At 70.9% G+C, this 56,256-nt stretch carries 51 protein-coding genes, 1 tRNA gene and 1 pseudogene (2 of these 53 running past the window's edge); 31 read left to right on the top strand and 22 right to left on the bottom strand.

Annotation, left to right across the window (positions count from 1 at the left end; translation table 11 throughout):
- The 4 genes in view from AQJ27_RS19975 to mmsA are tightly spaced (at most 14 nt apart) and all read left to right on the top strand, a layout consistent with a single transcriptional unit that may run on beyond the window.
- Positions 1–391: the end of a Cgl0159 family (beta/alpha)8-fold protein gene (locus AQJ27_RS19975; protein WP_235613484.1), read on the top strand. It extends 560 nt beyond the left edge of the window; 391 of the gene's 951 nt are visible here — the last part of the coding sequence; its start codon lies off the left edge, out of view; the stop codon is at positions 389–391.
- Positions 392–398: 7 nt separating this feature from the next.
- Positions 399–1,259 carry a 5-deoxy-glucuronate isomerase gene (iolB, locus tag AQJ27_RS19970; protein WP_067370456.1) on the top strand — a complete coding sequence of 287 codons (861 nt, stop codon included), beginning with the start codon at positions 399–401 and terminating at the stop codon, positions 1,257–1,259.
- A complete protein-coding gene (iolD, locus tag AQJ27_RS19965) occupies positions 1,256–3,139 on the top strand; it encodes a 3D-(3,5/4)-trihydroxycyclohexane-1,2-dione acylhydrolase (decyclizing) (protein ID WP_067370453.1) in 1,884 nt (627 codons plus the stop codon). Before iolB ends, iolD begins: the two co-directional genes overlap by 4 nt.
- A gap of 14 nt (positions 3,140–3,153) precedes the next feature.
- Entirely contained in the window at positions 3,154–4,656 is a 1,503-nt protein-coding gene (gene mmsA / locus AQJ27_RS19960) for a CoA-acylating methylmalonate-semialdehyde dehydrogenase (protein ID WP_067370451.1), read from the top strand.
- 58 nt (positions 4,657–4,714) lie between these two features.
- Here mmsA and AQJ27_RS19955 read toward each other — a convergent pair whose 3' ends face one another.
- Complete coding sequence (locus tag AQJ27_RS19955) at positions 4,715–5,569, bottom strand: SCO4651 family lipoprotein (RefSeq protein ID WP_067370448.1); 855 nt, start codon at positions 5,567–5,569, stop codon at positions 4,715–4,717.
- Between the two features lie 448 nt (positions 5,570–6,017).
- Here AQJ27_RS19955 and AQJ27_RS19950 point away from each other — a divergent pair, with 448 nt between their 5' ends.
- From AQJ27_RS19950 to AQJ27_RS19930, 5 genes are all read left to right on the top strand, one after another.
- Positions 6,018–7,427: an APC family permease gene (locus AQJ27_RS19950; protein WP_067370446.1), complete on the top strand. Its 1,410-nt coding sequence runs from the start codon at positions 6,018–6,020 to the stop codon at positions 7,425–7,427.
- Between the two features lie 172 nt (positions 7,428–7,599).
- Positions 7,600–10,257 (top strand): alpha/beta fold hydrolase, encoded by a 2,658-nt coding sequence (locus AQJ27_RS19945; protein ID WP_067370443.1) that lies wholly within the window; start codon positions 7,600–7,602, stop codon positions 10,255–10,257.
- Positions 10,254–11,117, top strand: a complete 864-nt coding sequence (locus tag AQJ27_RS19940) for an ABC transporter permease (RefSeq protein WP_067370441.1) — start codon at positions 10,254–10,256, stop codon at positions 11,115–11,117. Before AQJ27_RS19945 ends, AQJ27_RS19940 begins: the two co-directional genes overlap by 4 nt.
- Before the next feature lie 174 nt (positions 11,118–11,291).
- Complete coding sequence (locus AQJ27_RS19935) at positions 11,292–12,896, top strand: vWA domain-containing protein (RefSeq protein WP_067370439.1); 1,605 nt, start codon at positions 11,292–11,294, stop codon at positions 12,894–12,896.
- A gap of 127 nt (positions 12,897–13,023) precedes the next feature.
- Positions 13,024–14,943 carry an AMP-dependent synthetase/ligase gene (locus tag AQJ27_RS19930; RefSeq protein WP_067370438.1) on the top strand — a complete coding sequence of 640 codons (1,920 nt, stop codon included), beginning with the start codon at positions 13,024–13,026 and terminating at the stop codon, positions 14,941–14,943.
- Between the two features lie 65 nt (positions 14,944–15,008).
- On the opposite strand, the gene AQJ27_RS19925 is transcribed toward AQJ27_RS19930, so the two are convergent.
- Both AQJ27_RS19925 and AQJ27_RS19920 read right to left on the bottom strand, forming a co-directional pair.
- A complete protein-coding gene (locus tag AQJ27_RS19925; RefSeq protein ID WP_067370673.1) occupies positions 15,009–15,416 on the bottom strand; it encodes a rodlin in 408 nt (135 codons plus the stop codon).
- 243 nt (positions 15,417–15,659) lie between these two features.
- Positions 15,660–16,070, bottom strand: a complete 411-nt coding sequence (locus AQJ27_RS19920; protein WP_067370436.1) for a rodlin — start codon at positions 16,068–16,070, stop codon at positions 15,660–15,662.
- A 253-nt stretch (positions 16,071–16,323) separates the two neighbouring features.
- Between AQJ27_RS19920 and AQJ27_RS19915 the strand changes: the two genes are divergently transcribed.
- The 4 genes from AQJ27_RS19915 to AQJ27_RS19900 all read left to right on the top strand — a co-directional run bounded on the left by AQJ27_RS19915 (position 16,324) and on the right by AQJ27_RS19900 (position 20,016).
- Positions 16,324–16,734 carry a rodlin gene (locus AQJ27_RS19915; protein WP_067370434.1) on the top strand — a complete coding sequence of 137 codons (411 nt, stop codon included), beginning with the start codon at positions 16,324–16,326 and terminating at the stop codon, positions 16,732–16,734.
- Between the two features lie 280 nt (positions 16,735–17,014).
- Positions 17,015–17,272: a chaplin gene (locus AQJ27_RS19910; protein ID WP_067370431.1), complete on the top strand. Its 258-nt coding sequence runs from the start codon at positions 17,015–17,017 to the stop codon at positions 17,270–17,272.
- Positions 17,273–17,402: 130 nt separating this feature from the next.
- The gene (locus tag AQJ27_RS19905) at positions 17,403–18,350 is read left to right on the top strand and encodes a chaplin (RefSeq protein WP_067370428.1); all 948 of its coding nucleotides are present in this window, start codon (positions 17,403–17,405) and stop codon (positions 18,348–18,350) included.
- 211 nt (positions 18,351–18,561) lie between these two features.
- A complete protein-coding gene (locus tag AQJ27_RS19900) occupies positions 18,562–20,016 on the top strand; it encodes a glycoside hydrolase family 26 protein (protein ID WP_067370425.1) in 1,455 nt (484 codons plus the stop codon).
- Between the two features lie 22 nt (positions 20,017–20,038).
- On the opposite strand, the gene AQJ27_RS19895 is transcribed toward AQJ27_RS19900, so the two are convergent.
- The 9 genes from AQJ27_RS19895 to AQJ27_RS19855 form a co-directional block, all read right to left on the bottom strand.
- Positions 20,039–21,196 (bottom strand): GNAT family N-acetyltransferase, encoded by a 1,158-nt coding sequence (locus tag AQJ27_RS19895; RefSeq protein ID WP_079065094.1) that lies wholly within the window; start codon positions 21,194–21,196, stop codon positions 20,039–20,041.
- Between the two features lie 41 nt (positions 21,197–21,237).
- Positions 21,238–21,930 carry a YveK family protein gene (locus AQJ27_RS19890; protein WP_079065093.1) on the bottom strand — a complete coding sequence of 231 codons (693 nt, stop codon included), beginning with the start codon at positions 21,928–21,930 and terminating at the stop codon, positions 21,238–21,240.
- The gene (locus tag AQJ27_RS19885) at positions 21,927–23,060 is read right to left on the bottom strand and encodes a glycosyltransferase (RefSeq protein WP_067370420.1); all 1,134 of its coding nucleotides are present in this window, start codon (positions 23,058–23,060) and stop codon (positions 21,927–21,929) included. Before AQJ27_RS19885 ends, AQJ27_RS19890 begins: the two co-directional genes overlap by 4 nt.
- Positions 23,060–23,752 carry a polysaccharide deacetylase family protein gene (locus AQJ27_RS19880; protein WP_067370665.1) on the bottom strand — a complete coding sequence of 231 codons (693 nt, stop codon included), beginning with the start codon at positions 23,750–23,752 and terminating at the stop codon, positions 23,060–23,062. The genes AQJ27_RS19885 and AQJ27_RS19880 overlap by 1 nt, the downstream gene beginning before the upstream one ends.
- A 94-nt stretch (positions 23,753–23,846) precedes the next feature.
- Positions 23,847–25,703, bottom strand: a complete 1,857-nt coding sequence (murJ, locus tag AQJ27_RS19875) for a murein biosynthesis integral membrane protein MurJ (protein WP_096239761.1) — start codon at positions 25,701–25,703, stop codon at positions 23,847–23,849.
- Positions 25,700–27,076, bottom strand: a complete 1,377-nt coding sequence (locus AQJ27_RS19870; protein WP_079065092.1) for an O-antigen ligase family protein — start codon at positions 27,074–27,076, stop codon at positions 25,700–25,702. Before AQJ27_RS19870 ends, murJ begins: the two co-directional genes overlap by 4 nt.
- A 4-nt stretch (positions 27,077–27,080) precedes the next feature.
- Positions 27,081–28,574: a sugar transferase gene (locus AQJ27_RS19865; protein WP_067370417.1), complete on the bottom strand. Its 1,494-nt coding sequence runs from the start codon at positions 28,572–28,574 to the stop codon at positions 27,081–27,083.
- Positions 28,571–29,767, bottom strand: a complete 1,197-nt coding sequence (locus tag AQJ27_RS19860) for a glycosyltransferase (protein WP_067370414.1) — start codon at positions 29,765–29,767, stop codon at positions 28,571–28,573. Before AQJ27_RS19860 ends, AQJ27_RS19865 begins: the two co-directional genes overlap by 4 nt.
- A gap of 41 nt (positions 29,768–29,808) precedes the next feature.
- Complete coding sequence (locus tag AQJ27_RS19855) at positions 29,809–30,084, bottom strand: hypothetical protein (protein WP_067370412.1); 276 nt, start codon at positions 30,082–30,084, stop codon at positions 29,809–29,811.
- A gap of 280 nt (positions 30,085–30,364) precedes the next feature.
- Here AQJ27_RS19855 and AQJ27_RS19850 point away from each other — a divergent pair, with 280 nt between their 5' ends.
- The 9 genes from AQJ27_RS19850 to AQJ27_RS19810 all read left to right on the top strand — a co-directional run bounded on the left by AQJ27_RS19850 (position 30,365) and on the right by AQJ27_RS19810 (position 35,853).
- Complete coding sequence (locus AQJ27_RS19850) at positions 30,365–30,604, top strand: chaplin (RefSeq protein WP_067370659.1); 240 nt, start codon at positions 30,365–30,367, stop codon at positions 30,602–30,604.
- 293 nt (positions 30,605–30,897) lie between these two features.
- The gene (locus AQJ27_RS19845; RefSeq protein WP_067370409.1) at positions 30,898–31,689 is read left to right on the top strand and encodes a hypothetical protein; all 792 of its coding nucleotides are present in this window, start codon (positions 30,898–30,900) and stop codon (positions 31,687–31,689) included.
- A 204-nt stretch (positions 31,690–31,893) separates the two neighbouring features.
- On the top strand, positions 31,894–32,196 hold the full coding sequence (locus AQJ27_RS19840) for a hypothetical protein (RefSeq protein WP_067370406.1): 303 nt from the start codon (positions 31,894–31,896) through the stop codon (positions 32,194–32,196).
- Positions 32,197–32,297: 101 nt separating this feature from the next.
- Complete coding sequence (locus AQJ27_RS19835) at positions 32,298–32,537, top strand: chaplin (RefSeq protein ID WP_067370403.1); 240 nt, start codon at positions 32,298–32,300, stop codon at positions 32,535–32,537.
- A 186-nt stretch (positions 32,538–32,723) separates the two neighbouring features.
- Positions 32,724–33,221 (top strand): DUF5949 family protein, encoded by a 498-nt coding sequence (locus AQJ27_RS19830; protein WP_067370400.1) that lies wholly within the window; start codon positions 32,724–32,726, stop codon positions 33,219–33,221.
- Positions 33,221–33,805 (top strand): vitamin K epoxide reductase family protein, encoded by a 585-nt coding sequence (locus AQJ27_RS19825; RefSeq protein WP_067370397.1) that lies wholly within the window; start codon positions 33,221–33,223, stop codon positions 33,803–33,805. The genes AQJ27_RS19830 and AQJ27_RS19825 overlap by 1 nt, the downstream gene beginning before the upstream one ends.
- A 134-nt stretch (positions 33,806–33,939) precedes the next feature.
- A complete protein-coding gene (locus AQJ27_RS19820) occupies positions 33,940–34,458 on the top strand; it encodes a hypothetical protein (RefSeq protein ID WP_067370394.1) in 519 nt (172 codons plus the stop codon).
- Positions 34,459–34,577: 119 nt separating this feature from the next.
- A complete protein-coding gene (locus tag AQJ27_RS19815) occupies positions 34,578–35,003 on the top strand; it encodes a tyrosinase family oxidase copper chaperone (RefSeq protein ID WP_067370391.1) in 426 nt (141 codons plus the stop codon).
- Positions 34,987–35,853 carry a tyrosinase family protein gene (locus AQJ27_RS19810; protein ID WP_067370389.1) on the top strand — a complete coding sequence of 289 codons (867 nt, stop codon included), beginning with the start codon at positions 34,987–34,989 and terminating at the stop codon, positions 35,851–35,853. The genes AQJ27_RS19815 and AQJ27_RS19810 overlap by 17 nt, the downstream gene beginning before the upstream one ends.
- Before the next feature lie 161 nt (positions 35,854–36,014).
- On the opposite strand, the gene AQJ27_RS19805 is transcribed toward AQJ27_RS19810, so the two are convergent.
- Positions 36,015–36,311 (bottom strand): chaplin, encoded by a 297-nt coding sequence (locus tag AQJ27_RS19805; RefSeq protein WP_067370386.1) that lies wholly within the window; start codon positions 36,309–36,311, stop codon positions 36,015–36,017.
- A gap of 236 nt (positions 36,312–36,547) precedes the next feature.
- A pseudogene (locus tag AQJ27_RS19800) lies at positions 36,548–37,435 on the bottom strand (D-2-hydroxyacid dehydrogenase family protein); the annotation flags it as partial.
- A gap of 139 nt (positions 37,436–37,574) precedes the next feature.
- On the opposite strand from AQJ27_RS19800, the gene AQJ27_RS19795 reads away from it, so the two are divergent.
- The 4 genes from AQJ27_RS19795 to AQJ27_RS19780 all read left to right on the top strand — a co-directional run bounded on the left by AQJ27_RS19795 (position 37,575) and on the right by AQJ27_RS19780 (position 40,646).
- A complete protein-coding gene (locus tag AQJ27_RS19795; protein WP_067370657.1) occupies positions 37,575–38,162 on the top strand; it encodes a hypothetical protein in 588 nt (195 codons plus the stop codon).
- Between the two features lie 30 nt (positions 38,163–38,192).
- Positions 38,193–38,945: a YcnI family copper-binding membrane protein gene (locus tag AQJ27_RS19790; RefSeq protein WP_067370380.1), complete on the top strand. Its 753-nt coding sequence runs from the start codon at positions 38,193–38,195 to the stop codon at positions 38,943–38,945.
- A gap of 237 nt (positions 38,946–39,182) precedes the next feature.
- Positions 39,183–39,893: a hypothetical protein gene (locus AQJ27_RS19785; protein ID WP_079065091.1), complete on the top strand. Its 711-nt coding sequence runs from the start codon at positions 39,183–39,185 to the stop codon at positions 39,891–39,893.
- 120 nt (positions 39,894–40,013) lie between these two features.
- A complete protein-coding gene (locus AQJ27_RS19780) occupies positions 40,014–40,646 on the top strand; it encodes a sigma-70 family RNA polymerase sigma factor (protein ID WP_067370374.1) in 633 nt (210 codons plus the stop codon).
- 121 nt (positions 40,647–40,767) lie between these two features.
- Here the strand turns inward: AQJ27_RS19780 and AQJ27_RS19775 are convergent, their stop codons facing one another.
- The 4 genes from AQJ27_RS19775 to AQJ27_RS19760 all read right to left on the bottom strand — a co-directional run bounded on the left by AQJ27_RS19775 (position 40,768) and on the right by AQJ27_RS19760 (position 46,923).
- Complete coding sequence (locus AQJ27_RS19775; RefSeq protein ID WP_067370371.1) at positions 40,768–42,177, bottom strand: Cys-Gln thioester bond-forming surface protein; 1,410 nt, start codon at positions 42,175–42,177, stop codon at positions 40,768–40,770.
- A 274-nt stretch (positions 42,178–42,451) separates the two neighbouring features.
- Positions 42,452–42,919 carry a single-stranded DNA-binding protein gene (locus AQJ27_RS19770; protein WP_067370368.1) on the bottom strand — a complete coding sequence of 156 codons (468 nt, stop codon included), beginning with the start codon at positions 42,917–42,919 and terminating at the stop codon, positions 42,452–42,454.
- 240 nt (positions 42,920–43,159) lie between these two features.
- Positions 43,160–45,094, bottom strand: a complete 1,935-nt coding sequence (locus AQJ27_RS19765) for a YfjP family GTPase (RefSeq protein ID WP_425275215.1) — start codon at positions 45,092–45,094, stop codon at positions 43,160–43,162.
- Positions 45,095–45,315: 221 nt separating this feature from the next.
- Entirely contained in the window at positions 45,316–46,923 is a 1,608-nt protein-coding gene (locus AQJ27_RS19760; RefSeq protein WP_067370366.1) for a dynamin family protein, read from the bottom strand.
- 310 nt (positions 46,924–47,233) lie between these two features.
- Between AQJ27_RS19760 and AQJ27_RS19755 the strand changes: the two genes are divergently transcribed.
- A tRNA-Arg gene (locus AQJ27_RS19755) sits at positions 47,234–47,309 on the top strand.
- A 177-nt stretch (positions 47,310–47,486) separates the two neighbouring features.
- On the opposite strand, the gene AQJ27_RS57915 is transcribed toward AQJ27_RS19755, so the two are convergent.
- Together AQJ27_RS57915 and AQJ27_RS19745 are read right to left on the bottom strand one after the other, a co-directional pair.
- Entirely contained in the window at positions 47,487–47,681 is a 195-nt protein-coding gene (locus tag AQJ27_RS57915; protein WP_235613483.1) for a hypothetical protein, read from the bottom strand.
- A gap of 113 nt (positions 47,682–47,794) precedes the next feature.
- Positions 47,795–49,834, bottom strand: a complete 2,040-nt coding sequence (locus AQJ27_RS19745; RefSeq protein ID WP_067370363.1) for a TerD family protein — start codon at positions 49,832–49,834, stop codon at positions 47,795–47,797.
- A gap of 546 nt (positions 49,835–50,380) precedes the next feature.
- Between AQJ27_RS19745 and AQJ27_RS19740 the strand changes: the two genes are divergently transcribed.
- The 3 genes from AQJ27_RS19740 to AQJ27_RS19735 all read left to right on the top strand — a co-directional run bounded on the left by AQJ27_RS19740 (position 50,381) and on the right by AQJ27_RS19735 (position 53,639).
- Positions 50,381–51,559, top strand: a complete 1,179-nt coding sequence (locus tag AQJ27_RS19740) for an acyltransferase family protein (protein WP_162489335.1) — start codon at positions 50,381–50,383, stop codon at positions 51,557–51,559.
- A gap of 589 nt (positions 51,560–52,148) precedes the next feature.
- Positions 52,149–52,856, top strand: a complete 708-nt coding sequence (locus tag AQJ27_RS56410) for a hypothetical protein (RefSeq protein WP_159064371.1) — start codon at positions 52,149–52,151, stop codon at positions 52,854–52,856.
- A gap of 405 nt (positions 52,857–53,261) precedes the next feature.
- Positions 53,262–53,639, top strand: coding sequence for a hypothetical protein (locus AQJ27_RS19735; RefSeq protein ID WP_235613482.1), 378 nt, complete (start codon positions 53,262–53,264; stop codon positions 53,637–53,639).
- 27 nt (positions 53,640–53,666) lie between these two features.
- On the opposite strand, the gene AQJ27_RS19730 is transcribed toward AQJ27_RS19735, so the two are convergent.
- Complete coding sequence (locus AQJ27_RS19730) at positions 53,667–54,326, bottom strand: response regulator transcription factor (protein ID WP_067370357.1); 660 nt, start codon at positions 54,324–54,326, stop codon at positions 53,667–53,669.
- Positions 54,299–55,564, bottom strand: a complete 1,266-nt coding sequence (locus AQJ27_RS19725) for a sensor histidine kinase (protein WP_067370355.1) — start codon at positions 55,562–55,564, stop codon at positions 54,299–54,301. The genes AQJ27_RS19730 and AQJ27_RS19725 overlap by 28 nt, the downstream gene beginning before the upstream one ends.
- Before the next feature lie 236 nt (positions 55,565–55,800).
- Between AQJ27_RS19725 and AQJ27_RS19720 the strand changes: the two genes are divergently transcribed.
- On the top strand, positions 55,801–56,256 hold the 5' portion of the coding sequence (locus AQJ27_RS19720; RefSeq protein WP_079065089.1) for an ABC transporter ATP-binding protein. 282 nt of this gene lie beyond the right edge of the window; 456 of the gene's 738 nt are visible here — the first part of the coding sequence; its start codon is at positions 55,801–55,803; its stop codon lies off the right edge, out of view.

The following is a 56,256-nucleotide window of genomic DNA, read 5'->3' as shown; positions in this document are numbered from 1 at the left end:
CGAGATGGCGGAGCGTCACCTCCCTGTCTTCGTCGAACCGTTCCTCAGCCGCCGCACCCCCGGGGGCAGGCTGGCCAACGACCTGAGCGCCGAGGCCGTCATCAAGTCCATCGCCATCGCCAGTGGTCTGGGCGGCAGTTCGGCGTACACCTGGCTGAAGGTCCCCGTCACCGACAACCCGGACGACATGGCCCGGGTCATGGAGACCTCCACCCTGCCCGCCGTACTGCTGGGCGGGGATGTCGGCGAGGACCAGGAGAGCGCGTACGAGAAGTGGCGCGGCGCGCTCCAACTGCCCACCGTGCAGGGCCTGGTCGTCGGCCGCTCGCTGCTCTACCCGGCCGACGGGGACGTGACCGCCGCGGTGGACACCGCCGTAGGACTGCTGTGAGGACCCGATGACGGACCCCAGGACGCATTCGACGACGGACGTGCCCCGGAGCAATGGCCTGTACGTGCCCAAGGGCGCCACCGCCGGCGGGCTGTACGCCGTCGACATCGACCCCAAGTACGCCGGCTGGACCCACAGCAGCCTGCGCGTGGTCGACCTCGGACCGGGCGGCACCCACACCTTCACCACCGGCGACAGCGAGTGGATCGTGCTTCCGCTGAGCGGCGCCTGTACGGTGCGCACAGAGGACGAAGAGTTCCAAATCCTGGGCAGGGAAAGCGTGTTCGCGGGGGTCTCCGACTTCGCGTACGTGCCCCGTGACGCCCGGGCCCAGATCGCCTCCGGCGCGGGAGGCCGCTTCGCCCTGGCAGGAGCGAAGTGCGAGCGCCGACTCCCCGCCCGCTACGGCCCCGCGCCGGAGGTCCCCGTCGAAGACCGAGGCAGTGGCGACTGCGCACGGCAGGTGCGCAATTTCGCCTCCGCCGACGCCTTCGAGTGCGACAAGCTCATCGCCGTCGAGGTCATCACGCCCGGCGGCAACTGGTCCTCGTATCCGCCGCACAAGCACGACGAGCACCGGCCCGGTGCCGAGTCGGAGCTGGAGGAGATCTACTACTTCGAGATCGACGGCCCGAACGGATTCGGCTATCAGCGCGTATTCCCTTCGCGCGAGGGCGGATCCGACGTCCTCGCCGAGGTCCGCACCGGCGATGCCGTCCTCGTCCCCGACGGATGGCACGGCCCGTCCATCGCCCAGCCCGGCCACACCATGTACTACCTGAACGTGATGGCCGGACCGGGCGAGGAGAGGGAGTGGCGGATCTGCTTCCACCCGGGACATCTAGAGAGCACAGAGGGATACCGATGACCTCAACGACGAGGCTGACGGTCGCACAGGCGCTGGTGCGCTTCCTGGCCGCGCAGTACACGGAGCGGGACGGCGAGCGGCGGCGGCTGATCGGCGCCACCTGGGGCATTTTCGGTCACGGCAACGTCGCCGGACTCGGCCAGGCGCTGATCGAGTACGCCGACGAGATGCCCTACCACCAGGGCCGTAACGAGCAGTCGATGGTGCACGCGGCGGTCGGCTTCGCACGCCAGTCCAACCGGCTGTCGGCGCACGCCGTGACCACCTCCATCGGACCCGGCGCCACCAACCTCGTCACCGGCGCCGCGCTCGCGACGATCAACCACCTCCCGGTGCTCCTGCTGCCCGGCGACATCTTCGCGACCCGCCCCGCCGACCCGGTCCTCCAGCAGCTCGAAGTCCCCTACGCGGGCGATGTGTCGGTCAACGACTGTCTGCGCCCGGTGTCGAAGTACTTCGACCGCGTCACCCGGCCCGAGGCGCTGATCCCCGCCGCCCTGCAGGCCATGCGCGTGCTCACCGACCCGGTCGAGACCGGCGCCGTCACGCTCGCGCTGCCGCAGGACGTGCAGGCGGAGGCGTACGACTGGCCGGAGGAGTTCTTCCAGGAGCGCACCTGGACCGTGCGCCGTCCGGCGGCCGACTCCTCCGAGCTGGCCGCCGCCGTCACGGCGATCCGTGAGGCCCGCCGCCCGCTGATCGTCGCGGGTGGCGGGGTCCACCACAGCCGCGCCGAGGACGTGCTCGCCGAACTCGCCGCCACCACCCGCATCCCCGTCGCCTCCACACAGGCGGGCAAGGGATCACTGAAGTGGGACCACCCGCAGGACGTCGGCGGCGTCGGGCACACCGGCACGGCGACCGCGAACGAGCTGGCCCGCACCGCCGACCTGGTGATCGGCGTCGGCACCCGCTACACCGACTTCACCACCGCCTCCGGCACCCTCTTCACCGCCTCGAACGTCCGCTTCCTGAACCTCAACATCGCGCCGTACGACGGCCACAAGCTGTCGGGGATCCCGCTGATCGCGGACGCGCGGGCCGGCCTCGAAGCGCTCACCGAGGCGCTGCTGCTGCACGGGCACCGCGTCGAGCCCGCCTACGCCACCGAGTACACGGACGACAAGGAGCGCTGGGAGTACCGCGTCGACGCGGCGTACGAGGCCGAGGACATCGACATCCGGCCCACCCAGCCGCAGGTCCTCGGCGTCCTGGACGAGCTCGTCACCGAGGACGACATCCTGATCAACGCGGCCGGCTCGCTCCCCGGTGACCTGCACAAACTGTGGCGGGCCCGGTCGCGCGACCAGTACCACGTCGAGTACGGCTACTCGTGCATGGGCTACGAGATCCCGGCCGCGATCGGCGTCCGGATGGCGGCCCCCGACCGGCCCGTGTGGGCGCTGGTCGGCGACGGCACCTACCTGATGATGCCGACCGAGATCGTCACCGCCGTGCAGGAGGGCGTCGCGATCAAGGTCCTCATACTCCAGAACCACGGGTACGCCTCCATCGGCGGCCTCTCCGAGTCCGTGGGCGCCGAGCGGTACGGCACCGCCTACCGCTACCGCTCCGAGGACCGTACGTACACGGGGGCGCCGCTGCCCGTCGACCTCGCCGCCAACGCGGCCAGCCTCGGTATGCGGGTGCTGCGCGCGAAGACCGTCCGTGACCTGCGGGCGGCCCTGGCCGAGGCGCGCGCCGCGGACACTCCCACATGTGTCTACGTGGAGACCGAAACGGCAGACACAGTGTCGGGCGCGCCCCCGGCCCAAGCCTGGTGGGATGTACCTGTGGCCGAGACCGCGACCCGATCGTCGGCGGTCAAGGCACGTGAGGAGTACGACCGGCACGTCGCCGCCCGACGCCGCCATCTGTGAAGGAGTTTTTGGCCATGACGAAGACCGTCAACCACTGGATCGGTGGCAAGACTGTCGAGGGTGCGTCGGGTACGTACGGGCCGGTCACCGACCCGGCGACCGGCGCCGTGACCACCCAGGTCGCCTTCGCGACCGTCGACGAGGTGGACGCCGCGGTCGCCGCGGCCAAGGACGCGTACGCGACCTGGGGCCAGTCCTCGCTGGCCAAGCGGTCCACGATCCTCTTCAAGTTCCGGGCGCTGCTCGACGCGAACCGGGACGCGATCGCCGAGCTGATCACCGCCGAGCACGGCAAGGTGCACTCGGACGCGCTCGGCGAGGTGGCGCGCGGTCTGGAGATCGTCGACCTGGCGTGCGGGATCACCGTGCAGCTGAAGGGCGAGCTGTCGACCGAGGTGGCCTCCAAGGTCGACGTGGCGTCGATCCGGCAGCCGCTGGGCGTCGTCGCGGGCATCACGCCGTTCAACTTCCCGGCCATGGTGCCGATGTGGATGTTCCCGATCGCCATCGCGTGCGGCAACACCTTCGTGCTGAAGCCGTCCGAGAAGGACCCGTCGGCCGCCATGAAGGTCGCCGAGCTGCTGGCCGAGGCCGGTCTGCCCGACGGTGTCTTCAACGTCGTCCATGGTGACAAGGTGGCCGTCGACCGCCTCCTGGAGCACCCGGACGTCAAGGCGGTGTCCTTCGTCGGCTCGACCCCGATCGCCCGCTACATCCACACCACGGCCTCCGCGAACGGCAAGCGCGTGCAGGCCCTGGGCGGCGCCAAGAACCACATGCTGGTCCTCCCGGACGCCGACCTGGACGCGGCCGCGGACGCCGCCGTGTCGGCCGCCTACGGCTCCGCCGGCGAGCGCTGCATGGCCATCTCCGCCGTCGTCGCGGTCGGCTCGGTCGGCGACGCGCTGGTGGAGAAGATCCGCGAGCGCGCCGAGAAGATCAAGATCGGTCCGGGCAACGACCCGACCTCCGAGATGGGTCCGCTGATCACGGCCGTGCACCGCGACAAGGTGGCGTCCTACGTCACGGGCGCGGCGGCGCAGGGCTCCGAGGTCGTCCTCGACGGCACCGGGTACACGGTCGAGGGATACGAGGACGGCCACTGGATCGGCCTCTCGCTGCTCGACAGGGTGCCGGTGACCTCGGACGCGTACAAGGACGAGATCTTCGGCCCGGTGCTGTGCGTGCTGCGCGTGGACACCTACGAGGAGGGTGTCGCCCTCATCAACGCGTCGCCCTTCGGCAACGGCACGGCGATCTTCACCCGGGACGGCGGCGCCGCCCGCCGCTTCCAGCTGGAGGTCGAGGCGGGCATGGTCGGCGTGAACGTGCCGATCCCGGTGCCCGTCGGCTACCACTCCTTCGGCGGCTGGAAGGACTCCCTCTTCGGGGACCACCACATCTACGGCAACGACGGCACGCACTTCTACACCCGCGGCAAGGTCGTCACCACCCGCTGGCCCGACCCGGCCGACGCCCCGACGGGCGTGGACCTGGGCTTCCCGCGTAACCACTGAGTGACCCCCGGTGCCCCGCTCCCCGTCCCGGGGGCGGGGCACCGCCGTGTTCGCGTGCTCAGCTCTGCTGCCGGGCGGTGGCCCTCAGCTCCTCGGTCATGTCACCGGTCCGCGCGGCGGGCGGCGCCTCGACGCCGGCCGTGGCGCCGAACTTCGCGAAGTCCATGGTGACCCGCATGCTGCCGATGTTCTGCTCCAGACGGACCGGCAGGCCCTCGGCGTCGACCCAGACGTCCGTGGTGATCGAGTCCGCCATGACGAAGAACGCGCCCAGCAGGGCGTTCTCGCTGCCGAAGGCCTCCTCCAGCCTGCCCTTGTGCGCCCGGTCGAGCACGGTGGCGTAGTGGGTCGCGCTCCGCCCGTTCACGGACGCCCGGCCGAGGTCCTTCACATCGGTGGCGTACCTGAGCGCCTGCAGGGAGGCCGTCGGGCTGCTGCCGCCGTGGTACCCGCTGAACTTCGCGGAGCCTTTCTCGCCGAACATCGCCGGCCCGTCGACCTTCATCCATTCCTTGCCCTTGAGCGGGCCGGAGGGCTGTGGGTCGACGTCGTAGTAGTAGGAGCCGTCGACGAACATCATGCGGACGGTCGCGGACGCCGTCAGCTTCCGCATGTCGACGGCCTCGGCGGCCGTCACGACGTCGAAGGCGTACCCGCCGCGCCAGGAGTAGGTGCCCGTCATGGTGGCGGGGGTGCTGCCCGGGCCCATGTCCATGGTCATCTTCACCTCGGCCGAGCCGAGCCGCTCGCTCCGGTCGGCCGCCCGGGACAGTACCGCCCGGACCGCGTCGGCGTGGCTGACCGCTCCGGCGGTCTTCTTCGTGGCCCCCGCGCCGCATCCGGTCATCAAGGTCGTCCCGGCCAGCGTCGCCGCGACCACTCCCGCCCAGATCGCGTTACGTCTGTGCCGCATGTTTCCCCACCCCTGGCTGTGCTTGTGCTGTGAGGCGGGACTCTACTGTTCGGCGGGAGTCCCGGAGTGCGGACCAATCCCGGTGAATTTCACGGCCTCGACTGCGGTTCTCGTCATGAGGTGATGAAACGGATAGCGGAGGTGCTTTGTCGTTACAGCCTTCGAAAGCAAGGTCACACTCCGATATGTCTTGATGATTGCAACATGTAGGCGTCGGGGCCTGGGAAAGTGATGTGACCTGCGTCGCTTTGGCAGTGCGGATTCCGTAGGTAAACGGCCATTGACGCAACGGTTTCCGTCAAGGTTCCATCAACGTCGGGAGCGGACGACGAGATGAACGACGCGAGCCGCCGGAGGCGATAGCGCTCCCGACCAAAACACCTGACGCACGAGTCGTCCACTGACGCACGAGTCGTCTTCTGACGCACAAGTCGATCGGAACCGCTTCATGACCGACACGCTCCGCCCTGTCGAGCAGGCCCAGCCGGACGCCGCCCCCACGGCCTCCGGGAGCCCCCAAAAGCTCAAGCGCTCCATCGGCATCGTCGGCGGCACCCTGCTGACGCTCTCGTGCGTGACGCCCGCCTCCACGCTCTTCGTGGTCGTGCCCGACCTGTTCTCGTCCCTCGGCACGGCGACCGCGCTCACCATTGCGATCGGCTCGCTGCTCTGTATCGCCGTGGCGTTCTGCTACTCGGAGCTGGGCACCCTCATCCCCAGCGCGGGCGGCGAGTACGCCATGGTGTCGACGATGGCCGGACGACTCGCGGGCTGGCTGGTCTTCGTGCTCTCCCTCCTCGTCGTCATGATCGTGCCGCCGGTGATCGCGATGGGCACGGCGGACTACCTGGCGCCGATCGTGCACCTCAACCCGTCGATGGCGGGCGCGGGCGTGATGCTCCTGGCCACCCTCGCGGGCCTGCTCGACCTGCGGGCCAACGCCTGGATCACCGGCGTCTTCCTCGTCCTGGAGGTCATCGCGGCGGCCGTCGTGGCGGTGCTGGGCTTCACCCACAGCAGGCGCGGCCTGGGCAGCCTCACCTCGATGCAGGTGGCGGGCTCCGGCGGCCACACGGACACCGTGACGGCCATGCTGGTGGTCTCGGGGCTCGCGATCGCCCTCTTCATCACCCAGGGCTTCTCGACCGCGGTCTACCTCTCCGAGGAACTGGAGAACCCGCGCCGCAACGTCGCCCGTACGGTCCTGGCCACCCTCGCCATCTCGACCGTGATCATCCTGGTCCCGGTCGTCGCGATCACCATGGGCGCCTCGGACCTGTCCACCCTCACCGGCGGCGACATCAGCAGCATGGTCACCGCCTGGTCCAACTCCGCCGTCGGCACCTTCGTCAGCCTCTGCGTCGCCCTCGCGATCATCAACGCGGGCATCGTCATGGTCATCCAGAACTCCCGGGTGCTGTTCGCCTCCGCCCGTGACAAGGCCTGGCCCGAGCCGGTCAACCAGAGCCTCTCCCGCCTCGGCCGCTTCGGCTCCCCATGGGTCGCCACCCTCCTGGTGGGCGTCCCCGGCGCCCTCCTCTGCTTCGTCAACCTGGACACCCTGTACGGCGTCACGGGCGTCTCGGTGACGGCCATGTACCTGCTCGTCGCGGTCGCCGCCCTGCTCGCCCGGCGCGGCCAGCACCGCCACACCCCGGCCTGGCGCATGCCGCTGTGGCCCGCGATGCCGGTGCTCCTGATCGCGGTCCTCGCCTACATCCTGAGCCAGCAGGAGACGACGTACCTGCTGTGGACCGGCGGCATCACAGCCGTCGCCACCCTCTACTGGGCCTTCTACCTCCGCCCGCGCCGCGAGACCCGCTGGCTGGTGTCGATCCCGGAGGACGTCCAGGCCTGAGCCCTCCGGGGGGCACGCGAAGTCCCACGTCACCACCGCGCCCGTGACGATGCCCGAGAGGGCTCGTACCACGGGCGCGGTATGCGGGAGGGGCCTCGTACGCCCGGAGGAGGGGCGCGGGTTCAGACCGGTGGCTGCCTTCGTTGTCGGTGGCGGCCCGTACCGTTGACACATGGATCTTCGACTGCCCCGACTGCGCGGGCCCGCACAGCGCGGACGCCGACGGTGGTTCGCCGCCGCGGCCGCCGTCGTCGTGCTCGCCGGCGCCGGTACGTGGACCGCTGTCGCCTCGGACGACGGGCCGGCCGTCCACCGCACCGACCGTGTGATGACCACGGGCGCCGGGGTCGACATCGACACGTCGTTCTTCACCGCGGGCTCCGGCCGCCGCCCCGCCGTGCTCCTCGGGCACGGCTTCGGCGGCAGCAAGGACGACATGCGGCGAGAGGCGGAGCAACTCGCCCGCGACGGGTACGCGGTGATGACCTGGTCGGCGCGCGGCTTCGGCCGTTCCACCGGCAAGATCGGGCTGAACGACCCCAAGGGCGAGGTCGCCGACGTCTCCAAGCTCATCGACTGGTTGGCCACGCGGCCCGAGGTCCGGCTCGACAAGAGCGGCGACCCGCGCGTGGGAGTCGCCGGAGGCTCGTACGGCGGAGCGATCTCGCTGCTCGCCGCCGGGTACGACAAGAGGGTCGACGCGATCGCCCCCTCGATCACGTACTGGAACCTGGCGGACGCGCTCTTCCCGAACGACGTGTTCAAGAAGCTCTGGGCCGGCATATTCATCAACTCCGGCGGCGGCTGCGACCACTTCGAGGCGCAGCTGTGCGCGATGTACAACCGGGTGGCGGAGTCGGGGAAGCCGGATGCCCAGGCGCGCGCCCTGCTGGAGCAACGCTCGCCGTCCGCCGTCGGCGACCGCATCAAGGTGCCCACACTCATCCTGCAGGGACAGACCGACTCCCTCTTCCCGCTCGGCCAGGCCGACGCGATGGCCAAGGCGATCCGGGCCAACGGCGCGCCCGTGGACGTGGACTGGATCGCCGGCGGCCACGACGGCGGCGACCCGGAGACGAGCCGTGTCGAGGCCCGTGTCGGCTCCTGGTTCGACCGCTATCTGAAGGACGACAAGAACGCCGACACCGGTCCCGCCTTCCGCATCACCCGCACCGGCGGCATCGACTCCACCGACGGTGCCGCGCGGCTGCGGGGCGCGAGCGGGGACGTCTACCCCGGCCTGGAGAGCGGCGAGCACGCCATCGCGCTGAGCGACGGCCGACGCGAGCAGACCTTCCAGAACCCCGCGGGCGCGAGCCCGCCCGCGATCTCCGCCCTCCCCGGACTCGGCGGCACCGGCGGCCTGTCCCAGCTGTCCGCGCTCGGGCTCGGGGTGTCCCTCGACTTCCCGGGCCAGTACGCGCGGTTCGACTCCGCGGCGCTCCGCGGCGACCTGCGGATCACCGGGTCGCCGACCGTGACCGTCCACGTCCGGTCGAGCACCGACGACGCGGTCCTCTTCGGGAAGGTGTACGACGTCGGGCCGGGCGCCACCCAGCCGGTACTGCCCTCGCAGCTGGTGGCGCCCGTGCGGGTGACCGGCGCGAAGGCGGGCAAGGACGTCACGATCGTGCTGCCCGCGGTCGACCACGAGGTCCAGAAGGGCCACCGGCTGCGCCTGGTCCTCGCCTCGACGGACCTCGGCTACGCCTCACCGGCGGCCCCGGCGACGTACACGGTCTCCCTGAAGAGCGCCCTGCACGTGCCCACCGCGCCCGGTGTGAAGACCGCCGCCGCCGCGCTGCCCTCCTGGGTGTGGTGGCTGCCCCTGGCCGGCGCGCTCGGCGCCGCCGCACTCCTGCTGACCGGCCGTCGGCGTACGGCTCCGGTCGCGCCCGACCCCGAGCTCGCCGAAGTCCCGCTCCAGATCACCGACCTGAGCAAGCGGTACGCGAAGTCGGCGGACCGGTACGCGGTGCGGGACCTGTCGTTCCGTGTGGAGAAGGGCCAGGTCCTGGGCCTGCTGGGGCCGAACGGCGCGGGCAAGACGACCACCCTGCGCATGCTGATGGGCCTCATCAAGCCCGACGGCGGCGAGATCCGCGTCTTCGGGCACGCGATCCGGCCCGGCGCCCCGGTGCTCTCCCGGGTCGGGGCGTTCGTCGAGGGCGCGGGCTTCCTGCCGCACCTCTCGGGCCGCGAGAACCTTGAGCTGTACTGGCGGGCGACGGGCCGTCCGGCCGAGGACGCCCACATGGAGGAGGCGCTGGAGATCGCGGGCCTGGGCGACGCGCTGGCCCGCGCGGTCCGCACCTACTCCCAGGGCATGCGCCAGCGCCTGGCCATCGCCCAGGCGATGCTGGGCCTCCCGGACCTCCTCATCCTCGACGAACCGACCAACGGTCTCGACCCGCCACAGATCCGCGAGATGCGCGAGGTCATGATCCGCTACGCCGCCGCGGGCCGCACGGTCATCGTCTCCAGCCACCTGCTGGCCGAGGTCGAGCAGTCCTGCACCCACCTGGTGGTCATGGACCGCGGCCGGCTGATCCAGGCCGGCCCGGTGAGCGAGATAGTCGGCTCCGGGGACACCCTCCTCGTCGGCACGGGCGTGCCCGTGGAGGGGCCGGTCGTCGAGAAGATCGGCGCGCTGCCCGGCGTGGCCTCGGCCGTCGCCGCCGAGGGCGGGCTGCTGGTCCGCCTCGACGAGGACGGCAGCGCCGAACGCCTGCTCGTGGAACTCGTACGACTGGAAGTCCCCGTGCGGTCGGTGGGCCCCCACCGCCGGCTGGAGGACGCGTTCCTCACCCTGATCGGAGGTGCCGCATGAGCACGCTCGTCGAACGGGCCGAGACGGCGGACGGGTACCGGGCGCGGCACACGCTGCCGCTCCGCGTAGAGCTGCTGCGGCAGTTGAAGCGGCGCCGCACGCTCGTCATGGGCGCGATCCTCGCGGTGCTGCCCTTCGTGCTCGTCGTCGCGTTCGCGATCGGCGGTGACCCGGGCTCACGCAACGGGCAGGTCACCCTGATGGACACGGCGACCGCGTCGGGCGCCAACTTCGCCGCGGTGAACCTCTTCGTCTCCGCGGGCTTCCTGCTGGTCATCCCCGTCGCGCTGTTCTGCGGGGACACGATCGCCTCCGAGGCGAGCTGGTCCTCGCTGCGCTATCTGCTCGCGGCCCCCGTGCCACGGGCCCGGCTGCTGTGGTCCAAGCTCACCGTCGCGCTGGGCCTCAGCCTCGCCGCGATGCTGCTGCTGCCGATCGTCGCCCTCGCGGTGGGCACGGCGGCGTACGGCTGGGGGCCGCTGGAGATCCCCACCGGCGGCGCGCTCTCCGCGGGCACCGCGGCCCAGCGGCTCCTCGTGGTCATCGCGTACGTCTTCGTGTCCCAACTGGTCACGGCGGGGCTCGCGTTCTGGCTGTCCACCAAGACGGACGCGCCCCTGGGCGCGGTCGGCGGCGCGGTCGGCCTGACGATCGTGGGGAACGTTCTGGACGCGGTCACCGCCCTCGGCCACTGGCGCGACTTCCTGCCCGCACACTGGCAGTTCGCCTGGGCCGACGCCATACAGCCCAACCCGGAGTGGGGCGGCATGATCCAGGGCACCGCGATTTCGATAACGTACGCCCTCGTCCTGTTCGCCCTGGCCTTCCGGGGTTTCCGGCGCAAGGACATCGTGTCGTAGATCTCCGGAGCGTCACCTACCGGTCTCGACGACCGCCCTTCGTGGCCGCTTCGAGATCCATCCGCAACGCTCCGTAGCGCACATCCGGGCCCCCTCGGGCGTCACAGTCACAGACGTCGGCCCAAGGACGTCGGCAGACAGCCGGCGGACAGGCGACTCACCGAGGGGGCACGGATGACACTGACGGGGAACGGCGAACACACAGCGCGACCACGGCGGCAGCCGAGGACGGGGCGACCGCGGCGACTGGCCGCCACCCTGATCGGCCTCACGCTCGCCGGCGGTCTGCTCCTCACCGGCTGCGGTGCGAGCGACAACAACGGCTCCTCGACGGACGGTTCGAACAAGTCCGGCGGACGCGGGTTCCCGCAGCCCGCCCCGAACCGGACCTCCGGGACCTCCCAGGGCGAGCAGAAGGACACGCCGACGGGCGACGCGAGCCGCGAGTTCGCGCCGTCCCCCGACTACCTCTCCACCTTCGCCCTCGACGTCGACACCGCCTCCTACGGCTACGCCCGCCGCGCCCTCGCCGACGGCCGGCTGCCCGAGGCGTCGACCGTCCGCCCCGAGGAGTTCGTCAACAGCTTCCGGCAGGACTACCGGCGTCCCGACGGCAACGGCTTCTCGGTCACCGTCGACGGCGCCCGCACCCGGGAGGAGGACTGGTCGCTGGTCCGCGTCGGCCTCGCCACCCGCGATACCACCCAGAGCGGCAAGCGCCCGCCCGCCGCCCTCACCTTCGTCATCGACATATCCGGCTCCATGGGCGAGCCCGGCCGACTCGACCTCGCCAAGGACGCCCTCGGCGTGATGACGGACCGGCTGCGCGACGACGACTCGGTGGCCGTGGTCACCTTCAGCGACGAGGCCCGGACCGTGCTCCCGATGACCCGCGTCGGCCACCACCGCGACCGCATCTACGACGCGATCAGGGGACTGGAACCGACGGAGTCGACCAACCTCGGCGCGGGCGTGCGCACCGGGTACGCCACGGCCGTCAAGGGCCTGCGCGAGGGCGCCACCAACCGCGTCGTGCTGATCTCCGACGCCCTCGCCAACACCGGCGAGACCGACGCGGACGCCATCCTCGAGAACATCTCCACCGCCCGCCGCGAACACGGCATCACCCTCTTCGGCGTCGGCGTGGGCAGCGAGTACGGCGACGCCCTCATGGAGCGCCTCGCCGACAAGGGCGACGGCCACACGACGTACGTCTCGACCATCGACGAGGCCCGCAAGGTCTTCTGCGAGCAGCTCCCGCAGAACATCGACCTCACGGCCCGCGACGCCAAGGCACAGGTCGCCTTCGACCCGGAGACCGTCAAGCAGTTCCGGCTGATCGGATACGACGACCGTCAGGTCGCCGACGAGGACTTCCGCAACGACCGGGTGGACGGCGGCGAGATCGGCCCCGGCCACACGGTCACGGCCCTCTACGCGGTCCGCACCAGGCCCGGCGCCTCCGGCCACCTCGCCACCGCGAGCGTCCGCTGGCTCGACCCCGACACCCGCGCCCCGCACGAGGAGTCCGGCCAACTGGAGACCGGTTCCCTCGACGAGGACCTGTGGACCTCCTCCACCCGCCTCCAGGTCGACGCCGTGGCCGCGTACTTCGCCGACGACCTGCGCACGGGCGACGACAAGGCGACCCCGCTCCCCGGCGCGCTCCCGCTGGGCGAACTCGCCGACCGGGCCCACCGGGTGGCGTCCGCCGCGGAGGACAAGGCGGTGGACGATCTGGCGGACGCGGTGGAGCGGGCGAGTGGACTCAGGGGATAGCGGCGGCGGTGCGTCACGGCGCTCACCGCGCGGGCATCGAGGCCGAGCCCGTCCGCCGCGTTGAACTTCCGTTACGAGTGAGTAAGTTGACTCCGGAGTAAGAACCCTGCGACCTGGTGGAGCCGTGATGGGCGTACGCAAGGATCTGAAACGGGCGAAGCGGCGCACGGACCTCGCGTCCCGCGGTGAGGTCGAGCTGATCAGGGACGGGACCGGCACGGTGCGCGAGGTCCGCACCGCCCCCATGGCCCCGCACCCCACCACAGGCAGCCTCGCCGACCTGCCCTTCAGCAACGCGGCCCAGGCGCCGGACGCCGTGGTCCTGCGCCGCGGGGCCGGCGAAGGCCGGCGCCAGGTCACCGCGGCGGTCTTCGCCCGCGAAGTCACCGACACCGCCAAGGGGTTGATCGCGGCGGGCCTCGAACCGGGCGGCCGGGTCGCGGTGATGTCCCGTACGCGTTACGAGTGGACCGTCCTCGATTTCGCGATCTGGGCGGCCGGCGGCAGGTCCGTCCCCGTCTACCCGACCTCGTCGGCCGAGCAGGTGGAGTGGATCGTCCGGGACTCGGGGGCGCGCTTCGCGATCGTCGAGACGGCCCAGAACGCCGACACCGTGACCACCGCCACGGCCCGGCACCCCGAACCCCCGTGCGTCTGGCGACTGGACACGGACGCGCTCGCCGAACTCGCCGCCCTGGGACGGGACATCCACGACGAGGAGGTCACCGAGCGCCGCGCCGCGCTCACCCCCGACACGGTCGCGACCCTCTGCTACACCTCCGGCACCACCGGACGGCCGAAGGGCTGCGTCCTCACCCACGCCAATCTGCACGCCGAGGCCGCCAACACGGTCGAACTGCTGCACCCCGTCTTCAAGGAGGTCACCGGCCAGACCGCCTCGACCCTCCTGTTCCTGCCGCTCGCCCACATCCTGGGCCGCACCCTTCAGATCGCCTGCCTGATGGCCCGCATCGAGCTGGGCCACTGCCCGAGCATCAAACCGGACGAACTCCGGCCCGCGCTGCGGGAGTTCCACCCCACCTTCCTCGTCGGCGTGCCGTACCTCTTCGAGAAGATCCACGACACCGGCCGCGCCACCGCCGAGATGATCGGCCGCGGCGCCTCCTTCGACCGCGCCGACCGCGTCGGCGTCCGCTTCGGGCAGGCGTACCTGAACAGGTTCCTCGAGACGGGCAAGGGCCCCGGACCCGGCCTGTACGCCGCCTGGGCGCTGTACGACCTGCTGGTCTACCGCCGTGTCCGCAAGGAACTCGGCGGCCGTATGCGCTACGCCATCAGCGGCGGCTCCCCGCTCGACCGCGACCTCAACCTGTTCTTCTACGCCGCCGGAATCATCGTCTACGAGGGGTACGGCCTGACGGAGACCACCGCCGCGGCGACGATCGTGCCGCCCCTGCGGCCCCGCCCCGGCACCGTGGGCCTGCCGGTCCCCGGCACGGCCGTCCGTATCGCCGACGACGGCGAGGTGCTCGTCCAGGGCGGTGTCGTCTTCGGCGCCTACTGGAACAACGCGGCGGCGACGGAGGCGGCGCTGCGCGACGACTGGTTCGCGACCGGCGACCTCGGCGCTCTCGACGAGGACGGGTACCTCACCATCACCGGCCGCAAGAAGGACCTCCTCGTCACCTCGGGCGGCAAGAACGTCTCGCCGGCCGTCCTGGAGGACCGGCTGCGCAGCCGCCCGCCGGTCGGCCAGTGCGTCGTCGTCGGCGACAACCGCCCGTTCGTCGCCGCCCTGATCACCCTGGACCCCGAGGCCCTCGCCCACTGGCTCACCGTTCGCAAACGGCCCGCTGACACCCCGCTGCCCGCACTCGTGGGGGATCCCGCTCTGCGCGCCGATGTCCAGAAGGCCGTGGACCACGCGAACGAGGCCGTCTCACGCGCCGAGTCCATCCGCGCGTTCGCCCTGGTGGAGGGCGAGTTCAGCGAGGACAACGGCCTGCTCACCCCGTCCCTGAAGGTCAGGCGGCACGCGGTGACGGCGGCGTACGCGGCCGAGATCGAGGCGCTGTACGGGGGCTGAGAGCCGTACCCACGCAAAAAGCGGGCCGCCGAGGTGCTCGGCGGCCCGCTCTCGCGGTGCTGGGGTCAGCGGTTGTTGGCACCGTTGCCCGAGAGGACCGGGATCTGGTCCAGGATGTGCGACAGCGGCTCGTCGCCCTTGGCCTGGGTCGAGTTCTCGACGCACTGCTGGTTCTGCGGGGCCGACAGGATCGGGACGTCCTGCACGGTGATCGGGACGGCGCCCGCGACCCCACCGAGGTTGAGCTTCGCCGGCAGGCCGATGCAGGGCTTGTTCAGCGAGCCCTGGACCAGCGAGAGCTGCGGGCTCATGTCGCCGAACGTGGCGGAGTTGCCGAACGACTGCTCGGCGCCGTTGCCGCTGACGGACGTGGTACCACCGTCGTCGCCGATCGCCAGGGCCTGGGGGGCGGCCGTGGCCGAGATCCCGGCGATGGAAGCGGCGACAGCAGCGGTTGCCCACAGCTTCTTCATGTTCATTCCCTTCGGAAAGCGGACTCCTGTTGGGGAGCTGCATGATCATTAACTGGATAGACCGCGCAAGAGTTGCGGGTTATACCCCATTTGGCCCAGCGTGCGGAGGTTTCAACCGTCATGTGTGCGCCGGTGAGCTCCCCGAGTCGCGGTCGGCGGTCATGTGCGCGCGGCGGGAAAGCCGACGGGCCGCCGAGAAGTCCGGCGGCCCGTCGACGAGAATCCCAGGAGGGGTACGGAGTACTAGCGGTTGTTGAAGCCGTTGCCCGAGAGGACCGGGATGTCGTCCAGGATGTGCGACAGCGGCTCGTCGCCCTTGGCCTGGGTCGAGTTCTCGACGCACTGCTGGTTCTGCGGGGCCGACAGGATCGGGACGTCCTGCACGGAGATCGGGACGGCGCCGAGGACGGAACCGACGTTGCCCTTGACGGGCAGGCCGATACAGGGCTTGTTCAGCGAGCCCTGGATGAGCGCCATCTGCGGGCTCATCTTGCCGTAGGTCGCCGAGTTGCCGAACGACTGCACCGCACCGTTGCCGCTGGTGGACGTCGTGCCACCGTCGTTCCCGATGGCCAGCGCCTGCGGCGCGGCGGCAGCGGAAACGCCGACGACGGAAGCGGCGACCGCCGCGACGGCCATAACCTTCTTGATCACTAGCTAGTCCCTTCTGGAGAAACCCCGTCCACCGGAGCGTCATGGTCAACTGCCGCGGACGCCCATGGTTGCTCCGCTTCACTCCGATGGCCCACATTGAAGAGTGATTCCGTGACCCGTGAGCGCCCTAAGGATTCCCGCGAATTCACCGCCGATGAACGGACCGATCGGGTGAATCGCCGCAACCAATCCAGGACCGCCGGGTTGAGTGCGAGAGCAGGAACATGTGTCTCTGCCAGGAAAGGACCGAGAAATGTTCAAGAAGGCAATGGCCGCGGCGGCGGTCGCCGCTTCCGTCGTCGGTGTCTCGGCGGCGGCCGCGCCCCAGGCGCTTGCCATCGGCGACGGGAACGGCACCACGTCGGTCAGCGGGAACGGCGCCAAGCAGGCGTTCGGCAACTCCGTGACCAAGGGCAAGATGAGCCCCCAGCTCAGCCTGGCGCAGGGCACGCTGAACAAGCTCTGTGTCGGCCTGCCGGCCAAGGTGAACGCCGGTTCCCTCCTCGGCGCCACCCCGATCGCCGTGCAGGACGTCCCGATCCTGTCGGCCCCGCAGAACCAGCAGTGCGCCGAGAACTCGACCCAGGCCAAGGGCGACGAGCCGCTGTCGCACCTCGTGGACGACATCCCGGTCCTGTCCGGCAACGGCACGGGCAACCGCTGACCGTCGCCGCTTTCGCCGTCTGAAAGAGCTCGGGCCCCCGCGTACCACGCGCGGGCCCGAGCTCTTCGGTGTCATATGGACGGCTTATTTAAGGGAAGCGTTTCTTCTCGTGGGCACGTGTGAAGCTTCGGTGTTGATTCGAATGCGGGGCGATTCGAGTGAATTCCCAAGCCGCACACGTTCTGTAGTTTCTTCCGACGTCTATCCCTCGTTTACAGCCTGCAGGTCATGGTGCGAGCCGTTCAAGCTGTGCTCGCTCGGTTTCGGCCGTCATAGGGGCATGACCGCAGAGAAGGGAAAGCACGTGAAGCACAAGAAGAGCGCTGCTGTCGTCGCCGGCGCGATCATGACCCTGGGGATGGGCGCCCCGGCCTTCGCGGACGCCGGTGCCGAGGGCGCCGCCGTCGGTTCTCCGGGTGTCCTCTCGGGCAACGTGGTCGAGGTCCCCGTGCACGTGCCCGTCAACCTGTGCGGCAACACGGTCGACGTCATCGCCCTGCTGAACCCGACGTTCGGCAGCGCCTGCGCCAGCGACTGACGCGCAACGCAGCAGCCTTTTCCAGGCTGTGTCCTGGCCGGCCTTGGGCGCTCTTTCGGCCCCAAGGTCGGCTTTCCTCACTTCTTCAAGCAGGAAGACAACGAGATTGCGACAGACCCTGAGTAGGGGAATGGTCGTGGCCGCGGCTGCGACGAGCATCCTGTCCCTGTACGGCAGCCCCGTGTTCGCCGACGCGGACGCGCAGGGCGGCGCGTCGGACTCACCCGGCGTGGCGTCGGGCAACACCGTTCAGCTCCCGGTGCATGTGCCGGTGAACGCGTGCGGCAACACCGTCAACGTGATCGCCGCGCTCAACCCGGCCTTCGGGAACTCCTGCGCCAACGGCTCGGGTTCACGCGGGTCGCAGGGTAAGGAGAGCTCGGAGGACTCGCAGGGTTCGGAGGCTTCGCACGGGTCGCAGGCGTCGCAGGATTCGTCGGGCGCGACGCAGCAGTCGGCCCCCGACGAGAGCGCCTCCGACTACGGCTCCGGCTCCTCGGACAGCGACTACGGCGAGGAGCCGGGCCCGTACGGCGGTCCTTCCGACTCCTCGGCGTATGGCGGTTCGTCCGACTCCTCGCCGTACGGCGGTTCGTCCGACTCCTCGGCGTACGGCGGTCCTTCCGGTTCGGCGTACGGCGGTGCCTCGGCGTACGGCGAGGCACACGGCTCGCCCGGTGTCGGGTCGGGCAACATCCTTCAGCTCCCGGTGCATGTGCCGGTGAACGCGTGCGGCAACACCGTCAACGTGATCGCCGCGCTCAACCCGGCCCTCGGCAACAAGTGCGAGAACGGTCCCGGCTACGGCGACACCCCGCCGACGACGCCTCCCACGACACCCCCCACCACCCCGCCGACGACGCCTCCCACGACGCCGCCGACGACACCTCCCACCACCCCGCCGACGACGCCTCCCACGACGCCGCCGACGACTCCGCCCGTCACTCCCCCCGGGTACCCGCCCACCCTGCCCCACACCGGCAGTGAGAACGTGCTCGCGGCCTCGGCCGCCAGCGCCGCACTGCTGCTCGGCGGGACAGTGCTGTACCGACGAGGCCGAGCCGCGTCCCGTCGTTAGTACGACCCTCTGGGTGCCGGACGCCTCGCCGCGCCCGGCACCCGGGCCCGCGTCATCCATCGGGATCAAAGGAAGCGGCCCCGGTTGGCGGGATCCCTATTCATATGACTGAGTGTCAGTAGAGGAAAAGGTATGAACAACTGACGGAAAACGCGTCCGAGCCATGGGAGTCGGCGCAGTCGGAGCTATGAGAGTGGAGAGGGGAGCAGGCATGGCCCCACGAAAGCAACGGCCCCGAAGCGGAAGGCCGGCTGTCGTCGCGGCCGGCATCGTCGCCTCGGTCGCCCTGGCGGCCGGTACCGGACACGCCGTCGGCGGCGCGCCGCGGGCCGCCGACCCTCCGGCGCCGACACCGACGACGGTGACACCGACGCCACCCACACAGCCGACACCGCCCACACCGCCCACGGCCCCGACACCGACGACGACGGCGGCGACGACGACGGTGACACCCACACCTCCGACACCGGCCTCGGCGACATCGCCCGTGACCACGCCCGTGACACCACTGGTGTCGGCGCCCGTCACGCCCACAAAGCCGCCGACCCCCGTGACGCCGACGACCCCCGTGCCCAAACCCGCCGAGGCGCCCTCCGCGTTCGGCGCCTACCTCGACTACGGCCCCCGGGGTGTGGCCCGGATCGCCCTGCTCAGCCAGTGGCTGGGCGGCGCCCAACTCCGCGTCGCGCACACGTATCTGCCGGGCGATCGCTGGAGCAACATCGAGGGGCCGCCCGGTTTCCTCGACGTCTGGGCGGACTGGCGGCGCGAGCGGAAGGACCGGATGCTCGTCCTCAACGTGCCGATGATGGAGCGCAACGAGGAGAACGTCTCCGACGCCGAGGTCCGGATGCTGCTGCGGCAGGGCGCCGCCGGCGCGTTCGACCAGCACTTCCGTGCCCTCGCCCAGCGCCTGGTCGAGCTGGAGGTTCCGGACACCGTCATCGTCCTCGGCTGGGAGATGAACGGCATCACCTACACCCATCGCTGCGGGCCGGACCCGGAGGCATGGAAGACGTACTGGAACAGGATCGTCACGACCATGCGTTCGGTGCCGGGCCAGAAATTCCGGTTCGACTTCGCCCCGAGCCGCGGCCTGGACGCCGTTCCGTGGACGCAGTGCTATCCCGGGGACGACACGGTCGACATCGTCGGCATGGATTCGTACGACCAGCCGCGGGGGCTGTCATTCGACGAGGAGGTGAACGAGCCGTACGGCCTTCAGGAGCACGTGGACTTCGCCAAAGCCCACGGCAAACCCATCTCCTATCCCGAATGGGGCCTCTTCCGCAACGGCGACAACGCGGCGTACATGAAACGCATGCTCGCGTGGATGGACGACCACAAACCGCTGTACAACACGCTGACCGACTACTGCCCGCACGGCGTGTGGCAGTGCCACCAGAACCCGAGGGCGTCCCAGGTGTACCGCTCGGTGCTCTTCGGCCGGACCGACCCCACACCGCAGCCGACGACACCTGTACCCACACCCGTCACGCCGGTACCGACACCCGTACCGACGCCTGTACCAACCCCCGTACCGACACCCGTACCCACGCCGGTGGTGCCGCCCAACTGTTCGCCGCTGGATCTGGGCGAGTGGGTGGAGTACTGGCTCGGCGGGAAGCTCTGTATGCGCTTCGACTGGTGGTCGCGCACCCGGTGACACCGGCCCGGCGGCAGGCCCCTCACGGCCTGCCGCCACCGTCGGCGCCGCCACCACCGGCACCGCCACCGCCACCGTCCGTCCCACCTCCACCCCGTTCCTTCCACCGGTGCACCAGTTCCTTGCCCCGGCCGCGCGCGGCGACGTCGCAGAGGACCGCCGACATCAGCGGCGCCGTACGTCGCCGGGCGAGCAGCAGCCGATGGTTGACCACGGGGTCCGGGCGCCAGTGGTGTTTGTAGGGCTCGTCGCCGCGCAGCAGGCTCAGCGTTCCGCGTCCGCCGCCCTCGGTGTGCCGGGCGCAGGCGTTGAGCAGTATCACCGCCACGTCCGCCTTGCGTTCCCGCAGCCCCGGGTGGGCGCCGTACAGATAGCCGCCCGCCAGGCGTCGTGACAGCAGCGTGAGGTCCACGGCCATCACGGTGTCGTCGAGCCGGAACTCGGTGACCACGGCGTTCCCGGAGCGCACCATCGGGCCCACCGACCGCACCAGATGCTCGGAGAACCGCTCCTGGAGGTGTTCGGTCGTCACCTTCCGGCCCTGCCACTGGAGTCGGTGCAGTTCCAGCAGCCGGCGCAGCGCCGCGTCCACCTCGTCGTGCGGGACGTCCCGCTGCTCGATGCCGAGCGAGGAGAGCTTGCGCAGCTTGGCCCGGACGCGCTGGGCCTTGGACGAGGGCAGCCGCCCGACGAGGTCGTCCATGGAGGCGGCGGGCAGCTCCAGGCAGAGGGAGTCCCGTACCCGGCGGCGCGGTCCGCGCCAGCGCTCGTAGACCCGCTCCACCGCGCCGCCGGGCGGCACCTCGCGGAAGTCGATCAGCGCGGTGCGGGCGACCGCGGACAGGCCCTCGGTGAGTGCCGCGGCGGCACGGTCGGTGCGCTCGTCGTCGGTCCCGTCGTCGATGAGGACGTCGGCGTAGTCGGAGATCGCCCCGCCGAGCGGGACGAGCACGGGCAGCGGACGGTGTGCGCGCATCAGGGGCGCGACCGCGCGGAGTTCGCCGCCCTCGCGGACCAGAACCAGCCGCAGGCGGCCGGGGGAGCCGTACGACAGCCACCAGGAGTGCAGCCAGGCGTGGCTCTGGAACGGGGTGGCGGCGGCACACCGGTCGTACAGACGTCCCCAGGCCGGGGCGAGCGCGGCGAACTCCCTTTCGTCAGTGACGACTTCGGTTCGCAATTGCGCCCGGGGCGCGCGTACCCCGGTCCGCAGCGCCCCGCTCACCGTTGGCCGTGTCCGTCGGCGGCAGCGGCCGGGCTCGGCACGGAGGCCTGGAGGGCGGGGTCCACGGTGCGCCGGGGACGGACCAGCAGGACCAGACCGCCCAGCAGCCCGCCGGCGCTCGCGCCGACCAGACCGGTCACCTTCGGGGAGGCCGAGGAGGCGGCGGTCGGCTTCGGCGCGCGGGAGAACTGCTGGAGTTCCACGTGGGTGCTGCTCTTGGTGTCGTTGGCGTGCCGGGTCAGGGCGCGCGCGACGGCGTTGGCCATGTCGGCCGCGAGGTCCGGGCGCGGTGAGGTGGCGGAGACGGCGACCATCGGCGCGTCGGGCGAGGTCGCCGTCTGCACGCTCTGCTCCAGCGTCCTCACCGGCACTCCGGCCCACACCTGCGCGTCCCCGAGCACCGCGAGCTGCGTGGCGACCCGGCCGTACGCCTGCGCGAAGCCGAGCGCCGACGCCGGATCCGACTGCTCGGTCGGGACGACGATGACGTAACTCGTCGCCGTGTATGTCGGGGGCTTGAGGACGCCGTACGCGCCCCCGAGCGCGCCCCCGAGGAGGACGCCGGCGGCGAGCAGTGACCACGGCGGCACGACCCGCCCGCGGGCGAAGGCCGCGCGCGTCGGACCGGAGGGCAGGGACGGGCCGGAGGGTCCGGACGGGCGGTGCTGCCGGGTGGGATTTTCGGTCATGAGGAACTCACTCCCAGAGAGGTGCAGGAGACGGCGGCCGTGTACACGTCCATGAGCTGTGCGGCGCTGCGGGTGATGCAGTAGTGGTGGGCGGCGTCCGGTACCGAACGCGGCCCGGCGCCCTCCGCACGGACCCGCAGGAGGGCTCGTACGAAGGAGTCGGCGCCGCCCTGGACCCGGCGGGCCCCCCGGGCGGCGCTCGGCGGCAGGTCCTCGACGGCCGGGCAGGAGACGTAGAGCACGGGCAGCCCGGCCGCCATCGCCTCCACCACCGCGAGTCCGAACGCCTCCTCGGCGCAGGGCGAGCAGAGGACGTCCATGGCCGCCGTCAGCGAGGGCAGATCGGCGCCCGGGAGGCCGCCGCCGGGGCGCTCGCCCGTGAACAGCACCCGATCCGTGACCCCGGCGTCGTGCGCCGCCCGCCGGAGCACGCTCTCCTCGGCGCCGCCGCCGACCAGCAGCAGCCAGTATTCGCGGGGCAGTTCGGCCAGCGCGCGGATCAGGACATCGAACCGCTTGCCCGCGGTGAGCCTTCCGACGCCGCCGACGACGTACGCGCCCTCCGGCAGTCCGAGGCGGCGGCGGGTGCGTTCGCGCAGCAGCGGGTCGAAGCGGAAGCGGGCCACGTCGATGCCGTTCGGCACGATCTCGATGCGGGGTCCGGGCACGCCCCAGCGCTGGAGCCGGTCGGCGACGGTCGGTGAGACGGCGACGGTGGCGCGGCCGAGGCGCTCGCTGGCCAGGTACAGGGCGCGGACGCCCGTGCTGAGTCTGCGGCCCTCCATCTGGGAGTCGCCGAGGGAGTGTTCGGTGGCCACGACGGCCTTCACCCCGGCCAGGCGCGCGGCGATCCGGCCGTACACGCAGGCCCGGTAGAGGTGGGTGTGGACGAGGTCGTAGCCGCCCGCGCGGATCAGTTTCACCAGGCGGGGGAGGGCGGCGAGGTCGCGGTTGCCGGTCATGCCGAGGTGGACGACACGGACGCCGTCGTCGATGAGGCCGTCGGCGACCGCGCCCGGGTTGGTGAGAGTGACGACGTCGCAGTCGACGGGCAGGTGGGCCAGGAGCAGGCGCAGTTGCTGCTCCGCGCCGCCGACGCCGAGGCCGGTGATGATGTGCAGGGCCTTCATCAGGCCCCCTCGACCGGTCGGCGCCGCAGCCGGTGCAGCTTGAGCTTCAACAGCAGGCGCACGGAGCTGTCGTTCTGGCCGATGTGGACGCGGGGGAGGGCGTACGGGCCGGTCAGCGGGCCGGGGTCGATCGCGCAGCCGTACGTGTATCCGGCGTCGCGTACGGCGTCGACGACCCGCTGGTCGACCGTCCCGTACGGGTAGCAGAAGCCCTGGACGTGAGCACCGATCAACTCCGAGAGCACTGCTCTGCTTTCGGCGACCTCGGCGTGCAGCAGTGCGTCGTCCGCCCGCGTCAGATCGACGTGGGTCAGCCCGTGCGAGCCGATCTCGATGCCCTCGGAGGCGGCGGCCAGCCGGATGCCCCGCTGGTCGAGCAGGCGCTTGCGGGGGCCGAGCGGGTCCCAGGCGTTCTCGCCGGCCAGCCGGCCGGGCAGGACGAAGAGGGTCGCGCCGCAGTCGTGCCGGCGCAGCACGGGCAGGGCGGCCTCGACGAAGTCGGCGTACCCGTCGTCGAAGGTGAGACCGACCAGGTCCCGGCCCGCACCGCCCGCGCGGGCGGCGAGCAGTTCGGACACGCTCACCCCGCGCAGGCCGCGGCGCCGCAGCCAGCCGAGCTGGTGGTCGAGGCGGTCCGGGGAGACCGTGATGCGGTACGGGTCGTCGAAGCAGTCGCCCACGGAGTGGTACATCGCCACCCAGGGGGCCGCGTCGACGGAGCCGGTACCGGTACGTCTGACGCCGACGGTACGTCTGCTGCCGGTACGTCTGGTGCCGTGGGTGCTGTCAGCGGAAACGGACATGCGGGAGCCTTCGTGTGACGGAATGGAGGGCGGGTGCGAGGGCCTGGACCCGCAGGGCCCAGGCCAGCAGGGCGAACACGACGGTCACGACCGTGCCGCCGGTGAGGAGACCGAGCAGGGGGGAGCGCAGATGGCTCGCGCAGAGCGTCCCCACGGCGGCGGCGACGAGCGCCGCGCGCACCGGTTTGCCGAGTTCGACGACCACGAGCCGGGTGCGGATCGGCACACTGCGCGGGCCCATGCCGTACAGCAGGAGCAGGGCGCTGAGGGTGATGCCGCCCGCGTTGGCCGCCGCGATCCCGCACACCCCCCAGGAGCCGACGGTCAGCGCGCCGATCCAGGAGGTCGCGATGATCCCCGCGGTCATCGCGAACAGCGGGTACCAGGTGGGCCGCCCCGAGGAGAAGTACGAGCGGACCAGCGCGCCCACCAGGGTGTGGCCGAGCAGCCCGAGGGCGTACACGCGCATGACGGCGGCGGTGGCCGCGGTGTCCTGGGGGGTGAACGCGCCCCGCTGGAACAGCAGCTGGATGATCTGCGGCGCGCACGCGACGACCGCCGCCGCGCCGAGCAGCACCGTGCAGGAGACGACGGCCAGATCGTGTTCCACCCGGCTGCGGGCGCGTTCGGTGTCGCCCTCGGCCATCGCCTGCGCCACCACCGGGAAGGTGACGGTGCACAGCATCAGCGAGAGCACCATCGGCATCTGCGCGACCTTCTGCGCGTAGTTCAGGTGCGAGATGGCGCCTGCGGGCAGTGAGGAGGCCAGGAAGCGTTCGATGAGGACCTGCGACTGACGGACCAGGGCGAAGAGCAGGACGGTGGTGACGAGGGTGAGGTCCATCGGGCGGGCGGCCTCGATCCTCTCGAGGCCCGCCTCCTTCCCTACGGCGCCGCGGCGGCCGAGCTGCCGCCACAGGGAGGGAGCCTGCGCGACCACCATCAGCGCACCGCCCACCGCGACCCCGAGGGCCGCCGCGCGCACCCCCCAGTGCCCGCCGAGCACGAACATCGCCGTGATGATGCCGGTGTTGTACGCGACGTAGATCGCCGCGGGCGCGACGAACCTGCGATGTGCCCGCAGCGCCGCGCTGCAGTAGCCGGCCAGTCCGAAGCTCAGCACACAGGTGGCCGTCAACCGGGTGCAGTCGACGGCGAGTGCGGGGTCGGGCAGTCCGGGCGCGAGGGCTTCGACCAGGTAGGGGGCTCCGGCGATGAGGAGGGCGGCGGTGGCCATGAAGGCGAGCGTCAGTCGGGGCAGGGTGGCGGCGACCAGGGCGCGGACCGGGTCGCCGACGGATCCCCGGGCGCGCCGGGCCACCGCCATGCTGAACGCCGGTACGAGCACGAAGGCGAGACCGTCCTCGATCAGCAGCGTCGCCGCGAACTCCGGCACGGTCCAGGCGACCAGGAAGGCGTCCGTGTCGGAGTCCGCCCCGAACAGGTGTGCGAGGGCCTGGTCGCGGCCCAGGCCCAGCAGGGCCCCGGCGATGGACAGGGCGATCGTGACGAGGGCGGCCTTGGCGAGGAAGCGGTTGGAGGAGGGTTCTGGGGAGTTCGGGGAGTTCGGGGAGCGTGGGGAGTCCGGGGAGCCTGGGCGGGCCGGGGGTTCTGGGGATTCCGGGGGTTCCGGCGGTGGAGCGGGTGTGATGGGTGGGTCGGATGTGGCTCGTGGGTCGGATGTGAGGCGTGGGTCGGATGCGGGGGGAGCGCTGCGGGCGGAGGGCAGGACGAGTGCGCCGCCGGGCTCGAAACCGGGCTCGAAGCCGGCCTGGGCCTTGGTGTCGACCCGGGGATCGGCGTCGCGGCCGGCCGTCGCCCAGGGAGGCTTCACCGTCATCGCGCCCCGGCCTCCTCAGGCGAGGGAGACATCGACGAGCGGGACATCGACGAGGGGGACACCGGTGAGGCCGGATCCATCAGCGCCCACCATGCCACCAGCCCGAAGACCACGGCCGTCAGCACGGTGGAAGGCCCGCCGATGTCCGCGTACATGAAGTCGAACAACTGCCAGACGAGCAGCCCGCACCCGACGAGCGCGCAGTCGAGGCCCGACGGGGTCCGCCGTACCCTGGCCAGCCCGGTCAGCGCGCACACCAGGAGGGCCGCCCAGCCACCCGCGAGGGCGAGCAGCCCGATCAGGCCCTGCTCACTGAGGACGAGCAGGTACATGTTGTGCGGCGAGAGCAGCGGCTGTTTGCGGTAGGCGGAGCCCGCGCCCCCGATGTCGCTGCCCGAGGAGAGCGCGAGCGAGGCGTGGCCGTCGCGCTGGTCGGGGAAGGCCTTCAGCCCGACGCCGGTCAGCGGGTGGTCGCGCCACATGTCGACGGCCGCCGCCCACATCGTGTACCGGTCGACGACGGACTGGTCCGGGGCGTCGGTGACCTGAGTGATGCTGTCGATGCGCTCCTGGAGCATGGCCGTGCCGATACCGAACCCGCCCACCAGGACGACGCCCGCGGCGGCCACCGCGGCGCCCACCTTGACCGCGCGCCGCAGACCCGCCAGCACCAACTGGGCGCCGCACGCCACCACCGTGGCGATCCACGCGCCCCGGCTGAACGACAGCGCGAGCGGCAGCAGCAGCGCCGGCACGCACACCAGGGCGGCCGTCCGCTGCCGCGGGGTGACCGGCCCGAGCGCCAGCGCCACCGCGCACACCAGCCCGAACGCGACCACGGTCGCCATGCCCATCACGTCCGTCGGCCCGAAGGTGCCCACGGCCCGGATGTCCTCGCCCATGTAGGTGGCCCCGGTCCCGGTGACGTACTGGTGCACGCCGACGGCCCCCTGCCACAGCGCGAGACCGACGAACGACCAGGCGAGCAGCCGGAAGTCGCGGCGGTCGCGCACCGACAGCAGGACGGCCGCCGGGACCAGCACGAAGATCTGCAGATAGCGGGCGAGCCCGGTGATCCCGGCCCCGGGGCTCGCCGCCCCGGCCGCCGCGATCGCGATGCCGACCACGGGCAGTCCGAGGACCACCGCGGCGGTACGCGACAGGGGGCGCCGACGGGCCCGTAGGAGACGTACCGCGCAGCACACCACGGCCAGAGCGGACATGGCGTCCGCGAGGTTCGCGCCGCCCTCGGTGTCCGGCGCGACCGGCAGTCCGAGCAGGGCGATCACCGAGACGACGGGCAGGACGGGCAGCGCGCGCCTGAGCGCGGCGGTCAGCGGGGCGAGTGGTGAGACCGGCAGTGCCTGGCTCATCGGCTCAGCTCCCCGTCGGACGGACGAGCGCGGCGGCCGTGCGCAGCAGGATGCAGATGTCCTGCCACAGCGACCAGTTGTCGATGTACGCGTTGTCGAACCGGCAGCGGTCCTCGATGGAGGTGTCGCCGCGCAGACCGTGGATCTGGGCCAGTCCCGTGATGCCGGTCCGCATCCGGTGGCGGGCCGCGTAGCCGGGGTAGGTCTGGCTGAACTTGCCGACGAAGTAGGGGCGTTCGGGGCGGGGGCCGACCAGGCTCATGTCGCCCCTCAGGACGTTCCAGAGCTGGAGCAGTTCGTCGAGCGAGAAGCGGCGCAGGAAGTGGCAGAAGCGGCCCATCTCCCGCTCGTCCGCGACGCTCCAGCGGGTCGCGGCCTCGTGTGCGTCGACCGGGCGGTGGGTGCGGAACTTCAGCAGGGTGAAGGGTCGCCCGTCCTTGCCGATGCGCTCCTGCCGGAAGACCACGCCAGGCCCGTCGCTCAGCCGCAGCGCCGCCGCGCACATCAGCAGCAGCGGGCTGACCAGCAGGAGCAGCGTCCCGGAGACGACGATGTCGAGGAGTCGTTTGGCGAGGTTCCCGTGGCGCCGTGAGACGTCGATCCGTTCGCAGGAGAACCCGGCGAGCCGGCTGCTCCCGGCCTTGTGCGAGGGGGAGTCCGCCGTGTGCGACGGGGAGTCCGCGTCGAGCTGCCACAGCGTGCAGCCCGCCTCGGCCAACGCGCGTAGCAGGGGGCCGTGTTCGCGGCGCGGTTCCACGACGAGCACGGCGCGCACGCTGTTCTGGATGAGGGCCCGCTGCACTTCCTCGCCGGTGGTCAGTACCGGCAGCCCGTCGGACCCGGCCGCCTGGTCGGCGACGACGCCCACCGGCCGCAGCCCGTAGCGAGGGTGGCGCATTAACGCCGCGGCCACCCGTCGGCCGGTCGCCGCGGGGCCGATCACCAGCGCGGCGCTCGGGCGCAGGACCAGGGCCCTGCGCAGCCACCAGTACACGGCGGCGCGGCCCGCGCAGCTCACCGCCGACTGGAGCACACAGCCCGCCGCCAGCGTGCGCGCGGACAGCGCGGTGTCCGGGACGAGCGCCGCCACCAGGGCCGCGAGCGCGCACCATGTCACCGCGATCCGTGCGCAGACGACCGGCAGTTCGTCCAGCACGGCGGGCACCGGCGCGGGGCGGTACAGCCCCGCGTGCGCGCTCAGCGTGAGGACGGCGAGCACCATCGCGGCGACCAGCGGCGCGTGCGGCCGGACCTCGGTGAGCGCCAGACCGGCGAGCAGCGCGGCGCCGCCGTCCGCGAGGAGCAGCGGCAGCGGCGCGCCGCGCGAGACGGAGTGCCGCGCGAGGTGCCGTACGAAGTGGCGCGCGGAGGGCGGCCGTTGTCCGGCCGGGAATCTGAAGCCCTCGTCGGCCCCGCGCGGCGGAATGACCGAGACGGGCGAGAATCCGTACTCCCGGGGCTGTCCGCCGGGGGAGGGAACGGTGCTTTCCGCAGTCACGTGTGGCTGGACTCCCTGTACTCGGTGTGTTCCCCGCACGCGGTGTGCGCGCCGGACGCCGGGGCGAGCAGCTCGCGGTACACCTCCGCGACCGCGGCGGTGGCGCGCCGTACGTCGTGTGCGGCCAGTACGTGGCGGCGCCCCTGGTGCCCGAGTGACGCGCGCAGCGGCGGGTCGGCGAGCAGGGCGCGGATCGCCCGGGCCAGTGGGCCCGGTGCCCGCGCGGGGACCAGACAGCGGGTGTCGAGGCCAGGCGGCAGACTTTCCCGGGCGCCGTCCACGTCCGTCAGCACGACCGGACGCCCGCAGGCCATGGCCTCCAGCGGGGCCAGCGCCATGCCCTCCCAGCGGGACGGCAGCACCACCAGATCGGCGGCCTGGTACCAGGGCAGGGCGTCGTGGGCCGCCCCGGCGAACAGGACTCCCTCGGGCGCCGCTGCCCGTAGGCGCCCGGCGTCCGGCCCGTCGCCGACCAGCACGAGCCTGGCGCCCGGCACCTGCCGGACCACCGTCCGCCAGGCCTCCAGCAGGACGTCCTGGCCCTTCTGCGGGCACAGCCGCCCGACGCAGACGACCAGTGGAGCCGCCGGATCGCCACCGGCGCGGGCGAGCAGGGGGATTGCGGCCCGTACGGTCGCCACGGCCGCCGGGTGGAAGTGCTCGGTGTCGATGCCGTTGGGGATCACGGCCCAGCGGGCCCTGATACCGGCGCGCACGCCGGTCGCGCGCTCCGCTTCACTCACACACACCACCCGGGACGCCCAACGCGCCCCCCACCGCTCCCACTTCAGTGCGAGGCCCGCCATGACCCCGTCGACCGCCTCGAAGGACCAGGCGTGCGGCTGGAACACGGTCGGCACCCGGCCGCGCACGGCGAGCCGTCCGGCGAGCCCCGCCTTGGCACTGTGCGCGTGCACCACATCGGGCCGCGCCCGCGCGAGGACCGGGGCGAGCCGTCGCACCTCCTGTGCCAGTCGCGGACCCGGGCCGCGCGTCGCCGCCCAGTGCCATACGTCGCTGCCCAGGGCCCGCAGCGTGTGCGCGAGGTCGCTGTCCCGCGGGCAGGCCACCGTGACGTGCGCTCCGTCGGCGAGCTGAGCCTTCACCAGGTCGGTGAGCACACGGGCGACTCCGCCGTCGACCGGCTGGGTGAGGTGCAGGACCCGTGGGGGGTCGGTCGATGGCAGGTGCATGCGCGGGTTCCTCGCTAACGGGCTGCGCTCACGGGCGCGCGTCACTGCTGCGCGTCGACGGCGGCGAGCAGCGCTCCGACCCAGGCCGCGTCCCGCTGCGAAACGAGCCGGACGCCCAACTGGTCACCCCCGCCTCGGATTTCGCTGCCGAGGACGGGGCCGAAGCCGAGGCCGGGGCCGAGGACGTCGGAGTCGCGGCCGGGAGTGTTCGAGTGGGCGGGCGCGCGTTCGATCAACGGGGTCAGGTGCCGCGGCGGCTCCGTCCGCTTCTCGTACGCCGTCGCGCGGCGCGGCAGCGGGCCCGGGGAATGACGCATGACCGGCGTTGCCCTTTCGGGAGAAAAGGTTCGGGACCTGCGGACGGACGGAAATCTGCGGATCTGATTCCGGCGTCTGATGCCAAGCAGCCTCAGGAGGTGGCCGACTCTAGTCGCTATCCGTATTTATTCGGAGAAACCTCACAAGTGTGTCGGAATAGTGAAGTCCGGTGGTCGCGGGATCACTCCTTTGGAGGCACAACCCGCGCGTGTGCCGCGCGTTGATTCCAGCGCCGGGCATCCCGCCCGGATGTTGGACAACTCCAAGGAGCACTTCTCCATGTCGCGTATCGCGAAGGGCCTGGCCCTGACCTCCGTTGCCGCCGCCGCCATGGCGGGCACCGCCGGCATCGCCGCCGCCGACAGCGACGCACACGGCGCGGCCGCCCACTCCCCGGGCGTCCTGTCGGGCAACGTCGTGCACGCTCCGATCCACATCCCCGTCAACCTCTGCGGGAACACCGTCGACGTGGTCGGCCTGCTGAACCCCGCGTTCGGCGACCAGTGCGCCAGCGACTGACGTCAGACCGGGCCCTTCCGCCGGCCGTCCTCCCTCACGGGAGGGCGGCCGGTCCGCATCTGCCCCGAATGACGGGAGGGCGCCCTCGAATGGGGGACGGCGGCCCCGAATGGGGGGACGGCGGCCCCGAATGGAGGGAAGGGGCGCCAAGGGCCCGGCATGGCTTCCCACCAGCGACGACGGTGGTGGTGGAGGGCCCAGGTCGTTACACGGGGCGTTCGGTCGGTTGCAGGCGGCGACCGGTACTTCCACGGTGGGCATCAAGATCCGACGCACCATCGAAGGGAACATCCATGCGTGCTCTGCCCGCACGGCGCCTGGCGTCCTCCGTCCTCTGTGCCTCGCTCCTGCTCGGGATATCCGGGCCTGTCGCGCTGGCAGCCGACCGCGACTCGGCGCGTGGTCACACCCATGCGGCGGCACCCGTCCCTGGCGCGGACGCGTTGCTGGCCCAGGTGAAGTCGCTGGGCGGCATCGCCGGCATCCTCGCCCCGGTCACCGATCTCCTCGACGCCGCGCTCAAGGCGGACGACGGCCAGCTCTCCGCCGACCAGGCGGCGAAGCTCGCCCAGGTCGTGAAGGACGCGATCGCCAAGGCCGCGGCGGCCGCTCCGGTCACCCCGCCGGCCACGACGACGCCCGCACTGCCCACTCTGCCGACGCTGCCCGCCGTACCCACGCTGCCCTCGGTGAAGAAGGGCGCCGAGGCGCAGGACGACAGCGCGGTCGCCAGGGACCAGGACAACAAGGCGCCGCGCGACAAGGGTTCGCGCGCCTCGACCGCGCGGGACCTCGCGGGCGACGCGCTCACCGCCCTCCAGAAGGCGGTCGACACGCTCGTCGCGGCGGTCACCTCGGGCGACGCCACCAAGGTGGTGCCCGCGGCCACGGCCGTGCTGACGGGCCTCGTCAACTTCGTCGTCGCGGTGGTCCTCGGTGGCGGCCTGCCCGCGGCGAACCTGCCCGGTCTGCCGCCGCTTCCCGCGCTGCCGACTCCCGCCTTGCCGACGCCCGCGCTGCCGACCCCTGCCCTGCCGACGCCCGCGCTGCCGACTCCCGCCCTGCCGAGCCTGCCGGCGGTCTGACCCCCGAGTCGCCATTCCGCCGTCGTGCCGACCCCAGCGGTCGGCACGACGGCTGTTTTGCATGGGTGCACGGCGGCTGTTTTGTATGTGTGTATGTGCGCAGGAAATTTCTGCACACAGGGTTTCCGCCGCGCCCGGGGCTCGTTAGCCAGGACAAAGCGAAATTTCTCTCTGGTGACACGAGTTGCCGAAGAAAGGAACACGATGAAGTCCCTGAAGGCTGCCGCTGTCGTTGCGGGGTCCATGGTCATCGCCAGTGCCGCCGCGCCCGCCTTCGCCGCCCAGGCCTCCGACCTCACGCCCACCAGCCTCAACGGCGCCCTGGAGACCCTCACCAGCCAGCGCTCGCTCAACCTGGAGGACCTGCAGCCCCTGCGGCACCAGTCGGACGCGCTGGACACCGAGAACAAGAACTCGGTACTCAACACCGTGAATGGCGCGACGAAGGCGCTCAACTCGGCCGGTGGCCCCGCAAAGCTTCTCGGCGGACTTCCCCTCCAGAAATGAACGTTCGCTGTGGAGCCCCGTTCCCTTTCATCGCGTGTCTTTCCGGGAGACGGCCGGACGCATCCCTAGGCTGAATCGCACCGCCAAGGAAAGGACGGACGATGAACACCGCCAAGAAGGTCGCACTGCTTTTCGCCACCGTCGGAATGGCCGCGGGTGCCGCGGCGGGCAGCGCCGTCGCCGACACCGGTGCCCAGGGCGCGGCGGCTCACTCCCCCGGTGTCGCCTCCGGCAACGTCATTCAGGTACCCGTGGATGTTCCGGTGAACGTCTGCGGCCTCGGCGTCAACGTGATCGGTGCGCTGAACCCGGCGCTCGGGAACAAGTGCGCCGACCAGTGACGCCGTACGCGGGCTGAGCCGGAAGCGACGCCGTACACGGGCTGAAAGGGCCGATTCCGCACCGTGCGGAGTCGGCCCTTCGCATTGTTCGAGGACATCCCTCGTTCGTGTGGTCACCCGCCCGGTTTTCGCCCGTCCGGGTGACAAAGGGGCGGGGCCTTTCGGGTGCGTCGATAGGGTTCCGCGGTGACCTCATCCTCAAGCCAAACGCGCCCTTTCCGGGTCGCCGATCTCGGCACGCTCGCCGTCGTGGCGTTCAGTGGTGAAGCCCCCGACGGAGACATGCCCTACCTCCTTGCCTACTCCCTGGGCGACGGCGAAGGCGGCCCGGAGGCCTCCAAGGTCGCCATCGAGCAACTGCTGCGCGACAACGGTCTGCCCGTCGGTGACACGCTCCTCGACGGGGCCAGTCAGCCCAGCCTGCCGCTCACCCTCCTCGTCGAGGCGGGCCAGGCCGTCGTCACCATGCCGTACCTCAACGCCCAGTGCCTCGTGCCGCCCGAGTGGCTCGTGGCGGTCGGCGAGCGCGGCTACGCCTACTTCCTGTTCGCCACCCGCGCCTGGCCCGGCGCCGAGCCCGGCAAGCCCGTCGCGCCGGAGAACCTGGCCGCCTTCGCGGGTGACGAGGGGACTCTGCTCAGCGCGGCGCACGTGCTCCTGCCCGCGCGCAGTCTGCGCGGCTGATGACACGGACCGCGGGCGGCAGCCGGGCGCTCGCCGTGCTGCTGGTGATCACCGGTGCGGCCGGTCTGCTCGCCGCGTGGGTCATCACGATCGACAAGTTCAAGCTGCTGGAGAACCCGAACTTCGTGCCGGGATGCAGCCTGAACCCGGTCGTCTCCTGCGGCAACATCATGAAGAGCGACCAGGCCTCGGCCTTCGGGTTCCCCAACCCGATGCTCGGTCTCGTCGCGTACGGCATCGTGATCTGTGTCGGTATGAGCCTGCTGGCGGGCGCCGGATTTCCGGGCTGGTACTGGCTGACCTTCAACGCCGGCACGCTCTTCGGCGTCGGATTCTGCACCTGGCTGCAGTTCCAGTCGCTGTACCGGATCAACTCGCTGTGCCTGTGGTGCTGTCTTGCCTGGGTCGCCACGATCATCATGTTCTGGTACGTGACGTCATTCAACGTACGAAATGAATTCCTGCCCGCGCCCGGTTGGCTGAAGAGATTCCTCGGTGAGTTCACCTGGGTTCTGCCGATCCTGCACATCGGGATCATCGGAATGCTGATTCTGACCCGATGGTGGGATTTTTGGACGAGCTGATTAATTGGTCGGGCTGAATATTCTGACGAGCTGACCATTGGGCCCGTCGGGGGAATCTTGAACTGAATTCGTTCTCAGGATCGTTACCCGGTACGGACGCAGCCCCCCGAATCCTGAAAGGGACCGTACCTGAGATGAAGCCGACCACTCGAGGAACCTTTGCCGCCGTCGTCACGGGCGTCGCGGCAGTGATGGGTGCTGCCGCCGCGACCCCGGCCGTCGCAGCCGAAACGGTCCCCGTCGCCGTGCCTCTGGACGGTGTGGAGCGTGCCCTCAACCTGCAGACGCCCAAGATCGCAGGGGAGTTGCCGGTGCCCATGCCGGGCGGACCCGCGGGTCCCCGGCATGTCGAGGGACGGATGCTTCCGGAGCGGGTCGTTCCGCAGTTGCCGGTCGGCGCCGGACTGCCGGGGGCGGACCTCCGGGCGCCCCTTCCGCACCTCCTCGGGCACGGTTTCGAGCATCTCGGGGTCGACGCGCCCGCGTCCGCTCTGTCCACGCTGACGCCCGGGCTGTCCGTGGACGCCCCGCTCACCGCGCCGAACCCCGACCACTTCGGTCTGCCGGGCGTGAAGGCCCCTCAGGCCGCCGTCCTCGGACCCCTCCTGAAGACGGTGCCGGCGGCGAACGTGGGCATGGGGGCGGGGGCGTGACCCACGGCGGGGGCGCGACCGCCGCCGCCCCCGCCGCCGCGCAGTCGTCCCCGCTGCCACCCCTTCCCCGCCTTCACCCCGTCACTTTCACCGTCACCGAACCCGTTCGAGGAGAGAACATGTTCGTCAGCAGAGTGTCGAGCGGAGTTCCGGTGACCCGGCGGGGCGTGCTGCACGGCCTGCTGGTGTCGGCCGCCGCCGTGGCGCTGGCCCCGGTCGTCGCGGCCTCGCTGCCCGCGCGGCCACCCCGCCCCGAGGACCGCACGTTCGACGAGATGTACCACGGCCGCCACCTCCTCGGCGCGAAGACCGGCAACAGTGGCCGGGCGGGAGCGGAAGGCGGCCAGTGGCAGGTCACCGTGGACGGCCGGCCGCTGCACCTGATGCGCCGCGCGGACGGCAGCTACCTGAGCATGCTGGACCACTACCAGTCCTACCCGACCGCGCTCGCGGCCGCGCGCGCGGCCGTCGACGAACTGGGCCCCTCGGAGCACCTGCGCGACACGGAAGCGAAGGGGAGCCCCCACCATGGCGTACACGCGTAAGGACGTCAGCACACTGACGGCCGCGGAGCGGCGCCGCTTCGTCACCGCGATGCTGGAGGTCAAACGCCGGGGCGAGTACGACGAGTTCGTGCGGATGCACATCCAGTACTACGTCGCGGACGGCGACAGCGGACTGCGCGCGGCCCACATGGCGCCCTCCTTCCTACCCTGGCACCGGCAGTTCCTGCTCGAACTGGAACGGGCGCTGCGCCGCGTGGACTCCGGGGTGAGCGTGCCGTACTGGGACTGGACGCGGGACCGGACGCCGACCTCCGCCCCCTGGACCAAGGACCTGCTCGGCGGCAACGGGCGGCGCTCCGACCGACAGGTCACGACCGGGCCCTTCGCCTACGCCAACGGGAAGTGGACCATCACGGAGGGGGTGACCGACGGCGAGTACCTCACCCGCGACTTCGGCCGCTCCAGCAACCCGATCGAACTGCCCACCCGCCGCGAGCTGGACTCGGCGCTCGCGGACCCCGTCTACGACACCGCCCCCTGGAACTCCACCTCCTCCAAGGGATTCCGCAACAGGCTCGAAGGCTGGGGGAGCGGGTCCGGTGCCGCGTCCTGGCACAATCACAACCGCGTGCACCGGTGGGTGGGCGGGGCCATGCTCGGCGGCGCCTCCGTCAACGACCCCGTGTTCTGGCTGCACCACGCCTTCGTGGACCTCCAGTGGTCCCGCTGGCAGCAGCGGCATCGCGGGGCCCGCTATCTGCCCGCCCGGCCGCCGGGTCCCGGAGACTCGCAGCGCGGACGGATCGTAGCGCGGCACGAGAAGATGCCGCCGTGGGGCGTGACACCGGACAAGCTGGAGGATCACAGCGGGATCTACCGGTACGCGTAGAGGTACCGGTACGCGTAGAGGTACCAGTACGCATGGAAGTTCCGGTACCCATTGAAGTTCCGGTACGCGTCGAGGTTGTGGCGAGGCCCCCGGCAGTGACCACTGCCAGGGGCCTCTCGCCTGCCTGCGCCGGCTGTCGACCTACGACCGCTGAGAGCGTGTCACTGGCCGTAACCGGAGCCGTAGCCGCCCGGGTCGGGGGTGCCGCCGTCGTGCTTGCTGACGTCGGCGCAGGCGTTGCCGAAGGCCGGGTTCAGCAGTCCGACGATGTCGACGGTGTTCCCGCACACGTTGACCGGCACGTTGACCGGGACCTGGACGAGGTTGCCCGACAGGACACCGGGCGAGCCGGCGGTGGCACCCTGAGCACCGGCGTCCGCCATGGCCAGACCGGCCCCGCTGAGCACCACGGCCCCCGTGCCGAGAGCGATACCGGCTGCCTTCGCGATGCGAGACATCACGTTCTCCTTTGACTCGGTGAGTGCGGCTGCTCGGACGCGACCGCACTCACCTTCAACGCGCCCGACCACGGCTGGTCACGGCGTTCATCGGGGGATCACTCTCTACGAACAGGGCTTTCGCCCGGCTCGAGGTGCGCCCTTGCCAGGCCCGGCCGAGAGGCTCAGCCGAGGCGGCGTACGGGGGCGCCCGCCAGGAAGGCCCGGATGTCCTCGACCGCCCCGCCGTAGTACGCCTCGTAGTTGGCCCGCGACACATAGCCGAGGTGCGGGGTGGCGAGGAGGCGCGGGGCCGAGCGCATCGGATGGTCGGCCGGGAGCGGCTCGATGTCGAACACGTCCACGCCCGCTCCGGCGATCCGGCCCTCGTGCAGCGCGGCGAGCAGCGCGTCCTGGTCGACGATCGCCGCGCGGGAGGTGTTGACGAGGTAGGCGGTCGGCTTGAGCAGGGCCAGCTCGGCGGCGCCGATCAGACCACGGGTGCGCTCACCGAGTGCGAGGTGCACGGAGACGAAGTCGCTGCTCGCGAGCAACTCCTCCTTGGAGGGGGCCAGTTCCACCCCGACCTCTTCGGCGCGCTCCTTGGTGAGGTGCCGGCTCCACGCGCAGACCCGCATCCCGAACGCGAGACCCACCTGTGCCACCCGGCCGCCGATCTTCCCCAGCCCCAGCAGGCCGAGCCGCCGACCGTGCAGATCGGCGCCCACCGTGCTCTGCCAGGGGCCGCCCGACCGCAACGCGTCGTTCTCCGCGACGAGACCCCGCGCAAGCCCCAGCAGCAGCGCCCAGGTCAGCTCCACCGGCGGCGTCGAGGCACTCGGGGTGCCGCACACGGTCACGCCCCGTGCCTCGGCGGCCGCGTAGTCGATCACCGTGTTGCGCATCCCGGAGGCGATCAGCAGCCTCAGCCGGGGCAACCGGGCCAGCAGCGACGCGGGGAAGGGCACCCGCTCCCGCAGCGTGACGACGATGTCGAAGTCCGCGAGTACGGCGGCCAGCGCGTCCTCGTCGCCGAAGTGCTCCCGGAAACCGACGACCTCCACGTCGTCCGCCACCGACGACCAGTCGGCGACCTCGGTCGCCACGCCTTGATAGTCGTCGAGCACGGCACAGCGAAGCGGCATGTCGGTTTCCTCCGGTCCTTCCTGGTTCGAACGGACCCTACCCGAGCGGCGTTTCGACGCCCCCGGGGCGTCGTCGGAGGAAGCGGCTGCTCCGGAAGCCGCGACGGCCGTTCGCCCGCCATGGCAGTATCTGGGCTTCATGAGTGCGTCCCCAGAGGTACGGAGCCTGCGCGCGGCGGTGTTCGCCGTGCTGTGCGTGCTGCTGGCCGCCGGGGGGCACGGGCTCGCCACCGGTCAGGCGCCGCCGCTGTGGGCGGACGGCGCCGGGCTCCTCGCCGTCTTCTCGGCCGGCTGGCTGCTGGGCGGACGCGAACGCTCGCTTGTCGGGATCGGCGGCGGGATGCTGGCCGCCCAGGCCGGGCTGCACCTCGCCTTCGAGGCGGCCGGCCCGCGGATGGCGATGGACATGCACGGCGCGTACATGGCGAACCCACCAGGGCACGCCATGACACCGCACGCCACCGCCGCCCATGTGGTGGCCGCCCTCGTCGCGACCTGGTGGCTGCGGCGCGGTGAAGCCGCGTTCTGGTCCCTGTTGCGGCGGGCCGCGGCGCTCGTACCGGGGCTCGCCGCCTGGTGGCGGGTGCGCGCGGGGTGGTCCGCCGTACCGACCCGGCCGGCCGTCGGACGCCGGACCGCGCCGGAACCCCGGCCGCTTCGGCAACTGCTGCTGCGCCACGCGGTGTCCCGTCGGGGACCGCCGGCAGGGCTCGCGTACACGCCCTGACCGCATCCCCACCAGTACGGAGTTCCCCTGATGTCCCCGATTCGCACCACCCTGCGCCGCGCCGGCCTCGTCGCCGCCCTCACCACCACCGGTGTCCTGGCCGCCGCGGGTGCCGCCTTCGCTCATGTGACGGTCCACCCCGAGACCTACGCCAAGGGAGCCACGGACGGTGTTCTCACCTTCCGTGTCCCCAACGAGGAGGACACCGCAAGCACCACGAAGGTGCAGGTCTTCCTGCCGACGGACCACCCGGTCCTCGGCGTGCTCGTCACCCCTCAGGAGGGCTGGACGGCGCAGGTGACGACCACGAAGCTCAAGACCCCCGTCAAGACCGACGACGGCACCATCACCGAGGCCGTCTCGGAGATCACCTGGACCGGCGGCCGGATCCGGCACGGCCAGTACCAGGACTTCAACGTCGCCTTCGGCCAGCTGCCCGACGACACCGACCAGTTGAGCTTCAAAACCCTGCAGACCTACTCGGACGGCAACGTCGTCCGCTGGATCGAGGAGGAGCAGAAGGGCGCGGAAGAGCCGGAGAATCCGGCGCCGGTGCTCACCCTGACCGCCGAAGACGCAAAGACGGGTTCCGACGGGACCTCGGACTCGGCGTCGGGCTCCGCCTCGTCGTCGAGCTCGGCGCCGGCCGTCGCGGCCGACTCGGCGTCGAGCAGTGACTCCACGGCCCGTGGCCTGGGCATCGCCGGACTGGTCGTGGGCGTCCTGGGCCTGGCCGCGGCCGGCTACGCCCTCGCGCGCGGCCGGGGTGCCCGCTCCGAGTAGGCGAGCGCCCTCTCACCGGCTTTCGTCGGCTCTCACCGGTTCTCACCGGCCGATGACCACCCGCTGAGCGGTTGCCGTCCCGCCGACCTCGTCGTCCGTCGGCGGGACGGACCCCCCACCAGCTCGCTCGTGAAAACAGCGCGTCCGACGCGAGTTGAGCCCGCTCATGAGTGGGGGGTGAGAAATTTCCGTACCCTCCCATGAAGCCTGTTGCCCGGATGCGAGGATGAGCCCGCCATGACTGCTGGGTGGTGTTCTCGCACGGTACGGGCCGCGGTGTTCGCGGTCGTCTGTGTGCTGCTCGCCGCCCTGGGGCACGTGATGATGTCCGGCGGCACGGTGCCCTGGTGGGCGTTGGGCGCCTCGGGCGCGGTGATCGGCGGCGCGGGCTGGTGTCTGGCCGGCCGGGAACGCGGACTGCCCCTGATCGTGTCCGCCGTGGTCGCGGCGCAGGCGGTACTCCACTCGGTGTTCTCGCTCGCGCAGTCGTCGGGATCCCTGGGAGTGTGGGGCGCGGCGGCCTCGGTCTTCACCGGCCACGACATGAACTCCATGCCCACGGGTCCCATGTCCATGAGTTCCATGTCCCCGAACTCCGTGCCCATGGACTCGACACGCATGGGCGCCATGGACATGGGCGCCATGGATCACCCGGGGCACGCGGCGGACGGCACCTCGTCCTCACTCGGCATGCTCGCCGCCCACCTGCTGGCCGCCCTGCTCTGCGGCCTCTGGCTCGCGCACGGAGAGCGCGCCGTCTTCCGTGTCCTGCGGGCCCTCGCCGGCCTGCTGGCGGCCCCGCTGCGGCTGCCGCTCACGCTGCCCGCGCCGGTGAGCCGCCCGCGTCCGCGCGTCCGCCGCGACCGCTCCGCCCGCGCGCCGCGCCGACTCCTTCTCGTCCACGCGATCACTTCTCGGGGTCCGCCCGCCGGGACCGCTGTCGTCTGAAGACAGCCGGTTCCCCGAGGCCGCCCCTGTGCGCCCCGGGCTTCGGCCGTACGCCCTCGTGCGGCCGGTTTCGCTCACCGGACCCTCGGGCCGCCCTCGCGCGCCCGGTCCGGATCCCGGATGACCCGAGAAGGACACCAGGTGACCACTCCTGCCCTGCCCACCTCACGTGACGCGTCGCTGACGGCCTGGGCGCTGGCCGCCCGCGCCGGTGACCCCGACGCCGTCGACCAGTTCGTGCGCGCCCTGCACCGTGACGTACGCCGCTACGTCACCTATCTGGGCGCGGACCCGCAGACCGCCGACGACCTGGCCCAGGACACCTTCCTGCGCGCCCTCGGCAGCCTGCACCGCTTCGAGGGCCGCTCCTCGGCCCGTACCTGGCTGCTGGCCATCGCGCGCCGGGCCGTGATCGACAGTTTCCGCACCGCGGCGGCCCGGCCCCGGCTGGCCGACTCCGACGACTGGCAGCTCGCCGCCGAACGCGCCCAGCCGCGCGGCCTGCCGGGCTTCGACGACGGCATCGCGCTCGACGAACTGCTGGCCGAACTGCCCGAGGAGCGCCGCGAGGCCTTCGTGCTGACCCAGCTCCTCGGACTGCCGTACGCGGAGGCGGCCCTGGTGAGCGACTGCCCCATAGGCACGGTCCGCTCACGCGTGGCCCGTGCCCGCAGTGCCCTGATCGCCTCGCTGTCCGACGCCGAACGCTGTGGAGTGTCCGAGCGGCGCGAGCTGGTCGCCGCGATGGCCTGACGGGCGCGGCCGGAAAGGGGCGCGGCCCCGGTCGCCTGGGGGCGGGCCGGGGCCGCGGCGCACGGAGTCACCGTGCTGCGGTCACTCACTGTTGAGTTGCCAAGGTGCGGTGCCGCAAGGCTCAGTTCTGCGCCGGTGCCTTCTTCTTGCGGAGGAGGAACACCGCCGCGCCGCCGATCAGGACCAGGGCGACGGCGATGCCCGCGATGATCGGGGTCGCGCCGGAGCCACCGGTCTCGGCGAGGTTGGTGTCCCCGGTGGAGTCGGCGCTCGCCAGGGCCGGGCTCGGCTCACCGACGGTCTGGGTCGTGATGTCGCTCGCGCTGCCCTGTGTCTTGCAGTCGAGCATGCCGGTGAAGTGCTTCTCGAAACCGTTCGGACCCGTGAGCGTGAAGTCGTACGCCTGGTCCTCCTGCAGCGGGACCGTCACCGTCAGGGACTTGCCCGCGGCGACGGTGTGCTCGGCCCCCATCAGCTCGAAGGTGAACGGCGCGTCGCCCGTGACGGTCGCCGTGACGTCCACGCCGCCCTTGGCGCAGTTCGTCGTGGCGGACAGCGCCGGTATCGCGCCCACCTTGGCCCAGTTCGCGGTCGCCGTCGCCGAGACCGTCGACTCGCTGGAGCCCGCGAGGATCTGTGCCTGGCTGCGGGTCCCCGAGGCGAACGCCCGGCCGACCGGCACGGTCGTCGACGCCTGCACGGTCAGCGCCGCCGAACCGTTCGTGGCGTCCTTCGGCACGTCGAAGTAGAGCCGGCTGCCGTTCGCCGCCGAGGTGATCGCCTTGCCGTCCTTGCCGACGACCTTCACCCCGCTGGCGGCGGCGTCCGCGGGCGGCGTCACCGTCACGCTGTCCGCGTCGGTGTGCACCGTGATCGGGCCGAGCCTCTCGCCGGCGTGACCGGAGACCGCGGGCGGGTCGAGGGTCAGCGAGGCCTTGGGCTCCGCCACGTTCCGCGCGTTCTTCTGCAGGTAGTCGGCGAGCTTCTCCGCCCGCGGGTCCACCGCGTCCACGTCGGCGCCGTCCGAGTACCGCCAGATGGCCACCTGGGTGCCGGCCGCCGCGTCCTGCTCGGTGAGGCCGTGCGCACCGGCCATGTCGGCCAGCGCCGCGAGGTCGTTCACCTGTGGGTAGGAGTGCTGCAGGATCCAGCGGATCTTGCCGGCGTCCTTGTTGCCGTTCAGCGAGGTGCCGCTCCAGGAGGTCTCCTGGTACTGGGCGTCCCGCTGGGTCGGGTTGTGGAGGTCGATGCAGTACGTCTGCAGCATGCCGCCACCGTCGACGGACATCTCGAACAGACCGGCGGACACCTGCTGGTCCACGCCGTTGTCGTGGACCACCGCGGCCCCGTACGTCTTCAGACCGCCGATGGTCGCGGTCGCGCCGCCCTGTCTCTGCGGGGCATCGTCGGCGGCGGCCGCACCGGCGGTGGCCAGCGCCCCCACGGCGACGAGCCCCGACACCAACGTCGCGGCGGCGAGGCGAGCGGCCCCTCGCCTGCGCGCGGACCACGCAGAGAACGAAGAAAACACAGAATTCCCCTTCGAGCAGGACCCGTTGACATGGGGGGACGGTCCCGCCAGCAGAATCAGAAGCCCCGTGAGCTATGCCCGGCATCCTAAGGACGTGGGCGCACCGCACTTCCCGGTCCTGCCGTCGGATAACCGATCCGAATCGGAATCGTTATCGGTCGGCGAGCCTGTGAGCTGCGCTTATCGACAAATTAATGGGGACTCTCCGGAACGGATTTGTCGATAAGCCGCAGTTCGGTCAGGTCGCCCGGCCAGGGCGATTCCGCGCCTGACGTCAGGTCACTCCGGCGGGTTCCGGCTGCTGTTGGGAGGCGTCCAGGGAACGACTCTCCGGCTCCGTCTCCCAGTTGGGCTCGGGCCGGGGGGACGCGGTCGTGTCCCCTTCCTTGTTCGGGCGCCGGAAGGCCGAGGTGCCGCGCGAGAGGTCGTGACCGATGGCCACCGCGTCGATGTCCGCCGACGTCCAGCTCTGTCCTTCGCGTACCTCCGTACGCACCTTCAACCGGCCCTGCACGATGACGGGATCGCCCACCGACAGCGATGCCCCCACGTTGGTGGCGAGCGCGCGGTTCGCCCACACGGTGAAGAAATTGGTGTGCCCGTCCGTCCAGGCGTTCTTCTCGCGGTCCCAGTACCGCGCCGTCACCGCGAGGCGGAACCTCGCCGACGCGCCGTTCGCCAACTCTCGGTACACCGGCTGCGTCGCCACGTTCCCCACCGCGCACACCATCGTCTCGTTCATGCCCGACCCCTCTCCCGTACGAATGCGTCTGTCGCGGCGAGCGCATGCGCTGCGTTGGCCTGTGTTGCGTTCGCATGGTCCGCGTTCACACGCTCTGCGTTCGCATGCGCTGCGATCGCCGCGAGTTCAGACTGCCTTCGTCGGGCCGGGCCCGCTGAGCCCTGTGTGCTACCGGCCGGTTGTGGACAACCGCGTCACCCGAAGGGGTGGATGCGCTTCGGCCCGTGGAGTGTCACCTCGTCATCCGACCGGCGCCGACGCCCCCGTGACCCGCCCGTACTGCTCCCGTACCTCCCGGTACCGCAGCAACTCCGCCGCCACCGGATCGAGTACCCGCGCCCTCCCGCACCCGGCGGCCGCCTCGCGCAGTCGCCGTTCCGCTTCGAGTCCGTACCGCCTGGCCGGTCCGCGCGCCGCCATCCTGCTGCCCCACTCGACGGCCGGGCCGCCGATGATGCCCGCCAGCATCAGCAGCACCGGCACCCCGAGGTTCGGCGCCATGAACCCGATGATCTGCCCCAGCAGCCACAGCCCGCCGATGATCTGAAGAATCGTCATCGAGGCCTGCGCGAGCACGGCGGCGGGCCACCAGCCGGGCCGCGGTGGCCGCCCCGCCGGAGTCGTGGCGCGCGTCGCCATCTCGTCCAGCGCCTCCGGCAGCCCCTGCGCACCGCGCACGGCCGCCTCGCGCACCGCCTGCGCCCAGGGCGCGGGCAGCCCCCGGGCCGCCCGGTCCGCCACCGTACGCACCGCCTGTTCGACGCGCTGCCGGGCCGTGGCCTCCTCGTCCGCGGGTTCCCGTACCGACAGTCGGCCCGTCGTCGAGTCCCCCCGGTCCTGGACCCAACGCCACAGTCGCAGCCAGGGGGTGCCGCACGCGCGGTTGGCGTTGCGGCGCCACGCGCGCTCGGCCGCCTGACCGGCCGCCGTGGCGCCCACCGCGTCCGCGAGCCGGTCCGCGAACTCGTCGCGCGCCTCCTCGCTGAGCCCCGTGCGCCGCCCGGTCGAGTAGACGGGACGCAGTCGCATGGCGGCCGCGTCGAGATCGGCCGAAATTCGACGGGCGGCGGCGCCACGCTCGGCCAGGAACTGGCCGAGAGACTCGCGCAGCTCGCCGATGCCGTCCCCGGTGAGCGCGGACAGCGCCATCACGGTCGCGCCCGGTTCGCCGTACTCGCCCAGCGCGATCCCGTCGTCGTCGAGCAGTCGTCGCAGATCGTCGAGGACCAGGTCGGCGGCCTCGCCGGGCAGCCGGTCCACCTGGTTGAGGACCACGAAGGTGACCTCCGCATGTCCCGCCATGGGCCGCAGATACCGCTCGTGGAGCATGGCGTCCGCGTACTTCTCGGGGTCGACGACCCAGATGACCGCGTCGACGAGCGCCAGGATGCGGTCCACCTGTTGGCGGTGCTGGACGGCTGCGGAGTCGTGGTCGGGCAGGTCCACCAGGACGAGGCCGCGCAGTTGCGCCTCCGCCTCCGGGCTCTGCAGTGGACGTCTGCGCAGCCGTCCAGGGATGCCGAGCCGGTCGATGAGGGTCGCCGCGCCGTCGCTCCAGCTGCACGCGATGGGCGCCGCGGTGGTGGGCCTGCGCATGCCCGTCTCCGAAATGGCCACCCCGGCGAGCGCGTTGAAGAGCTGCGACTTGCCGCTGCCGGTGGCTCCGGCGATGGCGACCACGGTGTGCTCACCGGACAGCTTGCGGCGCGCCGCCGCCTCGTCGAGGACCCGGCTCGCCTCGGCGAGGGTCCCGCTGTCCAGCCGGGTGCGCGACAGCCCCACCAGCTCGCGGAGCGCGTCCAGGCGCGACCTCAGGGGTCCGTCGTACGCGAGCGGGAGCGGCGGCGCCTGTACGGCGGTCTTGGTCTCCAGGGCCAGGGACGGGGCCTGTGCCTCCTGGCCGGTGGTCGTCTCGGACACGCGGCGGGCGATCAGCCCGTCGTCCCAGGCGGTCTCCGACTCGGCACGGGCGCAGGCGTCGTCGGTCTTCACACGTGTGTGCCCGGTGTCGTCCTTCACGCGTGTGTGCGCGCCGACATGCGCGGCATCGAAGGTGACCTTCTGGGCCCGCTCGGCGTCCTCCGCCTCTGTCTCCGCCTCCGCCGCCGCTTCTGTTTCCGCTTCTGCCTCGGCCTCGGCTTCCCCCTCAGGCTGCGCCTTCGTCACGGACTCCATGGGAGCCTCCGTCGCGGCCTCCCCGGCGGCGGGCTCGCCGTCCGCGGCTTCCGTGGCGAAGGCCTCCGGGGAGTCGGCCTCGGAACGAGAGCCTTCAGGGGAACGAGAGCCTTCAGGGCGTCCGTTTTCGGAACTTCCCTGGCCGGACGTGCCGTCTTCGGGGGAATCGTCTCCGGTGTGGTCGGCGTGATCCGTGTGGTCTGTGACGGCAGTCACCGCGGTCACCTCTCCTTCTGCAGTACGGACAGCGCGGCGATGAGTTCGGCCTGGGACTCTGGGTGTACGTCGAGGGCGTCGAGCGGCGCGAGACGGCGCTCGCGCTCGGTGTGCAGGGCCCTGTCGAGGTACTCGGCAAGGAGGCGCCCGCCCCTCTCGCGCAGCCGCAGGGCGCCGTGCGCGCCGAGCCGCTCGGCGAGCCCCTCGCCCGCGTTGCGTGCCCTGTGGCCGCCCAGGAGCGCGGTGGCCACCAGCGCGGCGACGACCTCGGCGTCCGATGCCACGCTCTTGTCGAGGCGGCCGACTTCGTCCTCGGCGTACTCCTCCAGGACCCGCCGCCAACGCCGTACGGACATTCCGATCCGGTGCTCGGCGCTCTCCAGCGTCGGATCACGGTCCGTCAGCCCCGGTGCACCCGAGGCCGGTTCGCGCCGCCAGGCGTCGTCCACGCGCTCGTCGGCGGCCGTGACGGCGCACAGCAGGAGTGCGGCCAGGCTCTCGACGAGCGAGTCGAGCAGTTCACCCGCGGTGCAGTCGAGCGGGTAGGCGCGCCACCGCTTGAGCGCGTCCCCGGAGAGCACGGCACCGGTTTGCAGACGCCCCTTCACGCGCGTGTGCTCGCTGTCGTACGCCCCGTCGACGGCGGCGGTGAGCCGCAGCGCGGCCGCGTACTGTGCGGCGGCCGCACCGGCGAGCTCAGGCATCCGGGCCTTGAGCGAGTCGAGGACTCCTTGGGCCGTACGGGCCATCGCCGCGTGTCGGGATCCGTGGTCCTGCGTCTGGTGGACGAGCCACGTGCGCAGCGGCGCGACGGCCGTGGCGGGCAGCAGGCCGCCGCCCCACGCGGACTCGGGCAGTTCCGGCACGGTGAAGCGGGGCACCTCGCCGAGCCCCGCCTTGGTGAGCAGGGCGCCGTACTGCCGCGAGACCTCGGACACCACCTGGTGGGGCACCCGGTCGAGAACGGTCACCAGAGTCGCCTTGTGCTCCTTGGCGGTACGCAGCAGATGCCACGGCACGGCGTCGGCGTACCGCGCGGCCGTGGTCACCATGACCCAGATGTCGGCAGCGCAGATCAGTTCGGCGGCGAGTACGCGGTTGTCGGCGACCAGGGAGTCGATGTCGGGCGCGTCGAGCAGGGCGAGGCCCCGGGGGAGTGTGTCGGCGGTTTCGATACGTAGTACCCGTTCCCCGCGCTCCATGAGGGCCTGGAGGTCGTCGCCGGGTTCCTGGTGGGGCACCCACACGCGCGTGAGGTCGGGCAGCACCCGCATTCCACTGAACCAGTGATGGTCCTCCGGGTGGCACACCAGTACCGGCGTCCGGGTCGTCGGCCGCAAGACGCCGGCCTCACTGACCCGGCGTCCGACGAGGGAGTTGACGAGAGTGGACTTCCCCGCCCCCGTCGACCCGCCGATCACGGCGAGAAGTGGTGCTTCGGGTTCCCTCAACCGGGGCACCAAATAGTCGTCTAGTTGTGCGAGCAGTTCGTCGCGGTTGGCACGCGCGCGTGGAGCCCCCGCCAGGGGCAGCGGGAAGCGTGCGGCGGCGACACGGTCGCGCAGGGCGGAGAGTGCGTCGAGCAGCTGAGGCCGTACGTCCAAGGTCACCACATGCGAAGAATGCCCAATTTTGGAGGCTTTCTGAAGCATATGACTATGTCTGCGCGCCGACAGGACACACGGGGCGGAAGGGACGACTGGGGCGCAGGCATAACGAGTGCACAACACCCGATGCGCGAGACGCCAAAAGCGGTGCACGATTCGTACCTGCCTGCGATTATCAGGACCGCTTCACTGAACCTCCACATTGAGCCACGGAGGCGAAGCACCAGGGACAAGGACCCGGGAGCCCTATCCTTGTCCCCGGCAAGGTCACGGATCGGCCCACACCCGGGCACCACGAAACCGGCCACCACACCTGGCCCCCGTAGCTCAGTGGATAGAGCAGGCGCCTTCTAAGCGCTTGGCCGCAGGTTCGAGTCCTGCCGGGGGCGCCACTGAGAGCCCTCCCATTGGGAGGGCTTTTTTGCTGGTCAGGGCGGGTTCCACTCGACACGAGGAAGCCCCGGGCGCTCCCTCAAGGATCAAGGAAAAACTCCGGGGCTGTCCGGCTTTCACCGGGTTTTCGCGGGCGGCCGTTGTCGAATACGTCTCGAAGTTCTCGGCGCGAAACCTCAGCCTGGGGCGGGCGGCTCGGGGAGGTCCCCCGCGGCTTCGAGGCGTCGTTTCAGGTCAGGCAGCCGCCCCTCGACGGACCGGGCGTAGGTGGCCAGCATCGGCACGCTGTTCCCGGCGCATTGGGCCACCTGGGTGGGCGGGATCCCGGCGTTGAGCCATTTGGTCAGGCGCGTGGGCCGGTTGTCGTACACCCGCCTCCCCGTGGGTGACTCGAAGACGTGCGGGGGCCGGACGGCCTTGGGCGCGTTGCGCCATGCCTGACGGATGACCGAACGTCCGAGTCAGCAAGGCCGATCGCTGAGCCTCAGCCCGTCGTCGTCTCTTCCTTCGAAGGTGCGCGGCGAGGTGTCGCACCGTCCAAATGAACCGCCACACTGGTGTAGAAGCGGTTCACCGCGTCGTCGACGCTGCGGATGAAGCCTGACTCCGCGTTCCCGCGGCTGCTTCCCATGCTCTTGAGGAGGGACAGTCGGAAGCCGACGATCTGGGTGGCGGTCTCTTTGGGCAGCATGTCGGCCGGCTCGGGGCGGAGGCGTTCGAGCGTGCCCCGTGGGCCGCCCGTTTCCCCTTCGACGAGGGTTTCGATGTGAAGATCCGCCGGTGCCTCGGCCAGGCGCCGGACGAGTCGCTTCGCCCACGACAGGGGGTAGCCCTGCTCGGGCGCCGGGATCTCGATGGACGTGCGGAGCTTGCCCGTACGCAGGTCTGTGCTGATCGCCAGGACCCCGGGCGTTCCCTCGATGCGCAGCTCCGATTGAAGTCTCCCGTCGAGACAGAGCTGATCTGCGAGGCGGGCGCGGAGTGCTTTCGGATCGGTTCCGCGCTTGGCGCGTTGGACAGGCAGTACTTTCTGCCCCAGTTCGCCGCCCAGACGTAGGCAGACCTGGCGGATGAGGCGCTCCCAGCTCTCGACGACCTCCAGCGCGCGCGGGTCTCCCTGGCACAGGGTTTCGTCGTCGATCCCGTTGCGTACCGGCACCCAGGCCGGTCCCATGTTCTGGAAGCCGTGGCAGCCGGAGTTCTCGTGCTGCAAGTAATGCAGCAGTTCCTGGAGGAGCCAGGCGTGCGCCGCATTGCCGACGCCCTCGTGCCTGATCAACATCTGCGCTTGATGGGCGACTTCCGCCCATGACAGGTGCCAAAGGGCAACTTTGTGTTTGCGCCTCCCGTCGATCTTGACCTCGACGAGCGGACTGCCCTCCAACGCAACGTCGTTCGACAGGGTGATCACGGCCTCGTAGCCACGGCGCGCGGCGATGTCCATGTACGCCTGTACCTGATCGGCCTTGAGCGCGCTGCCGTTGGTCTTCGTCTCGACGAGTGCCGTCCACAACTTGCCGGCCCGTTCGACTCGGATCACTCCATCGGGGCGGCGCGGGGTGTCGCCGTGCGGCAGGGTGACCTCTGTGAAGGTCTCCATCCGACCGGCCGGCGCTCCGAACGCGGCGGTGAGTCGCCTGCCGAATTCAGGCACCTGGGCCATCACGGACAGCAGTACCGAGGTCGCACGCGTTTCACGCTCCCGGTCGCTCTTGAGCGCCGACGCGGGGAAGAGTCTTGCGTCCTTCCACGACTCGTTCTCCGCCAGCGTCTTCTTGGCGGCCTTGGGTAGGGTGACCTTCTTCTTGGCCGTACGGGGTCGCGCGGCCGACTTCCTCGGCTGGGACTCGCCTTCGGGGTGACGGGGGGAGGGGACCGCCCCCAGCGTCTCTTGCGGCTTCGGTTCGTCGGCCCACGCCGTTGCCGTCACGTCCGTCTGATCGTCGCCGGCGGCCCCGTCCAGCGTCTCCTCGGCCGTCGCGTCGTCGATGTCGACCCCGAAGTCCGTGGCCAGACCGGCGAGGCCCGCATCGTAGCCCTGGCCGACGGCGCGGAACTTCCACTCTTCCGCACGCCTGTACAACTCGCCGAAGATGATCGCGCTCACCGAATCGGCGTCGTCGATGGCGAAGCGGAGGAGTTCCTCACCGCCGCCGTCCGCCAACGCCAGCTTCACGCCTTCCAGTTCTCCGAAGCGAGCGCCCTCGTAACGGCTGGCAGCCAGGACGATGCGATCGACTTCGGAGGACACCGCGGTCAGGTCGAAGCTGATCCGGTCCTCGTTGCCGTCCGCCGTCGGTGTCTTGCCCAGAAGCTGCACGCTCCCGTCTGCGGCCACCGGGTTGTTGTAGAAGTAGAAGTCGGCGTCGCTGCGGACCTTGCCGTTCACGTCCAGCAACAGGACGGACACATCGGCATCCCCTTCGCCGGTCGAGCTCCCCCAGCCCAGACTGACGATCACCGAATCGATGTTCTCGCTCAAAGCTGCGAGAGATACATTCGACCCCTTGCTCATTTCATGCATAGAACCCCCCAAAACGATGCAACTTGGGCGTGCTGCCGCCACCACCCCGGCTGCCTGATGCTCGGCGTTATGTGGTGATCGGTGCGCAGGTGACTGTAGTGCCCACGAAGCGCGTCCGTAGGAGTCGTGCGGAATTTGGGCAGGATTCGTGGAAGGATCCTTAGGGTATCCACGCTGGTCAGCCCCGGTAATGGCGAAGACCCCCGGACGAGTCCAGGGGTCTGAAGCGAAACGGCTCGTCTCGTGATCAGTCGTGCCCGCGCAACCACTCTGGCGGAGCGGGAGGCGGCCCTCCGGTGAATGCGCGGCGGAGTAGCGGGTGGCCGCAGATTCGAGTCCTGCGGAGGCGCCAGTCTTCGCCCTTCCTTCGGCTGGGTCTCAGCTGGGCTCCAGCCGGTCAGGGGAAGGCACGACACCCCATCGCTGTCTGTCGAAGCCTGTCATTTACTTAGCCTTACGACAGTGGTCATATAATGCGCCGGTTACTGACGGACCCCTGAAGGGCTACGGCGAAACCCCATGTCTTTTCCAGGCATACGGGCGGTGGTGACACCTCTCCCCAATCGCCTCGACTCCCTCACGAGCCTGCGTTTCTTCGCGGCCTTCGCGGTCTTCACCACCCACTTCACCGGGAGCGGCGGCAAGACCGGACTGGGACGGGCGCCGTTGATCTTCCCCTACGCGCAGTTCGGCGGAAACGGCGTCAGCCTCTTCTTCGTTCTTTCAGGCTTCCTGATGATCTGGGTCTTCAAGCCGGACGAGCACCCAGGCGCCTTCTATTGGCGCCGCATAGGCCGGATATGGCCCGCCCACCTGGTCGCCCTGCTGCTGGGCACGTACGCCTACTACACGGCGGCGCACCTCGCGATCAGCTGGCCCAGCCTGATCTCCTCCGTCTTCCTGGTGCAGACCTGGTCCCCGAACGTCACCCCGGCCCTCCCCGGGAACGAGGTCACCTGGACGCTCAGCGTCGAACTGCTGTTCTACGCCCTCTTCCCGCTGCTGAGCCGGATCGCTGTCAGGCTGCGCACCCGCTGGCTCGGGTTGGTCACGGCAGGCGGACTGGTGGGAATGTGGGCCGTGGACTGGTTCGCCACCAGCCACTACTCGCCCGCCCACGCGGCCTGGGTGATGCGCCACCCTGTGGTCTACCTGCCGGAGTTCCTGCTCGGCATGACGCTGGCGCTCGCGGTCAAACGCGGCTGGCGGCTGCCGCTGCACCCCTCGCTGCCGGTGGTGCTGCTGGCGGCCTACGTCTACTGCTACTACCAGGGCAAGACCCTGTTGCCGGTGGGGGCCGCGGCGCAGCTCGACTATCTGGTGCGGCCGGTGGTCGCGGTCCTGGCCGCACTGATCATCCTCGCCTTCGTCCAGCGTGAGGTCCGCGGACTGCGCGGCGTACTCAGCGCCAAGCCGATGGTCCAGCTCGGACTGTGGTCGTACTGCTTCTACCTCCTGCACCACTCGATCAGTCGGCTGGCCATCTACCAGTGGGGCCGCATGCCCGACAACAACGGCACGCTGTTCGCGCTGATCGGCATGGGCGTGGTCGTCATCGTGCTGGCCTGGGCGTTGTACTCCGCGGTGGAGGAGCCCGCGGAGAAGTGGTGGCGGCGGCACACGCCGCAGCGGTGGCTGCGGCAGGGCCCGCCCGGCGGGCGAACAGTGGCAGTTCCGCCGCTTCGCCGGCCGGAGACCGAACCGCGCGAGCCGGTCGCCAACTGACGAGACGCGGGTGTGCGCGCGGGGCTCTAAGGACTCCTGGTTAAATGAGCGCCTTTTCCTTGGGGTGACAGGCCATCAGTGAGGTGTTGCCCCTGCATCCGATGGGCGCCGGCTGACGCGGCTGCTGGCACCTGCCACAGCCGTGCCACATCGTGTGGTCGATCACGGTCAACGACGGTTCGCCGCAGTCGAGATGCGCCGCTGAGCCGGGCCCTCACCGAACCCGGGGTGGCCTGCGCGCCTTCCCTTGTCCGTATGTGCCGCTATGGAATGGCCTACTCAGGTTGCATCCATCCGTGATCGCGGAATGGGGTGTCTAGGGTTGGCCACTTTCATCAAATTGGCGACGAGGATGGCAGGCTGGGCGGACGGCGGCTCGCGGAACCCCATCGAAGGTGTGCTTGCGCGCCCAACGCGCCCAACGCGCCCACGCGGACGCCGATGCTCACTCGCCGGCCCTCGGTTAAGACGCCGGGATTATTGCGCTCCCTGGGGCACCTGGAGGTCCGGATTCTCATGGTGCGAGCCGTTGCGCGGCTGTTGAGATTCCGTGACATTGATTCATGGGCCAGCCGCTCAGCCTTTTCCTATGAGCACTCAGGGGGCGGGGCCGCGGCGGCACGTGAATTGGGTTCAGCTGATTTCAGCCGCGGGAGTCGCGATCATCACTGTCATCGCGGCTGGCCTCGCCGACGGAGCAATGTCCAGTGTCGCGAGGATCTTCCGCGACAACCCGCCCCCGAAAATCGAACAAACCTCCGAGCATCATGTGATCCTTTTCGATCCCGAAGGTAGCCTCGGCTCCGAATACGCCGTCACCGAACATATTGGACCAGCAAAATGCTGGGAGGAGAGCCTGGTGAGCGAGTCGCCCGGGGCTCTCCGGTGCGCAGCGAAAGACTACCTCTTCGACCCGTGCTGGCAGAAGGGGAGTTGGGATTCAGGTCATGTCGGCTGCCTGCTGAATCCCTGGAGTCGGAAGGTCACGATACTCAACCTCCCATCCGGGACGGGAGAATACGAGAAGGTGCCACACATGGAGATACCGTGGGGTCTGGAAATTCAGAACCCCAATGATCGCTACGAGATGGTGCGATGTTCATCTGTAGCGGGCGGGACCGTGGAATTCGTGGACGGAAAGCCCATCTACTGGAAGTGTTTCGATGAGCTGGATAAGCACGTGGGATGGGCCGTTGGGGACATCGAAAAGTCCAAAGACGGACCGTGGAAGGTCTTCTTCTCGGGGAAGCGTTCTGATCAGATAGTTCAGACCCCGATAAGTAATCTCTGGTGGTGACCGATGTCAAGATTCGACGAGTTCCCCGGATTTCCCCGGCGTTCACGGCTTTATCGTGACAGTCCAGTTCGTGGGGTCTCCCGTGGGGGCATCTTCCTGTGACGAACGAGCGCCACTTCGTACGTCCCGGGCCGGCCGTCGGCCCCTTGTTGGGCGCAGGGGGCGCATGGACCGGGGACGGCCTGGGGGATGTGATCTCCGCTTCGATCGACGTGTACCGCGGGTGTTCCTCCATCTCCGCATCGCCGACGAACTCCGGCGGCGAATCGCGGAGCACGTAATCGCGGAGCACGTAACCCCGGAGCACGTAGGGGAGCCAGGGGATTGTCTGCCGTCCCGTGCACAGACGAAGCCGCACCGTCTCGAAGAGAACATCGAAGCCGACGACGTGGAACTGACGTCCGAATGGTGGGCGCGCCCGCGGGCGTATGGGTCTCCAACCTCGGCAAGGGCACCCTGCCACGGATCCCCGTCACCGCCGCCGGAACTCCGGGCCGGGTCCGCACCGTCATCACCAGCCTCACCGGCGTCGACGACTTCAACTTCCTCAGCGACCACTCCAACCTCGTGTTCGCCGCGCTGAACACGCAGAACCAGATCGCGGTCGTCTACCCGAACGGCACCACCAGGACCGTACTCACCGCCTCGGACGGCCTCGCCTCGCCCACCGCCACCGCGGTGCGCGGGAAGCGGCTGTACATCACCGACGGCGGGCTCGACGCGCCCCACGACGCGCGACTGCAGAGCGGGAAGGTCGACCTCGGCGCGCCGCTCTCCCTCTGAGGATCCAGGTCCTCGGCGCCCGGGCCGTCACGCGCGCAGATAGGCCAGGACCGCCAGCACCCTGCGATGGGTCGCGTCGGCCGGAGGCAGGTCCAACTTGGCGAGGATGCTGCCGATGTGCTTGCCCACGGCCGCCTCGGACACCACCAGTTCGCGGGCGATCGCGCCGTTCGACCTGCCCTCCGCGATCAGCGCCAGGACCTCACGCTCACGCGGGGTGAGACGCTCCAGCGGGTCGCGGCGGCGGCGCAGCAGTTGGCGTACGACTTCGGGGTCGACCACCGTGCCGCCGTCCGCGACCTCGCACAGGGTGTCCACGAACTCCTCGACCTGCCCCACCCGGTCCTTCAGCAGATAGCCGATCCCCGATCCGTCGCCGGTGTCCAGCAGTTCCGAGGCGTACGCCCGCTGCACGTACTGGCTGAGCACCAGGACCGGCAGCGTGGGCCGCTTCTCGCGCAGCCGCACCGCCGCGTGCAGCCCCTCGTCCTCGAACGCGGGCGGCATGCGTACGTCCGTCACGACGATGTCGGGTGTGTGCTCCTCGACCGCGGCGACCAGAGCCGTGGCGTCCCCGACGGCCGCGACCACCTCGTGGCCGCAGCGGGTGAGCAGGCCGACGAGGCCCTCCCGCAGCAACACGCTGTCCTCGGCCAGAACTACGCGGAGGGATCGGTCCGTTCGCAAGGAAACTCCACACGCAACAGGGTCGGTCCGCCCCGCGGACTGGACAGGGAGAGTCTGCCATCCAGCACCGACACCCGGTCCGCGAGTCCGGTCAGCCCGCTGCCGGCCTCGGCGTCGGCGCCCCCACGGCCGTCGTCGCGCACCTGAAGGAACAGACGCCCGTCGCGATGTTCCCCGCTCACCGCCGCGCGGCTCGCCCCGCTGTGCCTGGCGACGTTGGCGAGGGCTTCGCAGACCACGAAGTACGCGGCGGCCTCGACCGCCCGGGGCAGCCGTCCGTGCAGTTCCAGGCCGTCGATGTCGACCGGGACCGCGGAGCGGTCCGCGGCGTCCGCGACCGCTGCGTGGAGGCCGTAGTCCGTGAGGACCTTGGGGTGGATGCCGTGGATGAGTTCGCGCAACTCCGCGAGTGCCCTGCCCGCCTCCTCGTGGGCGGTGGCGAGCTGGTCGGCGAGGGGCCCGGGCGGCGCGTCCAGACGGGCCAGGCCGAGCGTCATCGTCAGGGCCACCAGTCGCTGTTGAGCCCCGTCGTGCAGATCGCGCTCGATGCGCCGCCGCTCCGCCTCGAAGGCGTCCACCAACCGGACGCGTGAACGGGCCAGTTCCGCGACCTTCGCCCCCAGGTCGCCCTCGCGCGGCGCGATCAGCACACGCGTCAGTTCCGCTCGGGCGCCCGCCGTGACCCCCAGGACGTAGGCACCGAGCGCGAGGAGGACGAGCCCCAGCACGGCTGTGCCGAAGGCCGTCGGCCAGGTGGTGACCGTCCACTGCTTGAGCACCTTGGCCTCCCGGCCGTCGCCGGCCGTGGCCATCAGCAGCGGGGTCGCGGCCATGGACAGCGGGGCGAGCAGGGCGACCGTGATCGCGAGGGCGTCGACCGGCCACAGCAGCCCCGCGAAGAGCAGCGCGTACCCCAACTCCCGCCAGGTCAACCGCTCCCTCAGCCGTGTCGTCAGCCAGGACCGCAGACCTCCCGTCTCAGGCACCCGATGCCGGTCGGGGGCCGGGTCCCGGTCGACCAGACGCAGCCTGTGCCGTTCCACCCAGGTCACCGGGATACCGGAGAGGGCCGCGAGGAGCAGCAGCGGAAGCCCCACCAGCACGAGGGCGAGGACGCCACCCGCGGCCACCGTGATCACGATTCCCACGAGGGCGGCAGCGCCGGTCAGGACGCCGGTGAGCAGGTATCCGGCCGAACGCCACGGCCACGACGACAGCAGGAAGTCCGACCGGGGCATGGCCTGCCAGACATTCCGGGGATGCGGATGCGGAGGATGCGCCGGGCGGGGGTGCGTGGACTGACGGTTCTTGGACTGACGGTTCATGGGCCGGGGGTGCATGGGCGTCACCGTAGAAGGGCCGCCCCGGGCGGTGCCATCGGGACAGGGGGCGGACCGGGGGTATGCCTGGCCCTACCCCAAGTCTCGTTTCCGCCACACTGCGCCTCGCCACCCCCACACGGTTTCGTGAAGCCATGAACATCGACGCGATCCGGTTGTACTCCGTCAGCAGGCGGTACGGGGCGGGCGACGGCCTGGTGACGGCACTCGACGAGGTCTCGCTCGCCTTCCCCAGGGGAACCTTCACCGCCGTCATGGGCCCTTCCGGCTCGGGCAAGTCGACCCTGCTGCAGTGCGCGGCCGGGCTGGACCGCCCCACGTCGGGGTCGGTCACCGTGGGCGGGACCGAGCTGACGAAGCTGAGCGAGACCAAGCTGACTCTCTTGCGACGAGAACGCATCGGGTTCGTCTTCCAGGCGTTCAACCTGCTGCCGTCCCTGACCGCCGAGCAGAACGTGGCGCTGCCCCTGCGGCTCGCGGGCCGCCGCCCCGCCAGGGCCCGGGTGCGCGAGGTACTCGAACAGGTCGGCCTGGGCGACCGGGCACGGCACCGGCCGACGGAGCTGTCCGGCGGTCAGCAGCAACGCGTC

This window comes from Streptomyces olivochromogenes, from assembly GCF_001514115.1.
GTDB lineage: Bacteria > Actinomycetota > Actinomycetes > Streptomycetales > Streptomycetaceae > Streptomyces > Streptomyces olivochromogenes.
Note: the sequence above shows the minus strand (reverse complement) of the source record. Positions and strands in the feature narration are given on the sequence as shown.

Coding starts and splice junctions, on each gene's coding strand:
- AQJ27_RS19855 (WP_067370412.1), bottom strand. CDS start 30,084: ATGCGTCATTCCCCGGGCCCGCTGCCGCGCCGCGCGACGGCGTACGAG.
- AQJ27_RS19790 (WP_067370380.1), top strand. CDS start 38,193: ATGTCCCCGATTCGCACCACCCTGCGCCGCGCCGGCCTCGTCGCCGCC.
- AQJ27_RS19725 (WP_067370355.1), bottom strand. CDS start 55,564: ATGCCCCGGTCGGACTTCCTGCTGTCGTCGTGGCCGTGGCGTTCGGCC.
- iolB (WP_067370456.1), top strand. CDS start 399: ATGACGGACCCCAGGACGCATTCGACGACGGACGTGCCCCGGAGCAAT.
- iolD (WP_067370453.1), top strand. CDS start 1,256: ATGACCTCAACGACGAGGCTGACGGTCGCACAGGCGCTGGTGCGCTTC.
- murJ (WP_096239761.1), bottom strand. CDS start 25,703: ATGACGGTGAAGCCTCCCTGGGCGACGGCCGGCCGCGACGCCGATCCC.
- AQJ27_RS19940 (WP_067370441.1), top strand. CDS start 10,254: ATGAGCACGCTCGTCGAACGGGCCGAGACGGCGGACGGGTACCGGGCG.
- AQJ27_RS19810 (WP_067370389.1), top strand. CDS start 34,987: ATGGCGTACACGCGTAAGGACGTCAGCACACTGACGGCCGCGGAGCGG.
- AQJ27_RS19820 (WP_067370394.1), top strand. CDS start 33,940: ATGAAGCCGACCACTCGAGGAACCTTTGCCGCCGTCGTCACGGGCGTC.
- AQJ27_RS19765 (WP_425275215.1), bottom strand. CDS start 45,094: ATGGAGTCCGTGACGAAGGCGCAGCCTGAGGGGGAAGCCGAGGCCGAG.
- AQJ27_RS19850 (WP_067370659.1), top strand. CDS start 30,365: ATGTCGCGTATCGCGAAGGGCCTGGCCCTGACCTCCGTTGCCGCCGCC.
- AQJ27_RS19870 (WP_079065092.1), bottom strand. CDS start 27,076: ATGAGCCAGGCACTGCCGGTCTCACCACTCGCCCCGCTGACCGCCGCG.
- AQJ27_RS19935 (WP_067370439.1), top strand. CDS start 11,292: ATGACACTGACGGGGAACGGCGAACACACAGCGCGACCACGGCGGCAG.
- AQJ27_RS19840 (WP_067370406.1), top strand. CDS start 31,894: ATGAAGTCCCTGAAGGCTGCCGCTGTCGTTGCGGGGTCCATGGTCATC.
- AQJ27_RS19805 (WP_067370386.1), bottom strand. CDS start 36,311: ATGTCTCGCATCGCGAAGGCAGCCGGTATCGCTCTCGGCACGGGGGCC.
- AQJ27_RS56410 (WP_159064371.1), top strand. CDS start 52,149: ATGAGCACTCAGGGGGCGGGGCCGCGGCGGCACGTGAATTGGGTTCAG.
- AQJ27_RS19915 (WP_067370434.1), top strand. CDS start 16,324: ATGTTCAAGAAGGCAATGGCCGCGGCGGCGGTCGCCGCTTCCGTCGTC.
- AQJ27_RS19785 (WP_079065091.1), top strand. CDS start 39,183: ATGACTGCTGGGTGGTGTTCTCGCACGGTACGGGCCGCGGTGTTCGCG.
- AQJ27_RS19880 (WP_067370665.1), bottom strand. CDS start 23,752: ATGTACCACTCCGTGGGCGACTGCTTCGACGACCCGTACCGCATCACG.
- AQJ27_RS19835 (WP_067370403.1), top strand. CDS start 32,298: ATGAACACCGCCAAGAAGGTCGCACTGCTTTTCGCCACCGTCGGAATG.
- AQJ27_RS19845 (WP_067370409.1), top strand. CDS start 30,898: ATGCGTGCTCTGCCCGCACGGCGCCTGGCGTCCTCCGTCCTCTGTGCC.
- AQJ27_RS19900 (WP_067370425.1), top strand. CDS start 18,562: ATGGCCCCACGAAAGCAACGGCCCCGAAGCGGAAGGCCGGCTGTCGTC.
- AQJ27_RS19815 (WP_067370391.1), top strand. CDS start 34,578: ATGTTCGTCAGCAGAGTGTCGAGCGGAGTTCCGGTGACCCGGCGGGGC.
- AQJ27_RS19770 (WP_067370368.1), bottom strand. CDS start 42,919: ATGAACGAGACGATGGTGTGCGCGGTGGGGAACGTGGCGACGCAGCCG.
- AQJ27_RS19945 (WP_067370443.1), top strand. CDS start 7,600: ATGGATCTTCGACTGCCCCGACTGCGCGGGCCCGCACAGCGCGGACGC.
- AQJ27_RS19910 (WP_067370431.1), top strand. CDS start 17,015: ATGACCGCAGAGAAGGGAAAGCACGTGAAGCACAAGAAGAGCGCTGCT.
- AQJ27_RS19955 (WP_067370448.1), bottom strand. CDS start 5,569: ATGCGGCACAGACGTAACGCGATCTGGGCGGGAGTGGTCGCGGCGACG.
- AQJ27_RS19860 (WP_067370414.1), bottom strand. CDS start 29,767: ATGCACCTGCCATCGACCGACCCCCCACGGGTCCTGCACCTCACCCAG.
- AQJ27_RS19735 (WP_235613482.1), top strand. CDS start 53,262: ATGGTGGGCGCGCCCGCGGGCGTATGGGTCTCCAACCTCGGCAAGGGC.
- AQJ27_RS19905 (WP_067370428.1), top strand. CDS start 17,403: ATGGTCGTGGCCGCGGCTGCGACGAGCATCCTGTCCCTGTACGGCAGC.
- AQJ27_RS19930 (WP_067370438.1), top strand. CDS start 13,024: ATGGGCGTACGCAAGGATCTGAAACGGGCGAAGCGGCGCACGGACCTC.
- AQJ27_RS19885 (WP_067370420.1), bottom strand. CDS start 23,060: ATGAAGGCCCTGCACATCATCACCGGCCTCGGCGTCGGCGGCGCGGAG.
- AQJ27_RS19950 (WP_067370446.1), top strand. CDS start 6,018: ATGACCGACACGCTCCGCCCTGTCGAGCAGGCCCAGCCGGACGCCGCC.
- mmsA (WP_067370451.1), top strand. CDS start 3,154: ATGACGAAGACCGTCAACCACTGGATCGGTGGCAAGACTGTCGAGGGT.
- AQJ27_RS19825 (WP_067370397.1), top strand. CDS start 33,221: ATGACACGGACCGCGGGCGGCAGCCGGGCGCTCGCCGTGCTGCTGGTG.
- AQJ27_RS19745 (WP_067370363.1), bottom strand. CDS start 49,834: ATGCATGAAATGAGCAAGGGGTCGAATGTATCTCTCGCAGCTTTGAGC.
- AQJ27_RS19925 (WP_067370673.1), bottom strand. CDS start 15,416: ATGAAGAAGCTGTGGGCAACCGCTGCTGTCGCCGCTTCCATCGCCGGG.
- AQJ27_RS19780 (WP_067370374.1), top strand. CDS start 40,014: ATGACCCGAGAAGGACACCAGGTGACCACTCCTGCCCTGCCCACCTCA.
- AQJ27_RS19890 (WP_079065093.1), bottom strand. CDS start 21,930: ATGACCGAAAATCCCACCCGGCAGCACCGCCCGTCCGGACCCTCCGGC.
- AQJ27_RS19795 (WP_067370657.1), top strand. CDS start 37,575: ATGAGTGCGTCCCCAGAGGTACGGAGCCTGCGCGCGGCGGTGTTCGCC.